This window comes from Pseudorhodoplanes sp. (assembly GCF_035565855.1).
GTDB lineage: Bacteria > Pseudomonadota > Alphaproteobacteria > Rhizobiales > Xanthobacteraceae > Pseudorhodoplanes.
Genome location: NZ_DATMRX010000181.1, coordinates 1 through 45032, shown reverse-complemented (window position 1 = coordinate 45032; position 45032 = coordinate 1). Strand labels below are relative to the sequence as shown.

The following is a 45032-nucleotide window of genomic DNA, read 5'->3' as shown; positions in this document are numbered from 1 at the left end:
CGGTCTCCCCGATCGCAAGCGGCGCCGTTGCCGGATCGAGCCTGCGGGTCACGATGGACCACACGCGGTCTGCAACCTGCTCGGGCGTGTCGCTTGCATCGATCACCACGCAACGCTCGGCTTCATCGCGCGCGAGCTGCTGATAGGCCTCACGCAGCCGCTCGTGGAACGCCAGGTCCTCGCTTTCGAAGCGGTCGATTTCACCGTCGCCCCGGCGCGCATGGGCGCGCGCGAGCCCGATCTGCGCCGGTGCATCGAGGATCAACGTGAGATCGGGGCGCATGTCGCCGACCGTGATCTTTTCCAGCCGCTTGATCAGGCGCGGATCGACGTGGCCGAGCACGCCCTGATAAACCCTCGTCGAATCGGCGAAGCGATCGCAAATCACCCAATGCCCGCGCAGAAGCGCCGGCCGGATCGTATGCGCGATGTGATCCTCGCGCGCCGCTGCAAACAGCATGGCCTCCGCGTCGGGGCCAAGCGGCTTGGCCGCCCCCGACAAGATCACATGCCGGATCACCTCAGCGCCCGGCGAGCCGCCCGGCTCGCGCGTCGTCGTCACGGCAATGCCGAGCCGTTTGAGCCGATCGGCGAGCATCCGGGCCTGGGTCGACTTCCCCGTACCCTCGCCGCCTTCCAGGGTGATGAACTTGCCGCGCATCAGGCAATCCTTGACGATGGAGGCCTTTATAGCTTCTCCAGCCCGGCGCGGAACCAGCCGCCGAACAATTCTCCCAGCGCATCCATCGCTTTGCGATGAAGCGGTCCGCTTTCGACCGATTCCGCCGCTTCGAGCGGCGTTTCGAGGGCGATCGTATCGCCGCGCCAGACCTTGAGCACGCCAATCGGTTGCCCCTGAGCAACCGGAACCCTGACCGGGCCTCGATAGACCACGCGCGCGACAATGCGCTCGGTCGAATTTTTCGGCACCATCAGCCGGATCGGCTTCTTGTCGCGCGACTCAAGCGGCACGTAACGTTGTTCGCCGCCGAACAGCCGTGCCTCACCCACCCGCTGTCCTTCAGCGAACAGCAGCCGGGACTCAAAACCGTTGAATCCGAAATTCAAAAGACGCCGCGCTTCGTCGGCGCGCTCATTTGCGGTTTTCAGTCCGGCCACCACGACAATCAGCCGCATGTCGTTCTGCACCGCCGAGCCGACGAGACCGTATCCGGCCTCGTTGGTGAAACCGGTTTTCAAACCGTCGGCGCCGATATTCATCGCCAGCAATGGATTGCGATTGGGCTGACGGATCTTGTTCCAGGTGAAATCCTTCTCGCCGTACCACTTATAGAATTCGGGGTAGGTATGGATGATGTGGCGCGCAAGCTTTGCGAGTTCGCGCACGGTGACGCGCTGCTCCGGATCGGGCAGTCCGGTCGAGTTGGTGAAATTCGACTGGGTGAGACCGAGCTCCCGCGCCCGCGCGTTCATCAGGCGCACGAAGCTCGCCTCGTTGCCCGCAATTCCTTCCGCAAGCGCGATGCAGGCATCGTTGCCGGACTGGATGATCGCGCCCTGCAGCAGGTCGGAGACCTTGATGCGGCTGTGGATCGGAGCGAACATCGTCGAGCCGCCCGATGGCGCTCCACCGCGGCGCCAGGCGTTCTCGCTGATGATGAATTCCTCGTCGAGCTTGACGTTGCCTTCCTTGATCTCGTTGAAGACGGTTTCCGCCGTCATCAGCTTGGCGAGACTGGCCGGCGCCACCAACGTGTCGGCGTTTTTTTCGAAGAGCACTGTGCCGGATTCCGCCTCGATCAGGATCGCGGTCGGAGCGGCTGTCGTGAATCCCTCATCCTTGGTCTTGCCGCCGGCGATCGTGGCCGGCGCGCCGAGCGACGCCCCTATCCCTGCAGCCAGCAGATAGAATGCGGAAACGGCGCCCACGGCGCATGCGGTCAGTCGATACATGGTCGGACAACACGAGGTGATGCGCGGAAGCCGCGCGGCCGTCGCCCCAGGGTGATGCCGGGCTGGCGGTGCCTAGTACAGTCCGCGTCCGCTCATGAATCCGGCGCGGGGATCATAACGCATCGATCCGCTACCGGAAACCGGGTTTGACGCCGTTCGCTGCGGCCGCCCGGCCGCTGTGACCTCAGTCAGCCGCGGCGAGACGGATTCTCCGAGACTGTAGGGCCGCGCCGCCGGGATCGGAACCGGGCCGCCGACGGCGAAACCGCGCGGGCTTTCGGGCAAGGCGATCGGCGCGCGACTGGCGGACGCCACCAGAACGGGCGCCGGCGCGGGTTCGCCATGGCGAAGCGTCGCTGCGAGCTTGCGATCGTCCGACCCTTCCAGGGACGCGCGGCCGACATATTCAACCCGGACGCGGGCCGTGCCGTTGTCCTTGAACCCGAGCAGATGCGCGCTCTTCTGCGAGAGATCGATCACGCGATTGCCGTGGAACGGTCCGCGGTCATTGACCCGCACGATCAGCGAGCGCTTGTTGGCAAGATTGGTGACCCGCACATAGGACGGCATCGGTAGCGTCGGATGAGCGGCGCTGATCGATTCCATGTCGAAGACTTCGCCGTTCGCGGTCAGGCGGCCGTGGAAATCGCGGCCGTACCAGGACGCCAGCCCCTCGGAGCGGTAGTTTGCCACCTCCTCCGGAACGTAAGTCCTGCCGCCGACCACATAGGGCTTGCCCACGCGGAACACCCCGCCCCCCTTGGGAGCGCGCTCACCCAGCTCGACAACGCGTGGACTGGACGGGACGCCATATTTCGGATCGACCTTGCGCGCGAATTTGTCGGACGAGGCGCAGCTCGCGAGCCCGAGTGCTGCGGTCATAACCGCCACCGCGCGAATCGCTCGTTTCCCCCGAAACGACGACATGCTGTCCCCAAAAAATTAGAATCTGGCCGGGCCAAAGCCCGCCTTGATTCACCATAGCGTGACCTGCCCGACACGCAAATGGGCGGAATGGCGGCTTGGTTAATGGCGGCTGAGCGGGCGGTATCGACGGGTGGAGTGAAGCCTGATTATCGTAATTCCCCTATTGTGAAGGATGCAGGCCAAGGATCAAAGGGCGCTTTGTTCCGGCGGTAATCTGGGCTAATCGACTGCGATCCCGCAGATGGAAGGGTGGCCGAGTGGTTTAAGGCAGCGGTCTTGAAAACCGCCGTGGGTGCAAGCCCACCGTGGGTTCGAATCCCACCCCTTCCGCCAGATTTTTCCCATCTTGACTTGGACGTATTGGCTCTGCGCTTCTTCGTAGAAGGGCGACGGCGAGAGCTTCCTGTCAAACCGTCTCTCGGTCCGGCCGCCGATTGCTCAGTCCAACGCGCAAGAGCCAGTCCACGGTCTCGAGAATCCTGGCGCGGGAGGACCACGCGGCTGCGCCCCAATGTGCGGTCAGCAAGGCCTGCGCCCGGTCGAGCAGCGCATTGCGCTGTTCTCCGAGCAAACGTGCGCGGGCGATGGTGGTCATATAGGCCGTGCGCCGGCTGTCGATTGCCGCAGGCGAAAGGGCGCGCCGTCGCGCAGCGCTTCTTGGTCGCGAAGACATTTCCGTCCCTGTGGCTCTGTAGCCGCTTCGGGACGTTAGCTGGGGGCTCGAGGCCGCCTGATAAAATAGGAGGCTAGCCGCGTAAATTCTGCATCACTCGATACCGCGTCGAAAGTCTAAGGTGCTACATCCATGGGAACCGCAAGGCGATATCCGACGCCAAGCTCAGTCAAAAGGATGCGCGGCTTGGTCGCATCAGTTTCGATCTTCTGACGCAACTTACGGACGAATATGCGAAGGTAATGCGTGTCGTGTACGTGCCACTGGCCCCAGACCTCCGAAAGCAGGCGTTGGTGGGTGACAACCTTGCCGGCATGCTGCGCGAGGATTTGCAGCACACGATATTCCTTCGGCGTCAGTGATAGCCGCTTGCCGTTCGCGGTCACCCGCCGCGCCGCGAAGTCAATGGTGAGATGCTCGATCGTGATGACGCTTTCACCGCTCTCCCCGCGCCTGTGCCGCCGCAATGCGGCCTTGGCACGGGCGAGCAACTCGGCCATGCCGAATGGCTTTACGACATAATCATCGGCGCCGAGTTCCAAAAGACGCACCTTTTCGTCCTCACTGGAGCGCACCGACAGCACAATGACAGGAACATTGGACCACGACCGCAAGCGCTCCAGCACGTCGCTGCCATCCATGTCGGGCATCGCAAGATCGAGGATCACGAGATCGATCGACCGCATCGTTGCGATCCGCAAGCCGGTCTGACCGCTTTCAGCTTCGTGCACCGTGTAGCCGTCGAGCTCGAGGCCAGCGCGCAGGAAGCGCCGGATCTGTGCCTCATCGTCAATCACCAGAACAACGGGGGGGTGCTGCGCGCTCATGCGTCGGTCTCGCTCCAGGCGTTTGCCGCGGGCACCACGTCTTCGCCGACAGGCAGGTGCATGAGGACGCGCGATCCGCAATCGGCGCCGGCGCTCTCGATTTCAAGGTGGCCGGCATTGGCCGCGATAAAGGATTGCGCAATCCACAGGCCAAGTCCGGCCCCGGTGATTGAGGAGGCGTGGCGCTTGCCGCGGAAGAAGCGCTCACCCGCGCGTGACCTTTCCTCGGCGGAGAACCCTGCTCCGCGGTCCGAAACCGCTATGGTCACATCGTGCCCGGTTCGCTTCGCCAAAACCTCGATCGCAGAACCGGGCGGCGAATATTTCGCGGCATTGTCGAGGATCTGCCCCAGAGCCTGCTCGACCAGGACCGAGTCCACGTAGACCAGAGACAGATCGGGTGCGACGCGGACCTCGACCTCATGATCCTTCAATCGCGCGCGTCGTCGTTCCACCGCCGCGTTGACGATATCCGCCAGCTCGGACCATTCGAATTTGGCATGCACGCCCTCGCTCGATATCCGGGTCGCGTGCAGCAGGTTGTCGATGTCGTGGTTAAGCCGTTCGGATTCCTCACGCGCGACATTGGCGAGGCCGGCGAGCCGCGGATCGGCCTTGATCTGCGGCGCCCCCGCGATCGTGGTTGTCGCTCCCAGGATTGCGGAAAGCGGCGTGCGGAGCTCATGCGAGACCGATCCGAGCAGCGCATCGCGCAACGCTTCGGCATCGGTGCGGCTACGCGCTTCGCTGATGGTGCGTTCGAGCCCGAGGCGCTGGAGCGTCGCGGCCGCATCGATCAGCAAGGCGTCGATGTCCTTTCCGATCTTTTCGGTCTCGGTGCGGCTGCGCGTTCCGAGATCAATGGCGATCACGCCAAATTCGGGGCTTTGCGCAGAAACCGGTCGCACAAGCCAGGTCTGGCCGTCTCCGTCCTGCGTCACCGTTCCCACGCCTGAATTGCCGCCGCGCCGCAATGCGCTCAGCACGCTGTCGCTGACCTGCGGAGGGACGCGCAGCGCCGTGCATCTGGCGAGCGCCTCGCTTTCGGTCGTGACCGGACCGAACAAAAGAACACTGCGTCCGACCAGCAATGTGAGATGCTGCTGGATCGCGTCGTAGATGCCGGCCGCATCGCGTGCCGACGCGAGCCGTCGCGCGAAGGCATACAGCGCCCCGATTTCGCGTTCACGGCGATTGGCACGGTCGGCCTCGATGCGCAGGCGCGTGGCGAAATGTCCGGTGGTGATGGCTACGGTGAGGAACAGGATCAGGTCGAGAATCTGCAGCGGATCGTGAACCCGCAGATCGTAGATCGGCGCATAAAAGAAAAACGCGGCCGATGCGATCGCGCAAAGGGCAGCGATGATGGCTTCGGTCACGCCCCATCGGATCGCAGCGACGAGGACCGGAACAATATAGACGATCGAGATGTGCCGGACGTTCGTGAAATGAATGATGATGGCGACGCCGAAGGTCGTCAGCGCCACGAGGACGACCGCATAGATCGCCGTCTGGAGGCGTTCGCGGATGGGCAATTGCACGGCTTGAAGCATGACAAACCGCTATTCTACAGCAAAAAAAGGCCCCGCACAGCGGGGCCTTCAGTTGCTCGGGGACACGGGGCAGTCTTACCGACCGCGCCCGATTGGCCTCAAGAAGATGCCCCGCTCATGGCCTCCACGCCGGAGCCGGACGTGATGTCGACATCCTTGGTGTCGCGCAGAAATACAGCACCAACCACGAGCGTCATGACTGCGACCACGATCGGATACCAAAGCCCGGCATAGATGTCGCCGGTCGCGGCCACGATCGCCGTCGCAAGCAGAGGCAGCATGCCGCCGAACCAGCCGTTGCCGATGTGATAGGGCAGCGACATCGAGGTGTAGCGGATGTTGGTCGGAAACATTTCGACCAGGAAGGCTGCGATCGGGCCATACACCATGGTCACGTAGATCACCATGATGAAGAGGATCAGCAGCGTCAGCGGCCAGTTGATCTTGCCAGGATCCGCCTTGGCCGGGTAGCCGGCCTTGGCGAAGGCCGCCGTCCAGGCCTTGGCATCCCAACCCTGCACCTTGTCATTTCCGATGCTCAGCACGGGCGCCGAACCTGCCGGCAACGTGTCGGTTCTGAACGACACGCCAAGCTTGGTCACGAAGTCCTTGGCGCGATCGCAATCCGAGAATTTCGACCACGGACCCACAAAGATATGGAAATTGCAGGTTGCGGGGTCGACGCCGACGCTGATCGCCTGCTTCTCCTGGAACGCCGCGAGGTCCGGGTTCGCCGCCTTGGTCAAGGCGCCGAACAACGGGAAGTACGTCACCGCGGCGATGAGGCAACCGGCCAGGATAATCTTCAGCCGGCCGATCCGGTCCGACAGCCATCCGAAGAAGATGAAGAACGGCGTGCCGATAACCAGCGAAAGGCCGATCAGGATATAGGCCGTGGCATAATCGACCTTAAGCGTAATGGTGAGGAAGAACAGGGCGTAAAACTGGCCCGTGTACCACACCACGCCCTGCCCGGCGGTGGCGCCGAGCAAGGCAAGGAGGACGTATTGGTTGTTGGGATAGCGCAGGAAGCTGTCCGTCAACGGCGACTTTGAACCTTTGCCCTCCTCCTTCATCTTCTGGAAGATCGGCGTCTCGTTCAGCTTGAGCCGGATCCAGACCGAGAAGGCCAGCAGAACGACGGAGACAAGGAACGGAATGCGCCAGCCCCATTCGGAGAACGCCTTTGCGTCCATCGTGGTGCGGCAAAGCAGGATCACACCGAGCGCCATGAACAGACCGAGTGTTGCAGTGGTCTGGATCCAGCTCGTCGCAAAGCCACGGTCATTGGGGCGAGCGTGTTCAGCGACGTAGGTCGCGGCGCCGCCATACTCGCCACCCAGCGCAAGGCCCTGCAACAGGCGCAGCGACACGAGCAAGATCGGAGACAGCCAGCCGATCGATGCGAAGGTCGGGAGAAGACCGACAGCAAAGGTCGAGGCACCCATCACGAGGATGGTGACGAGGAACGTGTATTTGCGGCCGACAAGATCGCCGATTCGGCCAAACAGCAATGCACCGAACGGACGCACCAGAAAGCCCGCCGCGTAGGTCGCGAAGGCGGAAAGCAGCGCTGCGGTGTCGTTGCCGGGCGGAAAAAACAGTGACGCGAAAAAGGGTGCCAGAACGGCATAGAGATAGAAGTCGTACCACTCGAAAACGGTACCTGTTGACGACGCGAAGATGACGAACTTCTCTTCCCTCGTCATGCCGGCACCGCGAGCCGACGTATGCACAGCGGTTGTCGTGGACATAGGCGCTCATCCCTTTGGTGCTACGGGGACGGCCTCTTCTTTTGCACATGCCTGCCGCCCCGGCGTCAAATTTGCCCATCGGGTTGCTCGCGTCTGTGCTTCTCATGTCGTAGACAAAAGGTCGGTATGCAGCGCGGTAACCATTTGATTGCAGCGACGAATTCATCCGGAATTCGCTTTGCTTGCCGACACACTTTTTCATCATGAATTTGGATCGGGATCGGCGCCAATGGCAGAGTAACGTTCGCGGCTGAGGCAACGCCCTTATGAGGGTGACATGGCAGTAGCTGTGGTCAGCTTCTCTCCACGCCGGCGAAAACAGCCTTCGCATCCTCATCCACACCCGATGACCCGACGCGTTGAACGACCGTCTGTGCGGATTCCATCCTTGGGCTTCATCAGGAAACCGCCCGCTCCCGACCGGCAGCATCATAAAGTCACAATTCGAGAGCCATGGATGAAGCGATATTCATGTCGCGACGCCACTCGGGAGGGGGCCTGTGCGCCGCCTATGAACGTGCAGAACCCGCACCTCATGCCTGCTCCGGCGGCAGAGAAGCCACCGCTCACCGTCGGTGAGCGCCTGCGCCTGATGGCGCACCATCCGCTGCTGATAGCAACCGGCCTCATCCTCGCCGTGACCGGCGTCGCGGTGGTCGTCTCCTATATCGAGTCCAAACCCGCCGCGCTGAAGATCGCGGTCGGCCCGAAGCAGAGCGAGGACCACAGGCTGATTCTGGCGCTTGCGCAATATTTCGCACGCGAGCGTGCGCCAATCAGACTGAAGCTGGTCCCGCAGGACAACACTGCGAAAAATGCCGAGGCGCTGGACAACGGAACGGCCGATCTCGCGGTGGTTCGCCGCGACGTGGCGATGCCAAAAGCCGGACAGGTTATCGCGGTCCAGCGCCGCGATGTCGCGGTGCTGATCGTGCCGGCGGTCGAGGCGCCCCCGCCACCGCCGACACCAGCAAAGAAAAACGGACGCGCCGCAAAGGCCGTCAAAGCAGCGAGCGTCACCTCGACCGTGAAACCGATCGAGAAGATCGAGGACCTCGCGGGCAAGACGGTCGGCATCGTCGGCCGCGCGCCTGCCAATGTCACGCTGCTGCACACGATCCTGCGCCAGTATGGCGTGCCGCCCGACCAGGTTACGACGTTGCAATTCGCGCCCGAAGATCTCACCACGCAGTTGAAGGCCGCGAAGTTCGACGCGCTGCTGGCGGTGGGGCCGGTCGGCAGCAAAATCATCGCCGAAGCGGTTACGGCGCTTGCGCGCGGCAAGACGCACCCGCTGTTTCTGGCAATAGGATCGTCGGAAGCGATCGAACAACAGAACCCGGTCTATCAATCGGCGGAAATTCCCGCCGGCGCCTTCGGCGGCTCGGGGCCGGCCGAGACCGTGGAGACGATCGGCGTCTCGCATTATCTCGTGGCGCGACGCACGCTCGACTCTGTGCTTGCTGGAGAGTTCACCAAGTGGCTGTTCTATGCCAAGCAGGCGCAGGGCGCAGAAATGCCCGCTTTCACCAAGATCGAAAGCCCGGATACCGACAAGGCGGCTTCGCTCAGCGTCCATCCCGGGGCGCTCGCCTATCTCGAAGGCGAGCAACGGGGCTTCTTCGAGCGTTACAGCGAACCATTATATTGGGCGCTGATGCTGTTTTCGTTCTTCGGCTCGGGCGCCGCCTGGCTCGTCAGTTACGCCCGCTCCAGCCCCTCAAAGTCCGAACGGCGCAACGATCTTGAGGCCCTGATCGGCGTGATCAAGCGCGCGCGGACCGCGGCCGCGCAGGAACTCGATCTGATGTGTATTGAGATCGACGACATCGTCGAGCGCGCCATCCGGCAGATCGAAAGAGGTGAAATCCATCACAATCGCTCGTCTGCGGTGACCCTTGCCGCCGATCAGGCCCGTCGCGCAGTTGCCGAACGGCGCGCAGTGCTGCTGAAGGTATAACAACACAGACAGAATCCCGCGTCCTGTGCCGGCGCGGCCTATTGCTGCTGGTCGCGAATTTCGGGTTCCGGCGGGATTTCGGTCGGTTGCTCGCAAATCGGCAGGTCACCCTTGGTGAAAACCTGTTCCCGATGCTCTTCCAGCCAATGCTGGTTGGCGGCGAGGGCGCTCAGGCTGCGTGTGTGGTGGTCGCGGTCCATGCACCGCAACGCCGGAACACGCAATCGGTTCGCCCTCACCCATTCGCAAGATGGTGATCGGGTGTGCTGGCACTGGGGGCCAATCACAGCGAATGCATCGTCACGACAGGAGCCCGCGCCCCGGTCAGGAGACGCGGGCCCTCGTTGTCAGGCCGCGGCCTTGTTCTTGATCGCACCGATAATGGCGGTGAGGATCGCCCCGCCCGCTCCGCCCGCGATCACCTGCGAAACGACACCACTGACGGTCAGATTGCCGGACTGGGCTGCCGCCACGATGGACGGCATCAGCAGCGTGACGATCTGACCGAGCACCCCTCCTCCGACTGCACCGGCAATGAGATTGCCGACCATCCCGAGATCGAATTGCGGAGAGGTCTTGCCGGCACCCGCACCGCCAAGCGCCCCCGCCACGAGATTGATGAGGATCTGTTCCATGGAGCCTCCTCGGCCCGTTGTTGAAACGGGCAGAGTCTAGACCGGCATCCTGAGTCCGTCGACCGATGCTGCGCTCACTGCACCGGTTTGTGACTGTATTCGGGTGTGGTGACCTTGAGTGTGCGCCGCACAGGGAACAGCACCAGCCCCCAGCGATCCGACACATAGCCCCAGATCCCCTTGGGCGCGAACAGCATGATGACGATCGCCAGCGCACCGAGAAGAATGAGATACCAGGTGCCGTAACTCGAGAGGTAGGTCTGCATCAGATAGAAGATGATGACACCGATGATCGGACCTTCAATGGTGCCGATGCCGCCGATCACCACAATGAAGATGACGTAGGCAGTCCAGTCGAGCACCGAGAACGCGGCATCCGGCGAGATGCGCGCCTTCTGCAGATAGATCAGCGCGCCGACCATCCCTGTGCCGACCGCGGCGAACACATAGACCCAGAATTTGGTGCGGAAATTGTCGATTCCGACGCTCTCGGCGGCCGTCTCTGAATCGCGGATCGCGGCAAGCGCAAGTCCGCGTCGCGATCGCAGGATCCAGTAGACCGCGAAGACCGTGCCGACGACGAGCGCGAGCGCTATCCAGTAGGTGACGATGTCGCGTGCGGCCGGCGTGCGCAGTTCGAATACGGACTTGACCCAGTCGATGCCGAAGACGCCGTTGGTGACAGACGGCGGCAGCGATGTGCCGGTGCCCCCGCCAAGCGATTTGAATTGCGCGAGAACGAGACGATAGACCTCCGCAACCACCCAGGTGCCGATGGCGAAATAGGCGCCGCGAAGGCGGAACACCACAAAGGCGGTGGGCACCGCGCATAAACCGGCAAACGCACCGGCCAGGATGATCGCGAGGATCGGATCGAGATCAATGAAGATCGTGAGTGCGAACAGGAGATAGGCGCCGAGGCCGACAAAGGCCTGCTGTCCGACCGAGACCAGCCCCGCATAACCCGCAAGCAGGTTCCAGTATTGCGCGAGCGCCAGCATGTAGAAGATGAAGATCATATCCTGGATCGCGTTGCGGCTTGCGATCGCCGGCAAGATGATCAGGAAGCCGACGAAAGCAGCCGCGAACACCGCCAGAAGCCGGCCGTATCCGCCGCCGATCCGGCTTTCATAGCGCCGATCGGACTGCGGGGCGTCGGGCGCAGGACGGCTGGCGCCATCCTTGTTCTGCTGCCAGCTCGCGACTTGCCAGAACAGATCCATCGCCGCGCCTCAATCGAACGCGCGCGGAAACAAACCGCGCGGCTTGAGAACGAGGACGATCAGGAACGCGATGTGACCGGACAGGATCTGCCATTCCGGGTCGATCGCGGCACCGATGGTCTGGGCGAGACCGATGATCATGCCTCCGATCAGCGTGCCCCAGAGGCTGCCGAGCCCGCCAATGATCACCGCCTCGAATGCGTAGATGAGCCGCGCCGGACCGATGGTCGGATCGAAATTGGCGCGCATGCCGAGATAGAGCGCGGCGATCGTCACCACGATCATGGCGATGCCCATCGCCATCGAAAAGATGCGTTTGTGGTCGATGCCCATCACCTGCGCGATTTCGAGGTCATCGGAGGTCGCGCGGAAGGCCCGGCCGAGTTCGGTGCGATAGAACAAGAGATTAAGCGCCATGATCACCACGATGGCCGACAGAAACGTGATCAGCGGCAACACGCCGAACGCCACCCCTCCCCCGAGCGAGATGGATGCGGTGCCGATTTCGCCGGAGCGCAACAACTGACTGTCGGCCGAAAAGGCTTCCATCAAACCGTTCTGGATGATGATCGACAGCCCGAAGGTCACCAGCAGCGGCGGCAGGAGATCGCGCCCCAATGTGCGGTTCAGCAACACATGCTGCAGGCCGAAGCCGATCGCAAACATGATCGGGATCGCGAACAGCGTCGCAAGGAAGGGATCGAAGCCAAGCCAGGCGCAAAGCGCCAGAATGACGAAGGCCGCGAGCACGATGAGGTCGCCATGCGCGAGATTGACGAGTCGCATGATGCCGAAGATCAGCGAAAGGCCCGCCGCAAACAGCGCATAGAGCCCGCCGAGCAGGACGCCCTGGATGATGGTGTTGATCCATTCCGCCATCGGCCAATCCGTCAGGAACCGAAATAGGCGTTGTGGATCTGATCGCGCGAGAGTTCGCGCGGTCGGCCGGACAGCGACAAGCGGCCCTCCTGGAAGCAATAGACCCGATCGGCAACCTGCAGCGCCTGCACGATATCCTGCTCGACGATGATCAGGCTCGTGCCCGCGGCCTTGATGCGCGGCAACGCCGCATAGATGTCGCGGATCACGATCGGCGCGAGCCCGAGGCTGATCTCGTCGCAGAGCAGCACCCGCGGATTGGAAATCAGCGCCCGTCCGATCGCCGCCATTTGCTGCTGTCCGCCGGACAATGTGGTGCTTGCGGCGTTGCGGCGTTCGCGCAGAACCGGGAACAGCCGGTAGATCTCGTCCAGCGTCCAGGGTCCGGGAGCCTGACGGCCATAGCGCCCGATCAGGAGATTCTCTTCCACCGAAAGCGAAGGAAACAGGCGCCGCCCCTCCGGCACGAGCGCGATGCCGAGCTTCATGATGGACGCGGCAGGCAGCGATCCGATCGGCTTGCCCTCGAACATGACGCTCTCGGGCTCATTGCGGATGAGACCCGCAATCGACTTCAGATAGGTCGACTTGCCTGCGCCATTGGCGCCGATGATGGCCACCGTCTCGCTTTGGTCGAGATGCGTGTCGATACCGTACAGCGCCTGGAAGTCGCCGTAGAAGGATCGCAGCGCCCGGGTTTCCAGCAGTGGCATTACGCCTCGATGCCCATATAGATCTGTCGCACCTCGGGCGAGTTCATCACGGTCCGCGGATGTCCTTCTGCGATCTTGCGTCCGAAATTGAGTACGGCAAGCCGGCCGACGACGGCAAGCAATGCGTGGACGACATGTTCGATCCACACAATCGTCGTGCCGTCGGCATGGATGCTACGAATGGTTTCGACCAACTCGCTGCATTCGCCTTCGGTCAGACCGCCCGCGATTTCGTCCAGCAGCAGCAATCGCGGTCCGGTGGCGAGCGCGCGCGCCATTTCGAGCCGCTTGCGTTCGAGAAGAGTGAGAGAGCCGGCCGGCACATTGGCGCGCGGCAGGAGATGGGTCAGGTCGAGAATGCGTCCACAGGCGTCGATCACGTCGCGCTCGTGCTTGCCCTGCCCATAGACGGCGCCGACCAGCAGATTTTCAAACACGGACAGCGTCTCGAACGGCTGCGGGATCTGGTACGAACGGCCGATCCCAGCGATACAGCGCCGGTGCTGCGGCACGCGCGTGATGTCCTGACCGTCCAGGCGGATAGTCCCCGACGCCGGCGACAAACCGCCCGCGATCAGATTGAAAAGCGACGTCTTGCCGGCGCCATTCGGCCCGATAATGCCGAGCGCCTCACCGGCCTCGACGGACAGGTCGATATTGTCGGCAACGACGACCGATCCGAAGGATTTTGAAACGCCTTGCAGTTCGAGCAGCATGGCGGAAGGATAAACAACGGCGGTGCGGCCAACACAAGGGCCGGATGGGGTCCCGGCCCTGCTCCGGGCGCTTCGGTAAACGGGCTGGACCGCGATGCGATACAGGCCGATCCCGCGCTTACGGGATCAGCCCGTGATCGGTCGCCGGGTTTATCCCTCTAGCCAACCGTGTGGACGCCAACGAAGCGTCCGGGTGTCGCGCGCCACAGCGTGTCGAAGACACGCATTCCTATGGCGCGCAGACCTGACCTCAGATCAGCCGATCGGCTCCATCTTGCCGCCGACGGGGATGTTCGGCGCGGTGCGATTGTCGGTAATCACGATGTCGAACCGCTTGCCGTCCTTGTTGAGGCGCCACTGGCCGCCGACGAGCGGCGTCTTGGCGACGTTCTTCGCAGCGAAAGGCGGCACGCCCTTGCCGTCCCAGCGTACCGGACCCGCAACCGTCTCCAGATTGGTCTTTTGGATGGCGTCCACGGTCGCTTTGGAATCGCCGATATCGGCGGTGCGCTTGAGCACATCGAGTCCGACCTCGAACAGCGAATGGATGAACCCGATCGGTTGCGTCCATTGCTTCTTGGTGGATTGCTCATAGGCATCGCCAAGCTGTTTCGCGCTCATGCCGTTCATTGACGACTTGAACGGATGGCTCGGCGACCACCACACCTCCGACGACAGGTTGTGACCGTCCTTCCCGAGCGCTTCCACAGCGACAGGGAACAGGATCGCCTTGCCGACAGACGCCGCCTTCGGCCTGAAACCCTGCTGCAGCGACTGCTTCCAGAACGTCGTGAAATCCGGTGGCAGCACGACACCGGTCAGGATCTCGGCATTGGCGCCCTTGAAGGCTGCGATCTGGGCCGAGAAATTGTCGGTGAGATTCTGGTAGCGGCCGGGATCGAACAGCTTGAAGCCGGCCTTGTCGAGCGCCGGCGGCAGACCGACCACCTTGTCGCCCCAGGCATTGCCGTCGGCATCGTTCGGGAAGAGGCCGCCGACGATCTTGTTGGTGTCGAGTTGGCTCCACATGTTGGTGAAGACGGCGATGACGTCTTCGAGACCCCAGAAATAGTGATAGGTGTAGTTGAACGGCTTCCAGGTCTTGGGATCGCCAGGATTGCCCTGCCGGCCGATGAAGTAAGGCTGCCACGGGCAATTGTTGGTGACGCAGGCCACCTCCTCGATCTCGCACTGGGTCGCGACCGGATTGGTGGTCTCCGGCGTGTTGGCCGACAGCATCAGGTCGATCTTGTCGCGGACGATCAGTTCCTTTGCGACCTCGGCGGCCCTGTTCGGATTGGACTGGCTGTCTCGCACCACGACTTCGATCGGCCGCGTCGTGTTGCCGACCTTGATGCCGCCCTTGGTCGCCTCGCGCACCTGGCCGAGCACGAAATTGTCCGCTTCCGCGAAGGCGGCGAGCGGCCCGGTCTGCGGCGAAACGAATCCGATCTTGATCGGCTTCTGCTGCGCGATGGCCGGCATATAGACGCCGCTCGAAGCGAGCGCCGCACTGCCGGCCGCGGAATATTTCAAAAGGGTGCGCCGGTCGATGCCACGGCGCGTGGTTTTGCTAGTCATCGCGAACCTCCCGATGAGTTGTTATGTTTCTGCGCGACAGCGCAGCCGAGCGTCATGCGCCGCAGATTCGGTGCATGCTCCCTGTTGCGGGATATTGTTCGTTAGCGGCTGCAACGTGTCAACGCCGCGCAGGATTGCGCGGCGAGACGTTAACGATTGCCCGGAAAATTTAGGGGCGCGCCTGTATCACGGTTCGGTACAGCTGACGCGGTTCATTCGGGGCGCGCCAGCGGTGGCTGGAATCGACGTCGCCAGGACCGACGACCTCGCGGTGCGCGGACCGCGTTCCACCACCCAGTACAGGCCAAGCCGGGCGCCCGCGACGATCGATACGATCGCGATGATGGAGCCGACCGACAGGGTCGAGACGCCGGTCACGCCTTGCCCGATGGTGCAGCCGAGCGCGGTAATCCCGCCGAAGCCCATCATGAAGGCACCGGCGACGCGGCGGCGGAATTCGGCGGCGCTCGCCGGGATCTGCCACCGGAAGGTGCCGTCGCTGATCGCGGCGACGAAGGCGCCGAACACAAAGCCGAGCACGGCGCCGATCGGAAAATCGAGCGAAAGCGCCGTGGAGAGCATGCCGTAAAGCAGCGTCTCGCCGAGCGGGCCAACGAAGGTGAAGGATTCGATCCGGCGCGTGTCGAACGAGTCATAGCCGACGATACCGGTCGCCCACCAGCCGCCGACGACAATGAGGCCGATCAGCAATCCGGTAATCGCAAAACGAGGCGTCGCACGAAACTCGCGATGAGCGAAGGCATAGACGGCGATGACAAGCCCGATCGCGATCGCGGCGATGGTGGCGCCCTGCCCGGTGAAGCCGGCAAGAAGCGGCAGCCGCTGCGTCGCGGTATTGCCGAGATCGACGGCGAGCGGATCGGTCACCGCAACACGCGCGATGCCAGTCAGGCCACGCATCGTCATCATGGCGGTCACGCCCATGACAAGGAACGTGAGCACCGCCCGCAGGTCACCGCCGCCGATCTGACGAAGCGTACCCATGCCGCAGGTGCCGTTCAGCGCCATGCCGAAGCCGAAGATCAGTCCGCCAAGGATCAGCGCGCCGAGTTCGAGCCGCGAACCGGTATAGATCGACTTGGTGAGATCGAGCTCGCCATGAGCCTCAAGGAGATGCACACCGACAACCGCCACCGCGATTGCAAGAAGCCAGCTGCGCAGGCGGCGGGTGTCATTGGCATAAACCGAATCCTCGATCGCGCCGAGCGTGCAGAAGCGGCCGCGTCGGGCCACGAAGCCGAACGCCGAGCCGAGCCCGAGGCCAAGCAGAAACCGCACGAGATTGAGCGAGAGATCGTCAAACATCGTTAGACCTTCGGCCCGCAGAACGCAGCATGCAGCGCTTCGATCACCTGGCGGACCTCAGGCCGGGCAACCGAGTAATAGATATTCTTGCCGTCGCGCCGCGTTTCCACGAGGTCGTCTGCGCGCAGACGCGCGAGCTGCTGTGACACCGCGGGTTGGCGCAGCTTGAGAAGCTGTTCGATTTCGGTGACCGACTTCTCGCCTTCGATCAGGAGGCACAGGATCACCAGACGGGCCTCGTGCGACAACGCCTTGAGGAATTCGCTGGCGGCCTGCGCATTCTGCAGCAGATCCTCGATATCGAGATCGGGCTTTTTGAGTTTGCGGGCCAGAGCGGTCGCCATGTTGTCGCTCCCAGGAGATACGACAATACATGCGTCAATCTGCAAGTATTTGAAAGGGATGGAACTTTCAAATTGCTTTCGGCCTAGAGCAAAAGCTTTTCCAAAACGCCCCAGAAAAAGAAATCACCTGCATATCCTTCGATCCGCGCTTTTTCCTTGCCGTTCTCAACCAAAACGAAGGTCGGGGTGAAGCGCACGGGACTCTTGAGTTCGACCGAATTGTCGCGGCCGCGATCAAGGTGAACCTGACGCAAGGGCAACGCCTTTCCGATATCGGTCTTCGGATAAATCGGGCCGATTTCGCGGTCCCAGGCCAGACAATACGGACACCCTGCCCGGCGATACATCACGAGTTCGGCTGCAAGAACCGGCGTCGCGGTGGCGAGCAATGCAACGACGGCAATGACGGCCCTCAGAATCCGCACCTTCGGCCCCTATGCAGCATCCGGTCCCGCACATATAATTGCGAAATTATGAATGCAACATCCCGATCGGTGTCGTTCACGCGCCGCGCCATTCTGGGCGGCGCCGCGGCCATGCTCGCGCCGCGGCCGACCTTTGCCTCGGAGCTGAAGCTGAATGACGACGGGCTCTACGTAAAACCGTGGTTCCTCGAGAGCCTTCTGGATCTCAATGATGATCTGAAGGACGCCACCGACAAGGGGAAGCGCCTCCTGATCATGTGGGAGCTCAAGGGCTGCCCCTATTGCAAGAAAATCCACGAGATCAATTTCGCGGACCCGGCGATCGAGGCCTTCATCAAGGACCGGTTCGAGCTTCTTCAACTCAACATCATCGGCGCGCGTGAGGTCACCGATTTCGATGGCGAGCGGCTTCCGGAAAAGGCCTTCGCGCGCAAATACGGGGTGCGCGGAACCCCGACCTTCCAGTTCTTCCCCGAACGCGGCGACGGGCTTGCGCAAAAGCAACCCGCAGCGCGCGAAGTCGCGCGCTGGCAGGGCTATATCGAGCCGAAGCCGTTCCTGGCCATGTTCAAGTTCGTGGCCGACAAGGCCTACGAGACGACAAGCCTCGCCGAGTATCTGAAGGCGAATAGCTAGCCCTGCTGCGGATAGACTGTGTCGACGACTTTCCGGAACTTGAGCGCGCCGGCCATCAGATTCTTCGTATTCCAGACAAAAGAAAGCGCAAATGGCATCGCGCCTTTTGCAATCGGCCGGAAAACGACGCTTTCACGAGCGAACGACTGAGCGAAAGGCGGCAGGAGTGCTATCCCGAATCCGGATGCTACATACCCGAGCTGCGCCAGCAACGTTGGCATCTCGTACTCGATCAACGGTGTTAAGCCCGCACGCGCAAACGCCCCGAGTGTGTTATCGTAGTGATATGGCGAGATGCTACGCGGCGGCAGGACGATCGGATACGAAGCGAGGTCCTGAAGCGTCACCGAACGCTTCCGAGCAATTGGCAAATGCTCCGGCATTGCGGCTAGAAACGAACCACTAACGAGGACTCGCCCGTCGATTGGAGCCTGCGGCCTCCCCTCCCAGACGAAACCAACGTCGATCTTGCGGTCAAGCAACTCGCCCAGCACGGCACTCGTGTGGGCTTCTCGAATGACGAGCTGGATTTGCGGATGAAGCGCTCGGAAGCGACGCGCAATCGCGGGAAATATCTCAAATAGCGAGGTCGGCGTGCATCCGACTGTTAGGTGGCCATGCTCCCCACGGCGTAGTCCCTTAAGAACATGGTCGATCCGCTCAGCTCGATTGAGGATATCGACTGCCTCCTTAAGCAGAAGGGCACCCTCTGGCGTCAGTGCGACATGACGCTTGGAGCGCTCGAATAGCTTGGCTCCGATCTTGTGCTCAAGCGCCTGAATGTGCTGGGTGAGCGGCGGTTGCGACATGCCCAGCTTTGCCGCCGCACGACCAAAATGAAGTTCGCGAGCCACCGACACGAAGCACGTAAGCTGCTTCAGGTCCCACTTGAGATAATTCATTCCCCTCGCACGTCCCCTCCTTCGCCCGCCTTAATACGGGACGCATATCACATCAATAGCGGATCAGTATTGGACGTCGACCCGCCGATTGAACAGAAGCAGACGAGAGTGCAGTGAAGGAGCATATGATGACTGCCCCCCTCGATCATCGTAAGAGTGGCGGAATCCTGCCGGACTCCAAAATTAGAGCCACTCCGGCACCGATCAATCCTGACTCGATCGCCAGTCTGAGGCAGATCAACGATCTCAGCAGTACCGTTTCCGACGTGCTCGACCATCTCGGAGTGATCAGCTGTGTGGGGGCCTCAATCCTGCGTCCGACCATTGTCGGCAAGACTGTAGTCGGCCGCGCCATCACCGTGCGGAACGTGCCGCAAAAGCGTAGTTCGTACCTCAATGCCGAGGAAGACCTCTCACTCATGAACGAACTCGAAGGTATCAACCAGTCTTCGCCGGGGGACGTGCTGGTCATCCAGGGGGTGCCCAACGTCTCAAACATGGGTGGGATGGTTGCTACAATTGCCAAACACCACGGTCTCGTCGGCGCCGTCGTCGATGGAGGCGTCCGCGATGTTGGACGGTCGCGCGCGAACGATTTCCCCGTCTGGTCTCGCGACATTTCGCCAATTACAGGCAAGTATCGCTGCGTGACCGAAGAGGTCAACGGAACCATCAATGTTTGTGGCGTGACGGTCAACGCCGGCGATCTGGTGGTCGCAGACGAAACCGGCGTTTGTTTTGTGCCGCAACAATACATCAATGATGTGCTCGCCGCTTGCCGCAAGATCGACGACGTCGAAAAGGAATGGCTTCAGGATTGCGAACGTGGACTATCGATCCCCGACATCATGAAGAAGGTCTACAAGCAGCTCCGCGACAAGTGAGGCGCGCGGGAGCGCTTGTTTGAAATGGGAAGGCACATTCATGCCAACTTTGAAGAGAATCGCTGCTGGATTTCTCGCGACTCTAACCGTGGTCACCGTTGCTTTCGGACAGAGTGCCGCTGCGGAGAATGAGTCATATCCGACTCGATCGATTGAACTGGTCGTGCCTTTCCCTGCCGGAGGCTCCGACGCTGTTCCTCGACGATTCGGGCAGTACATGAGCGAAAAGCTCGGGCAACCGGTCGTCATCATGAACAAGCCCGGTGCCAGCAGTATCATTGCCTCGCGCGCCGTGATCGCGTCGAAGCCTGACGGCCACACGTTATACGTTGCTACTCCGACCGAGCTCGCTGCGAATCCCAGCCTGTTCGAAACCGTCCCGTTCGATGCGCTGACTGACCTGACGCCGATTTCGTTGTTGGCTCAGACACCGTTTGTTCTGCTCGCCCGGGATAAAGCACCCTTCAAGAACTATGACGAGCTGATTGCATTCGCCAAAGCAAATCCGGGCAAGGTCTCGATTGGTACGTTTGGCGCCGGATCGCCGCCGGACTTGATCGCTCGGGAGTTTCAGCGCGCGGCCGGAATCGAGTTTCAGATGATCCCCTATCAGGGGGGCTCTCAGGTACTAACGGGTCTATTGCGCGGCGACATTGACCTTGGGGTTCTCACGCTCATTCCGACCCGTGGGCCGATTGAGAACAAGTCCATCCACCCAATCGCAATCACCTTGGACAAGCGTGCGCCCCTTATTCCCCAGACACCGACCTTCTCCGAAAAAGGTGTGAAGATCACTGCAGGCGGCGGCTGGGCGCTCATGGGTCCAAAGAACCTGCCGAAGCCGATCGTTGAAAAGCTTCACCAGGTCGCGGTTGCGATGGTGCAGGATCCGGAGATCGTGAAGTATCTTCAGGGACTGAATATCGTGCCTGTGGGCTCTAGTCCCGATGAACTGGCAAATTCGCTCAGGGCCGAAACCAAGTATTGGGCCGAGACGATTCCTCAACTCGGACTTGGTAAGAGGAAGGAATAGATGGAAGCGCCGCGCAGTCTGTCTGCGCGGCGCAATCTTTATCTAATCCCCTATCCCACCTTCAGATAGGCAAAGCCCTTGCCCTGCAATTCGGCGACGGTCGCAACGCCCGACGGCACGAATTTCAGGTAGTCGCCGTCGCGGGTCTTGGCCATATCGATCTTCTGGCGCTTGTAAGTGATCTCGCACAGATAGCCCTCGACCCCGAACTTGGTCAGGCCGACGAAGCGCTTGTAGATGTCCTCGTCGATCTTGTCGTTCTCCCAGGGCGTGCCGGACCGGTCGGCGAGGAAGAACTTGATGCCGGGGCCGTGCGCCACGATCACGAGCTTCACCCGCATCGGATCGAACTCGTAGGCCGACAAATGATTGTTCATGTTGGTCAGCATCTGCGAGAAGCGCTGAACGTCACCGAAGTCGCAATGATAAAGGCATGCGACGTCGGTATCCTTCTTGAGTTCGCTCATGTTGAGCTTGGCGGGCGCTGCGACGACGCGCGAGGCGCCGAGCGCGGCACCCGATAGGGCCAGCGCACCGATGAAACCGCGCCGGCTCATTTTCGACGGGGTCATGTGTCTCTCCATGGAATGCGGCCGGCACGATGATCGCGCCGGCCCCTGAAAATTCTCGTGAGCGTCAGTCCTTGTTGACTGGACTGTCCGGGCTCATCAGCAGCGCCACAGCATCCTTGATCTGCTCGATGGTCAATACTTTATTCGTGCCGAACCGTGGCATATTCGAACACGGCAAGGCGGAGTGAGAGTTATAAATTTTCTCGTACACCGCCTTCACGTCGGCTTCCTTGTAGTCGCGCAGCTTTCCGTACTGGTAGAGGCTTGGACCAAGGGTACCGTAGCTCACCTCCTGTTTCGACACCTGATGGCAGGCATAGCAATTGCCGCCATTGGCGCGCGTTGCAGGATAGTCGGTGAAGCGAAGGCCATAGCCGTTTTGCGCCAGCGCTTCTCCCTTCTTCCAATCGCCGATGAACTTGCCGTCGGCGGGATACTCGATCGTCGCCTTCTCGCGCTTCTGGATCGCCTCGGCCATTTCCTTTGGCGGATTATTCCGTGTCGCCGAGCACTGTTTCATGGTCTCGTCCTGCGACAGCCGCGGGACGAACTCTTCGGGCGCGCCCGGAAACGCGGCCTTGACGGCTGCATCCGCCGCGCCGGGCGGAACCGTGGATTTTTGCTGCGCGATCGCAGCGGAGCCGGCAAACACGGCGGCAGCAAACAGAACGAAAGGAAGCTTCTTCATGATGTTTGTCCTTTCGTTCGCTTAGCGCTTCAGGCCGGGAGCGGCAATCTCACCGCCCTGCGCCTGCTTCACGAGATAGGCGATCAGCGCAACGCTCGCATCCGAGCCGAGCTGAATTTGCGGCAGCCGCATTTGCCAGAAGCAGTCATACAGGCGGTGCTGCATGGTCATGATCTGAGCCGTCGACACGCGATAGGCTGGCCATTCGCCGACCACCTTGCGGGCTTCCTTGGAGTCGGCAAGGTGCGGCAGGCCCTGCAGGCGGATGCGCAAGCCTTCCGCCGCATGACAGGTAGCGCAGGAAAAATCCATGGGCCCCGAGCGGCGGAAGAATAACTCTTCACCAAGCGCGGCAGCTTCCTGCTCCTTGGGGTGATCGAATTTTCCGGAGAATTTCTGTCCCGCCGACTGATTGGCGACCCATGTTGCGATCGCACCGAGTTCCCTGACCGGCTGGCCGCCGCCCGGATGCGGGCGTTTGACAAGATCGGCGGAATTGAAGCCCTGAAGCTTCTCCATGCACCAGAGCAGCCGCGTCTCCACGTCCATGACGCGGTCCGCGTCCTTGAAATAGCGCGGCAATTCGGCGAACGCGCCCTCGACGACGCCCGGCCCCTTGCCGAGATCGCATTGTTCCAGCGTGACATTCTTCGGACCGCGCGCCGTCTTCCACAGCGCTTCGCCGCGATCGACATCGAGCAGACCCGGATTGCTCCAGGGATCTTCCTTGAGCATCTGCCGGTAGCGTTCGATCGCCTTCTCGGTATCGGCATCCTGCGCAATCGCGACACCGATGACCGACAAGGCGCCGATGCAGACGGCGGCTGCCAAAGCTTTGCTGAATCTCACGCGCGTTCTCCCGCATTGTTCTGTACTTCGATATTGCCTGTACGAAGCAAGGGCCTTGAAGATCAAGCCGTGTTTGGAGAGCAGAATACATGCATTTCCTCGCATGAGAAACTTTTGCTCTTTGTGCGACGCAATGGAGAATAAACGTTGTGAGCGAGCGCTGAATTCGGTAAACACTTTCAACGCAATGAATATGTCCCGTGCTATAAGCGGACGATGGCGAGGAAACGTGAGGCAACGGCGCGCTTGCTGCCGGGCTCCTGTCGTGTAATCCGACGCCGTATTGAAGTCAGGCCTCGCGCCGCCCAGATGACGGCGACGCGTTCAGGAGAGGTTGAGATGAGCATTTCGATCACGCGCCGGCAGACATTGTTTGTGGGCGCCGCAGCGATTGCCGCCGCTGCCATGGGGCAATCGGTCGGGCCGGCCCATGCCGCCAACAACATCGATGAGCTGGCGAAGAAGTTCACCGGCGGCGCGGCGCCGGTCGAAGGCAAGGTGAAACTCGATCTGCCGGAAATCGCAGAAAACGGAAACACCGTGCCGATCACCGTGTCGGTCGAAAGCCCGATGACGGATGCCGATTACGTCAAGGAAGTGATCCTGCTCGCGGACGGCAATCCGAATGCCGGCGTCGCGACGTTCCACTTCAGTCCGGCGAGCGGCCTCGCGGAAGCCAACACCCGCATCCGTCTTGCGAATACGCAGAACATCGTCGCGATCGCCAAGACCAGCGACGGCAAATACTACACCGCCAAGAAGCAGGTGAAGGTCACGATCGGCGGCTGCGGCGGCTGAGTCATCGCACGCGTCGGCGGATCACCAGAGGTTCAGGAGATTTTGAAATGTCCACGCCCAAACCACGCATCAAGCTCGACAAGAAGGAAGCCAAGAAGGGCGACATCGTCGAGGTGAAGGCGCTCGTCTCGCATGTCATGGAAACCGGCCAGCGCAAGAGCGCGGACGGCAAGGTGATCCCGCGCAAGATCCTCAACAAGTTCACCTGCACGGTGAACGGCAAGGAAGTCTTCTCGGCGGATTTCGAGCCCGCAGTGTCGGCCAATCCCTACATCCAGTTCAAGTTCAAGGCTCAGGAGTCCGGCCCTGTCGTCCTGACATGGATCGACGACGACGGGTCCAAGATCGTCGGCGAAGACAGCATCAAGGTTCTCTGACGAGAGGACGGACATCCGTTTCGGCGTCTGTGGGCTCGGAACGGCTGATCGCCTGATGGACCGAGAACCGAAGAGGGCATGATGCTTTCAAGGCGCGACTTCCTTCAGGTGGCCGCCGCAACAGCGGCGATCCTGCCGGCGGGCTGGACATCCGCCCTCGCCCAGCAGCGCCTCACGCAAGCTGACCTCCTGCGCTTCGAGCCGCTCGGCAATGTCACGCTGGTGCACATTGCCGACATCCATGCCCAGCTTCGGCCCGTCTATTTCCGCGAGCCCTCGATCAATCTCGGCACTGGTGACGTGAAGGGGCTTGTCCCCCACATCACCGGCAAGGCCCTGCTCGACTATTACGGGATTCCCGCTGGAACGCCGGAAGCCTATGCGCTCGCCTATCCGGACTTCGTTGCGCTGGCGAAGGGCTACGGCAAGCTCGGCGGGCTCGACAGGATCGCAACCGTTCTCAAGAGCATTCGCGCCGAACGCGGCGACCGCGTGCTGTTCCTCGACGGCGGCGACACCTGGCAGAACAGCTATACCGCGCTGCAGTCCAAGGGCCAGGATATGGTCGACTGCATGGCGATGCTGAAGCCCGATGCGATGACCGGCCATTGGGAATTCACGCTCGGCACCGACCGCGTGAAAGAGCTGGTCGAGGGTCTCGACTTTCCGTTCCTCGCGCAGAACATGCGCGACACCGAATGGGACGAGCCCGCCTTCAAGCCGTCGGCGATGTTCGAGCGCGGCGGCGTCAAGGTGGCGGTGATCGGCCAGGCATTTCCCTACACCCCAATCGCGAACCCGCGCTGGATGATCCCGAACTGGTCGTTCGGAATCCGGGAAGACGGTTTGCGGGCCAATGTCGAGAAAGTTCGAAAGGACGGCGCCCAGCTTGTGGTGCTCTTGTCCCACAACGGCTTCGATGTCGACCGCAAGCTCGCATCGCGCGTCTCCGGCATCGACGTCATTCTGACCGGACACACCCACGATGCCCTCCCCGACGTCGTGAAGGTCGGCAAGACCCTGCTCGTGGCGTCAGGCAGTCACGGCAAATTCGTCTCGCGGCTCGATCTCGACGTGCGTGATGGCGAGGTCAAAGGCCATCGCTTCAGACTGATCCCTATCTTCTCCGATGTAATTGCGCCCGATCCAGAGGTCGCGGCGAAGATCGACGCCATCCGCAAACCGCACGAGGCCATGCTGGGCGAAAGCCTGGCGCGCACCGACACGCTCCTGTACCGGCGTGGCAATTTCAACGGCACGCTCGACGACGTGATCTGCGACGCGCTGCTATCGGAGCGCGATGCCGAAATTGCGCTGTCGCCAGGATTCCGCTGGGGCTCTTCGCTGCTGCCCGGTCAGGACATCACGCGCGAGGATATCTACAACGCCACCGCCATCACCTATCCGAACGCCTACCGCATGACGATGACCGGCGCGCGGCTCAAGGAGATCATGGAGGACGTCGCCGACAACCTGTTCTACCCCGATCCCTATTATCAGCAGGGCGGAGACATGGTCCGAGTGGGCGGCCTTTCCTACACGATCGATATCGGGAAGCCGGGAGGACAGCGGATCTCCGACATGACCCTCCTTCGCACCGGCAAGCCGCTCGAGGCGCAGCGCGAATACACGGTCGCCGGCTGGGCCAGCGTCAATGAGGGCACCGAGGGTCCGCCGATCTGGGACGTGGTGGCGAGCTATCTGCAGAGGACCAAGGTCGTAGCTCCGAAAGAGCTCGCCAATGTGCGCGTCGTCGGCGCGTAAAAGGCCATGGGCGCATAAAAAATTTGACCAAACACATGCACACATATGCATTATTTAAAGTGACCCGGAACGGAGGTTTCGCATGACCGACCGCCACGCTTCGCGCCGGGACTTGCTGCGCGCGGGTCTCGCTACGGGTGGCCTTCTCGTTGCCGGTGCGGCGGGAGCAGGTCCGCAGAAGGGCAATCCTGCCAATCAGCCGCCGAACGTTCCGGACTGGACACGCAATCTCGGCGAAGGCGTCGCGGTTCGTAGCTATGGCAAGCCGTCTGAGTTCGAAAAGGACATCATCCGCCGCGACGTGGAATGGCTCACCGCGTCGCGTGAAAGCTCGGTCAGCTTCACCCCGCTTCATGCGCTCGACGGACCGATCACGCCGAACGGGCTGTGCTTCGAGCGCCACCATTCCGGTATCGCCGAAGTGGACCCGGCCGACTACCGCTTGATCCTGCACGGGCTCGTCGACAAGCCGCTGATCTTCACGCTTGACGACATCAAGCGCATGCCGCGCGTCAATCGTCCGTATTTTTGTGAATGCGCGGCGAATTCCGGCATGGAGTGGCGCGGCTCCCAACTCAATGGCTGCCAGTACACGCACGGCATGGTGCATTGCGTCATGTATACCGGTGTGCCGCTGAAGACGCTGCTCAACGAAGCCGGCATCAAGGCCAACGCGAAATGGCTGCTTCTGGAAGGCGGCGATTCCGCCGCGATGACGCGCTCGCTGCCGCTCGCCAAGGCGCTGGACGACGTGCTGATCGCCTATCGCATGAACGGTGAGATGCTCTATCCGGAGAACGGCTATCCGGTGCGCGCCGTCATTCCCGGCTGGGAAGCCAATATGTGGGTGAAGTGGCTGCGCCGCATCGAGGTCGGCGATCAGCCCTGGCATCATCGCGAAGAGACCTCGAAATACACGGACCTTCTCGAAAACGGCAAGGCGCGCCGCTTCACCTATGTGATGGACGCAAAGTCCGTGATCACCAGCCCCTCCCCGCAGGCGCCGCTCAATCACAAGTCCGGCTTCACCGTTCTGTCGGGTCTCGCCTGGTCGGGGCGCGGCAAGATCGGGCGGGTCGATGTCTCGCTCGACGGCGGACGCAACTGGCGCACCGCGCGCCTCGACGGTCCGGTGTGGGACAAGGCCCTCACCCGCTTCTATTACGAGTTCGATTGGGACGGCCGCGAATTGCTTCTGCAATCGCGCGCGATGGACGAGACCGGATACGTGCAACCGTCGAAAGCCGAGTTGCGCAAGGTGCGCGGCGTCAACTCGATCTACCACAACAACGGCATCCAGACCTGGCAACTGCACAAGAATGGCGAGGTGGAGAATGTCGAAATCTCGTGAGACCTGTCACGATCTTTCTTTCTTGCCGCTGCTGGCTGCGGCTTGCCTTATCTGTCTCGCCTGCTTTGCAGCCTTCGGTGCCGCCTTCGCTTCGGAGAAAAAGCTCGATATCGGGCGCGAGGCCACCGCCGAAGAGATTGCCGGCTGGGACATCGACATCCGCCCGGACGGCCATGGGCTGCCCGTCGGCAGGGGCACGGTGAAGCAAGGCGAGCCGCTTTACGTCGAGCGGTGTGCTGCATGCCACGGGGAGTTCGGCGAAAGCGCCGGACGCTGGCCGATCCTGTCCGGCGGCAACGGCACATTGGCGAGCCACGATCCGGTCAAGTCGGTCGGCTCCTATTGGCCCTATGCGTCGACGATCATCGACTATATCCGGCGGGCGATGCCGTTCGGCGCCTCTCAGACCCTGACGAATGACGAACTCTATGCCATCACCGCGTATGTTCTTTTTCTGAATGACATTGTGACTTCGGAAGATTTTGAGCTTAGTGACAAAAATTTTAGAACAATCAAGCTTCCCAACGAGCCCAATTTTTTCGATGATGACCGCGAGGTTGCGGAAAAAGCGTTCTGGCGCACGGACCCCTGCATGAGCAATTGCATATCGGGGGATGCCGTTGTCACCGGACGCGCCAAGGTTATTGACGTGACGCCCGATCCAGGCACGGGTCCGAAAGTGGAGTAGACGGATCAATGTTCGAGGGATGGCGTCAACGCGTGGCCAGCGGCGCAATCCTCTTAGCCCTGCCGGCCGCATGGCCCGTCATCCCTGCGACATCGTCGCATGCGTCTGGTGACCGCGCTCTCGGCCAATATCTGTCGTCGGAATGTGTCACCTGCCATCAATTGTCCGGACGGTTTGACGGCATTCCGCCGATTGTGGGATGGCCGGAGGAAACGTTCGTTCAGATCATGAACGAGTACAAGTCAAAGACGCGAAACCACCCCGTCATGCAAACCATCGCAGGACGGCTGTCACCAGAGGAGATCGCTGCGCTGGCTGCCTATTTCGGGAGCGTTGCTCCGGCACCGGTACAGCGCGAGGGAGGAAAGTCGTGAATACGAATCGCAGACAATTCATCGGCGGCGCCGGCGCGCTTGTGGCGACAGGTGCGCTGGCAGCGCCGGCGATCGCCCAGGCCAAACCGCGCGTCGTGGTCATCGGCGGCGGACCGGGCGGCGCGACGCTTGCCAAATACGTTGCCCGCGACTCGCAAGGCGCGATTCATGTCACGCTGATCGAGCCGCTGAAGGAATTCGTCACCTGCTTCCATTCCAATCTCTATCTCGGCGACTTCAGGCCCTACGATTCGATCACCCATAATTATTCCGGCCTCGCCAAATACGGTGTCACGCTGGTTCACGAACCGGCGGCGTTGATCAACCCGCAGACCAAGACGGTGCGGCTCGCGAGCCACACCACCCTGCCCTACGACCGGCTGGTGGTCGCACCCGGCATCGACATCAAGTTCGACTCGGTACCGGGCTATTCCGAGAAGGCCAGCGAGGTGATGCCGCATGCCTGGAAGCCCGGACCGCAAACCCAGCTCCTTAAGAAGCAGCTCGATTCGCTCGAGGACGGCGCGACCATCGTCATGATCGCCCCGCCGAATCCGTATCGCTGCCCGCCCGGACCTTACGAGCGCGTGTCGATGATGGCGCACGTCCTGAAGAAGAAGGGCCACACCAAGTCGCGCATCATCGTGCTTGATCCCAAACCCAGTTTCTCGAAGCAGGCGCTGTTCTCCGAAGGATGGGAAAAGTATTACCCGGGCATGATCGAATGGCAGGACCCGAAGATGCATGGCGGCATCAAGGGGGTTGATCCGTCGACCATGACCGTGAAGACCGATCTTGGGGAATACAAGGCGCAGCTCGTCAACGTGATCCCCGCGCAGATGGCTGGAAAGATCGCGCGCGATGCAGGGCTGACGAATGACAGCGGCTGGTGCCCGATCAAGCCCGAAAGCATGCAGTCGGCGAAGGATGCCAATATCTACGTCCTTGGCGATGCCAGCATCGCCGGAGACATGCCGAAATCGGCCTTCTCCGCCAACAGCCAGGCCAAGGTCGCGGCGATGGTGATCCGGGGTGAGCTGACCAAGTCTCCGACCTTCCCGCCTCGCTACACCAACACCTGCTGGAGCATGATCGAGACCGACGACACCGTCAAAGTCGGCGGCCGCTACGAGCCGAAGGACGGAAAGATCGCAGCGGTTGAGACCTTCATCTCCAAGACGGGAGAGGACGAGGATCTGCGCAAGCAGACCCAGGCCGAGAATATGGGCTGGTATCAGGGCATCATTGCCGACATCTTTGCCTGATGTCAGACGATACGATTGCCCGGCGTGAAACGGCGATGCGGCTGCAGCCGCATCGCCGTGCCGTTCTTGCGGGTCTGGGTACAGCGCTGGCCTGGCCGATCGTGGCAAGAGCCGCCACTGGCCCCGTCACGCGCAAGGTCGGCGCATTTGACGTCACCATCGTCAGCGACGGCACCTTGAACGTCCCGCTCTCGTTCTCGCTGCCCGAAACGCCCCCCGCCGACGTCGCGGCGCTCTTCAGGGCCCACGGCCTGCCCGAAAGCGGCTCACCGTCGCAGACCAATGCCGTGCTGATCTCGTCGGGCAGAGAACGCATCCTGATCGATGCCGGCTCGGGACCCGGATTTCAGCCGACTGCGGGCAAATTGCAGGACAATCTGGAAGCAGCGGGCATTGCACCCGACAGCATTACAAAGGTCGTCTTCACCCATTGTCATGCCGATCATCTCTGGGGCGTGATCGACGACTTCGGCGACGCCGAGCGTTTCCCGAATGCGACCTACGTCATCGGCGCTGCGGAATGGGATTTCTGGATACATCCCGAGACCGCCGCGCGTGTCCCCGATGCACTGAAGGGCATGGCGCTTGCGACGCGACGCATCCTGAAGACCATCGAAAAGAAGGTCGAACGCCGCAGGGACGGCGATCGTCTGGCACCAGCCGTGAGCTATCTCGCAACGCCCGGCCATACGCCGGGCCATATGGCGGTGCTGATCGAGGATGGCGGCCAGAGGATTCTTGTCGGCGGCGACGTTCTCACCCACACCGCCATCTCGTTCGCGCGGCCGGATTGGCGGATCGGCGCCGATTTGGATCGGGACCAGGGCATCGCGACCCGCAAGCGCCTCCTCGACCTCCTCGCACAGGATCGCATTCCCCTGATCGGGTTCCACATCGCCTGGCCGGGCCTCGGTGTGGTGGAACGCCAGGGCACGGGTTATCGTTTCTCCCCGCTCTGACTCGAATCAAACTTGAGGATCTCATGACCAGGATCGCCGCCGCACTCGTGATCTTTGCCGCACTCGGCGCGCCGGTGCAGGCCCAGGACGCCGCTGCCGGCGAGAAGGTCTTCGTGCAATGCCGCGCCTGCCATCAGGTCGGCGAAACCGCAAAGAACGCCGTCGGCCCGGTGCTCAATGGACTGTTCGGGCGGAAATCGGGAACGGTCGAGGGCTACAATTATTCCGACGCCAACAAGAATTCGGGTATCGTCTGGGACGAGGCAGTGTTCGCCGAATATATCCAGAACCCCCGCGCCAAGATTCCCGGCACCAAGATGATCTATGCCGGACTGAAAGACGAGAAGCGGATCAAGGATCTGACCGCCTTCCTCAAGCAATATGACAAGGACGGCAAGAAAGCCGCGCAATAGCTAGGGCCGCATCGGCGCGTAGCTGGTGAGCGTCGGATCGGCGAAGGCTGCCGCTTCCAGATGGCGGGGCACGATCACCCGTTGCCCTGCTTCGAAACTCGTGTTGCTGCCGACATCGTTGAGCTGTGCAACGGCCCACACCGGGACCGCGTAACGCTGCGCCACCGTCCGTACGTTGTCGCCCGGTTCGGTTCGGATGCCGACGCCCGAATCCCACAATTCAATGGGTTCGCCACGAGGCATGACGTAGCGGATCGGTACGGTCGGACCGTCGAGCTGGATCGGCAATGTCGAAATCTGCACGACCTTGGCGACGATCTTGTCCTGCAGACCGCGGATCTTGACCATGTTGACGTGCAGTACTTCCCAGTAATTGCGCAAGTCCACCGTCGAGAAATGCCCGCGGAAATCCGGCGCCGGGCGCACATAGCCGCCGCCGAAGAAATTCATCGACTGATAGATATTGATGAAGCGGTCGACATTGTTCGGGACCGTCGGCGCGCGGCGCGTTGGATCGAACGCAACGACGAGGCTCACCGGCACCCCGGCATTTTTCAGCTTCCAGGCAAACGCCAATGCGGCATCGCCGCCCGCGGAATGGCCCATCGCCATGATCGGCTGCGGGTTGCGTTTGTAGCGTGCGATTGCCTCGTCAGCGGGACCCGACCAGTTGATGTGGTTATAGGTCTCGGCATCGATGCCGCTCGCGGCGATCTTGTCGCGCAGATAGTCCATCTCGAAGGAGGCGAAGCGGCCGCCCATGCCGCGGAACACATAGGCCTTGCCGGTGGCGGCCTTCTTCGGCCCGAAGGCGCCGTCCGACGACAGGAAGCCCTCGAACGTGGAGAGCGACCCGCAACCCGAAAGCGTCGTGGCAACGAGACCTGCGAGCGCAAGTCGCGACAGCTTGAACATGCCTGGCCTTCCGGTCCCCCGCGCCGCCGTGCCGAATCCGGCGAAGCTTCCCAATGCAGCCGTCCGATCGAGCGGATCAAAGGCTCACTTCGTTAAGATTTTCCAAATATTCGAATGACGCTCGTGTAAGGCATTGATTGTGCTGACGTTTTTTCGCACTTCCGGCATGATCCGTCATAAGACAGCGGCACGTGAGCACCACAGATTCGCGCCGCTCTTCTGGCGTGGTGCTCCCCTTATGTGCGCCGCGTTGCGCTGAAATCGACGCCGGGCTGTACCCTCGCCCGATTGACCTCGCGCGCCGGGTGCCCTAAAGCCGCGCCTTCACCGCATCTCCCTCCGGGCCTGAATGACCGCCGCGCCGCGTATATCGTTCGTTTCGCTTGGCTGCCCCAAGGCGCTGGTGGATTCCGAACGCATCATCACGCGCCTGCGCGCGGAGGGCTACGAGCTTGCCCGCGGCCATGCCGGGGCGGACGTGACCATCGTCAATACCTGCGGCTTCCTCGATTCGGCGCAGGCGGAATCGCTTGCCGCGATTGGCGAGGCGATGGCGGAAAACGGCAAGGTGATCGTCACCGGCTGCATGGGCGCGGAACCTGAGAAGATCACGGCGCAATACCCGAACGTGCTCGCGATCAGCGGGCCGCAGCAATATGAAAGCGTGATGGAAGCGGTGCATCGCGCGCTGCCGCCGGTACACGAACCGTTCGTCGATCTCGTGCCGCCGCAGGGCCTCAAGCTCACGCCGCGGCATTACGCCTATCTGAAGATTTCCGAAGGCTGCAACAATCGCTGCACCTTCTGCATCATTCCGAAGCTCCGCGGCGACCTCGTGTCGCGACCCGCGGCCGATGTGCTGCGGGAAGCCGAGCGGCTGGTGAAGGCCGGCGTGAAGGAGCTCCTGGTCATCTCGCAGGACACCTCCGCCTATGGCGTCGACGTGAAATACGCGACGAGCCCCTGGCAGGATCGCGAGGTCCAGGCGAGGTTCGTGCCGCTCGCGCGCGAACTCGGTGAGCTCGGGGTCTGGGTGCGCCTGCATTACGTGTACCCCTACCCCCATGTCGATGAGGTCATCCCGCTGATGGCCGAGGGCAAGGTGCTGCCCTATCTCGACATCCCGTTCCAGCATGCGAGCCCGGATGTGCTCAGGCGCATGAAGCGTCCGGCTGCGCAGGAGAAGACCCTCGAACGCATCGCGCGCTGGCGCGAGATCTGTCCCGATCTCACGATCCGCTCGACCTTCATTGTCGGCTTCCCCGGCGAAACCGATGCCGATTTCCAGTTCCTGCTCGACTGGCTCGACGAAGCCGCGCTCGATCGCGTCGGCTGCTTCAAATACGAGCCGGTCGATGGCGCTATCTCGAATGCGCTCGACGGCGCGGTTCCAAAGGAGATCGCGGACGAGCGCTGGCACAGATTCATGCAGAAGCAGCAGACGATCTCGGCCCGCCGGCTGAAGCGCAAGGTCGGCACCCGCCAGCAGGTGCTGATCGATGAACTGACGCCGACTGGTGGCAAGGGTCGCAGCAAGGCCGACGCGCCGGACATCGACGGCGCCGTTCATGTGACGAGCCGCCGCCCTCTGCGGGTCGGCGAATTCGCCAACGTGAAGATCGAGCGCGCGGATGCGTACGATCTGTACGGGACCGTGGTGGGTTTCTAACCGAAACTGTCGCGGCACAAAATCCGATTGACGGGATGGCATGAGCCTCGCGAAGACACGTGCGTCGATGGTGGCTGTCGGCGACACGGCGTTGCAATGCTACGAAGCGGGGACCGGCGACCCGGTGATGCTCATCTCCGGCTGGCCGCAATCGGCGCTGGCCTTTGAGAAGCTGATCCCGCTGCTTGCGGACTATCACGTGATCGCGGTCGAACCGCCGGCCTTGGGCACATCTCACCCGACGTCCCGTTACGACATGCAGAGCATCTCGGACCTGTTTCGCGAACTGACGCAAAGTTTGGACCTGCCGCGCGTTCACCTCGTCGGTCACGACATCGGCTCCTGGATCGCTTATGCGCTCGCCGCGAAATATCCCGACACGTTGCGCGGCGTCACGCTGATAGAAGCCGCGATACCCGGCATCGCCCCGGCAAGCGCCTACGCCTTCACACCCGAGCAAGCCAAGAAGACCTGGCACTTCGCCTTCAATTACCTGCCAGACCTGGCCGAAGACCTGACCCGCGGACGCGAGCATGTGATCCTTGAATGGATCTTCCGCCACCGCGCCGCGCACCCCGATGCAATTCCGCGCGCATCAATCGACGAGTATGTACGGCTCTATTCGCGGCCCGGCGCGTTTGCCGAGGCGCTTAAATACTACCGCGCCATCTTCGAATCCGGAGCACAGAACCGGGCGCTCGCTGCCTCAAAACTGAAGCGGCCTGTTCTCGCCATCGCGGGCGCCTTGTGGCTGGGCGAAGCGATGCAGGGCGCCATAGAGCCGCTGGCCGAAGACTTCGAGATGCTGTCCATTCCCGACTGCGCGCATTTCCCGCCGGAAGAAAAACCGGCCGAGCTCGCGGCCGCGCTGCGAAAGCATTTTGACCGCTGCCGCTAACGTCCGGCGGGACGCGCTGCCAGCGCGCGTTCGATCGGCGGCGCCTCCGTCATTCCGGCCCGCGCCCGGCCCCGTGATAAGCCCGACGCTCATGCAGCAGCGTTGAAACTTCGCTTGTCCGCAGCTCAGGCTTTGAGCAAATCCCGCAGCGTTGCTTCCACGATCTTTGTCGCCGCCTTCAAATCCGAGAGCTTGATGTGTTCGTTCGCCGAATGCGCATTGGCCTCGAGGATCGAGCGCGGGCCGGCGCCATAGAGCACGGTCGGGATGCCGGCTGCGCTGTAATGGCGGGCATCGGTATAGAGCGGCACGCCGGATTCCTTGATAGCGGTCTTCAGTTCGCGCCTGGCATGGCGCTGGATGGTCTCGACAACCTTCTTTACCCCCGGCCTCGGCCGCAGCGGTTCGGCCAGGATCACACGCTTGCACTCGACCTTGATGCCCTTCCCCGCGCCCGCACGCTTGATCAGCGCGACCAGCTCGCGCTCGACCCTGGTACCCTTCTCTTCCGGGATCAGCCGCCGATCGATGCGCATCACCACACGGTCGGGCACGACATTGGTGGCAAAACCGCCGGAGATCAGGCCGACAGTGATCTTCGGCGAGCCGATGCCGGGCGACTTCGACTTCGTGCGGTTCAGGCGTTTGCGTTCCTTGTAGATCGCCTGCAGGATCGCGGTCGCAGCCTCAAGAGCATCAGCGCCGCTTTCGGGCATTGCGGCGTGAGCCTGCTTGCCGCGCACCGTGACTTCGAGATGCAGCACGCCGTTATGCGCGGTGACGACGGCATAGGAAAAGCCGGCTGAAAACGCGATATCGGGCTTAGTGAGCTTCTGCTTCAACAGCCAGTCCGGACCGGTATAGCCGCCGATTTCCTCGTCATAGGTCAGATGCAGTTCGACGGTGCCGTCGAGCCCTGCCGGATTGTCCTTCAGCGCAAGCAGCGCGAATGCATAGGTCGCGTAGTCGGACTTCGAGACCGCGGCGCCCCTACCGTAAACCGCGCCGTTCACCTCCTCGGCGCCGTAAGGATCGTGCGTCCAGCCCTCGCCCGGCGGCACCACATCGCCATGCGCATTCATGGCAATTACAGGACCTTTGCCGCTGCCGAAGGTCTCGCGCACGATCAGGTTGGTTGCCGACACCATGCCGTGCTTCTTCGCGACCTCGTCCGGCACCTTGTGGCGCTCGACCGTAAAGCCAAGCCCTTCGAGGAGACGCGCGGATGCCTCGGCGTGAGGCGCGCAGTCACCGGGCGGATTGTCCGAAGGAACGCGGACCAGCGCTTTGAGGAAAGCGACCTCACGCGGGAAATTCGCGTCGATGAACTCGGACATGTGCCGCCTCCTGACTAGGCTGCGCCTTTTGCCGCAAGGCGTTCGATGAAACGCACCAAAGCAGAAACGGCCAGCCCCATATCGGCTTCTGCCGCGAATTCCGCGGGATTGTGGCTGATGCCGCCCTTGCAGCGCACGAACAGCATCGCGACGGGGCAAAGCTTCGCCATGGACAACGCGTCATGGCCTGCCCCCGACGCAAGGCGAAACGGCTCGTGTCCGAGGCTCGCAATCGCATCCGCGAGCAGATCCTGCATGAAGGGCGTGCACGCGGTCGTCTGCGTCTCATGAGCGGCCTCGAAATCGAAGCCGAGCCCGCGCCGTTCACCGATCTCGGCGGCCGCATCGGTGATCTTGCGGATCGCTTCATGACGCCTGTTATCGGTCGCCGACCGGACTTCGAGCGAAGCCTGGACGCGGCCGGGGATGACGTTGGTCGCGCCCGGAAAAGCTTCGATCCGCCCGACGGTGGCGACCATGCTGTCGTCCGCCTGCTCCCGCGCGGTGCTCTCGATTACGGTCATCAATTCGGCAAAACCGGCCAGCGCGTCGCGGCGAAGCCGCATCGGCACGGTGCCGGCATGTCCGGCCTCCCCGGTCACGGCGACCTGCATCCGGCTTTGTCCGATGATCCCGGTGACCACGCCGAGCGGAAAATTGCGGGCTTCGAGCACCGGCCCCTGCTCGATATGAACCTCGATGTAACCCACGACATCGGCGCGATCGTAGGCTGCCGCCGCGATGTCGTCCGGGCTCTTGCCATACGCCTTCAGCGCATCGGCGAATGTGACGCCGTTATTGTCCGCGACGGAGAGCCAGGCCTTGTCGAAGATGCCCGCGCAGGCGGCCGACGAAGACAATGTCGTGCGGAAACGCGAACCTTCCTCGTCGCCGAAAGCAAGCACGTCAATGCCGAAGGGCAGATCGACGCCGCGCGCCACGAGTTCGCGCACCGCGAGGATGCCGGCGACGACGCCCAGCGGGCCATCATATTTGCCGGCATCGATCACGGTATCGATATGCGAGCCGATCAGAAGGCGCCGCTTCAGGTCCGGCCGCCAATGTCCACGGACCGTGCCGAGCGCATCTTCGGTCACGGTCATCCCCGCGACACGCATCCATGAGCCGACGAGGTCGGCGGCCTTGCGATGCTCTGCCGTCAGATACAGACGCGTGAGGCGCTGCGGGTCGCTCGAAATCACCGAGAGACCGGCGAGCATCGCTTCTGCCCGCGCTCCTATCGCTGCGATTTCAGCGGGAACCGTCATGATCGAACCGTCATGGTCGAACCATCATGGGTCAATGCGCGCTGAGCCAGCGTCCAAGCTGCGCGCGCTCCTCGTCCGTCATGTCGGTCTGGTTGCCAAGCGGCATCGCCTTGTTGCGGACGGCCTGGATCATGATGAGCTGATTGAACCGCTTGAGATCGGCAAGCGTCTCGAGCGTAACATTCTTGGGCGGTTCTTTGAAGCTTTCATGCGTCGGCTTGCGGGCATGACAGGAGATGCAATGCTTGCTCGTCAATGCCAGCACCTCCCCGTCCGAAACCGGAGGCCCGCTGTCCGCCACCTGGCGGGGTGCGGTTGCGAAAATCGCGCATATCAATGCGAAGGCGGCAACCGGCGCCGCCCAGCCATATTTGTCCCACGGTTCGCCGATGTCGATCTGGTTCAGGATGTGGCGGAACATCGCCCCGGTCAGGAGGATCAGCGCCACGACCATCCATGCATGAGGATGCGCCGACAGAAATGGATAATGCGGCGACACCATCATCAGCAGCACCGGCAAGGTCAGGTAGTTGTTGTGCAGCGAACGCTGCTTGCCGACCTTGCCGTATTTCGCCTCAGGCTCCTCTCCGGCGAGCAGCTGCGCAACCATTTTGCGCTGACCAGGGATGATCACCATGAAGACGTTGAAGGCCATGATGGTGCCGATGAAGGCGCCGACATGGATGAACGATCCGCGACCGGAAAACACATTGGTGTAGAACACCGACGCCAACATGATCAGCAGGAACACGCAGATCGCCAGCGGAACGGTGCGTTCACCCCAGAATTTGCAGATGTTGTCGTAGAGCACCCAGCCGACCAGCAGCGAGGCAATCGAGATGAAGATGGCCTGCCAGGGCTCGAGTTCGAGGACCGCCGGGTCGATCAGATAGGCGCTGGCGTGGAAATAATACTGGATGATCAGGAGGCCGAAGCCCGTCACCCAGGTGAGATACGCCTCCCATTTGAACCAGTGAAGGTGCGGCGGCAGGTGCGGCGGCGCCACCGTGAATTTCTCGACATGGTAGAAGCCACCGCCATGGACCTGCCAGGCGGTGCCGAACACGCCCGGACTTTTGCGCTCTTTCTGGTTGAGCGAATAATCCAGGGCGACGAAGTAAAAGGACGTGCCGATCCAGCCGATGCCCACGATCAGGTGAGCCCAGCGCAGCAGCAGATTGCCCCATTCGCCGAGAAAGACGTCCATCGATTTGACCGGCCTTATATCCGCTCAGTCCCGCGTATCGGATGGACCTGATTCCAGCCGACGCGGGGACGAGCGGGCAGGTTAGATTGGCAGGTCACAGACTAGCAAACGTCATGCCGCAAGATCAGGGGATCAAAATGGACGATCCCGTGGTTTCGCGCGCTTCCAGGTCCTCGTGCGCCTTGCGCGCATCCTTCAACGCGTAGGTCTGGTTGATCGGAATCTTGACCGCGCCGCTCGCCACCACATTGAACAGGTCGTTGGCGGTCGCAACCAGGTCATCGCGCCTGGCGACGTAATGGTTGAGGGTCGGCCTGGTCGCGAACAGCGAGCCCTTGGTCTGCAGGATGTTGATGTTGAAGGCCTCGATCTGGCCCGACGCCGAACCGAAGCTGACGAACATGCCCAGCGGCCGCAGGCAGTCGAGCGAGGCCGGGAACGTAGTCTTGCCGATGCCGTCATAGACCACGTCGCACAGCTTGCCGCCGGTAATGTCCTTGACCTTCGCAACGAAATCCTCGTCGCGGTAATAGATCACGTGCTGGCAGCCATTCGCCTTGGCGATTTCGCCCTTCTCCTTGGAGCCGACCGTTCCGATGACCGTGGCGCCAAGATGGTTCGCCCATTGACAGAGAATCTGACCGACGCCGCCGGCGGCGGCATGCATCAGCAAGGTCGTTCCTTTCGTCACCTTGTAGGTCCGGTTCAGCAGATATTGTGCGGTCATGCCTTTCAGCATCATCCCCGCGGCCTGCTGATACGAGATACGATCCGGAAGCTTCACCACGCGATCGGCCGGCAGCAGGCGCTCGGCGGAATAGCCGCCCAGTCCAACCACATAGGCCACGCGATCGCCGACCTTGATGTCCGTGACGCCATCGCCCACCGCGGTCACTTCACCGGCGCCTTCGTTGCCGGCAACGAACGGCATCCCCACCGGAGAGGGATACATCCCCATCCGGAAATAGGTGTCGATATAGTTCACGCCGCAGGCATGCTGCTTGATCCTGATCTGGCCGGGTCCCGGCGCCGGCACGTCGATATCCTCGAAGGTGAGAACCTCGGGGCCGCCATGCTTGTGAACCCGGACCGCTGCGACCATCGTCTTACTCCCTGCAAATGCCCGCCTGATCGGCGGATCCGAAAACCGGCCGGGATCATAGGCAGCAGCGCGCCGGGTGCAAGCGCGCTATCGCGCGCCGGAAACGGTCAGGATGGTGCCGCTGGTATAGCTCGCGGCATCCGAGATCAAGAAAAGGATCGCCTCGGCGACCTCCTCCGGCCTGCCGACGCGCCCGCTCGGGAGCTGATGCGCAATGCGCGCCAGCCGCCCCGGCTCGTGAATTTCGGTGTCGATCGGTCCCGGCGAAACGCAATTCACGCGAATCCCCTCCCCGGCCAGTTCCTTCGACAACCCCGTGACCAGCGCATCGACGCCGCTCTTGGTGGCGGCATACCAGACATATTCGCCAGCGGCGCCGAGCTTCGACTGAACCGAACCCAGGAACACCATGCTGCCGCCCTGCTTGCCATGCTTCGTCGACAGCCGCGGAATGGCCGCGCGGGCGCAGAAGAAGGCGCCCATCAGATTGATGTCGACATTGTCGCGCAGGGTTTGCGTCGACACCGACTCGAACCGCGAATTCTTGCCGGTGACGCCGCTGTTATAGACGAAATGCTTGAGCGGACCGAAGCTATCGACGGCCTTGAACAGCGCCTCGACGTCCTCTTCCTTCGCCATGTCGCCCTTCACCGCGAGGCCGCGACCGCCGGCCTGCTCGATGTCGCGCACGACCGCCGCCGCGGTCTCCGCATTGCTCCTGTAATTGATGACGACGTCATAGCCGCGCGCGGCCGCGAGTCTTGCCGTGGCGGCGCCGATGCCACGGCCGCCTCCGGTGATCAGCACGATGTCTCTCATTTGCTTTCCAGTTTCCGCCCCAGGGCCTTCGGTCGCCGCCGCCGGTTACGCAGTGCAAGGACGTTGAACACCTCGACCGCGCCGGCAAAGGCCATCGCAAAGTAGATATAGCCACGGGGAATATGAAAGCCGAGACCGTCGGCGACAAGCGCCACACCGATCAATAATAGGAATGAAAGAGCCAGCATTTTTGTGGTGGGATATTTCTGGATGAATTTCGAGACCGGGCTCGCGGCGAAATACATCACCAGCATCGCGATCACGACGGCTGCGATCATGATCTCGACATCCTGCGCCAGCCCGATCGCGGTGATGATCGAATCCAGCGAAAACACGAGATCGATGGTGACCAGTTGCGCGATGATCCAGACGAAGGCCTGACGCCCGGTCCGAGGCTCAGTATCCTCGACTTGCGCCTCGACCTCCGAATGAATCTCGTGCGTCCCCTTGGCGATCAGGAACAATCCGCCCCCGATCAGGATCAGATCGCGCCACGAGAAATCATTGCCAAAGAGCGTGAATAGCGGCGCCGTCAGACGCATGATCCAGGTCAGCATCAGCAGCAGCGCGATCCGGAAAACGAGAGCAAGTCCGATCCCGACACGGCGGGCCATGAGCGCTCTTTTCGCCGGCAATCGCGCAATAAGCACCGAGATGAAGACGATGTTGTCGATGCCCAGCACGATTTCGAGCACCGAAAGCGTGATCAGCGCGAGCCAGGCATTGGGATCGGTGACGAGATGCAGCATGGCCGGTCCGTCTAGTCGGTGGCCGTGGCAAGGCCGATCGTCAGAAAATAGATGCCGACCGCCGCGAAGGTCCACGCGGCCAATGGTCCGGGGTCGAGCGCTGTCACCAGCGCGTAAATGCCGAGTGCACTCCAGACGGTCAGCGCCGCCATGTTCAGGAGACGCAAGTGCGGGACGCGAAACGGATGCAGCACGCGAAGCGGCATGAAGGTCAACACAACAAGAGCGGCAACACTGGCCGCGGCAATCCAGGGCGGCAGCTTGAGAATAAACAGGTGGAAGACCACCGCGTTCCACAAGGCTGGAAAGCCGCGAAAATAATTGTCCGCGGTTTTCATCTGGTCGTCGGCAAAATAAAGCGCGCTCGTCACCACGATCGCGATGGCGAGCGGAAGCGCCACGGAGTGCGGAAGCAGTCCGCTGGTCACCAGCGCAAAAACCGGAACGAAGACATAGGTCGTGAAGTCGACCACGAGGTCGAGCGCATCCCCCGACCAGCGCGGCAGGATTTCGGCCACCCGAAAGCGCCGCGCGAGCGTGCCGTCGATGCCGTCGATGAACAGCGCGACCGCAAGCCAGACGAACATCGTGACCCAGTCGGCACGCGCTGCGGCCAATAGCGCAAGAAGAGCGCAGCCGGCGCCGCAGGCGGTGAAGACATGGACGAGGAACGGCCGTACCCGCAGCGCCCTGCCGGGCCCTTCGCCACCGCCCCGCCTGTCGTCGCCCGTCACGGCTTACCGGTTGCCCCAATCGATCTGGCAGATTTCAGCTGATCGGCCGGCGAAGTTCCAGTTGCGCCCGAAGGCGCGGAAGCGGGACTTGTCGGCTTTGGCAATCGTCACATCGGGCGCGATCCAATAGCCGCTGTTGCGGATCGTGACGTTCTCGTCTTTTGTCTTGCCTGCGACCGGTGTGATGGCGCCCTCCACGATCCTGTCCATGATGATGAGACGGGTCTGGCCCTCGGTGCGGTAGTTGATCGGCACCTGCCGGACGCCGAGGAAGCCGCTGACGAGGATCGACAGCAGATGCGTCGAACCGCCGACCTTGCCGGTGAAGATGCGCGTCAGCCCCTTCACGGCCTGGATCGATGCCGTTTCGTCGACGAACAGAGCCGCGGTCCAGTTACCGCGCGACATCAGGCCCGGAATTTCAATCATCACGCCGGTCTTCAGGCCCGACAGATCGACGTCGTTGAAATGGCCCTGATCGATGCGAACGGCCGCCCAGGTCTGGCAGCGATCCTCGGTGGGTGGATGCTCGCCGAGCGACAGCACACACGGACAGAACACCGTGCAACTGCATGAAAGGGTCAATTCGCCTTTCAGGCTCCATTGATCTGCCACGGACGCACTCTCCTCGCCTAATGCAACACACCCGCTCCCCAAGATGCGAGCATCGTCAAGCCGGCCGCGATGAATGCGACGCCGACAGCACGACCCACATAAGGGGCAACAGTCATCTTTTCGACCAGCATGATGAGACCGAGCAACGCCATCCAGAAAAGGTTCATGGCGCCCGCGACCAGCATCAGAAGCATCATCGCCCAGCAGCAGCCGAGGCAATACAGCCCCTGTCGCACGCCGAGCCGAAAGACGCCGGATGTGCGATCGGTCCAGTTCAGGAAGAAGAACGAGAATGGCTGCTGGCACGCCCGCAGGCAGGCCTGCTTGAGTGCCGAGAACTGGTAAAACCCTGCCACGAGAAAAAGGATGGCACTGGCCGGCGCGGCCGCCGCAGCCATCAAGGGCCATCCCGCAATCGGGCCGAGGCCGATCTGCACGAAGGTGGCGAGCGCGGCAAAGCCGAACCAGACCGCAAGATAGCCCGCGATCAGCACATGCGGGGAGACGATCGTCTCGCCCTTGCGCAAGGCCGTGTCCGCGATCTCCGCGTAGGTCAGGATCATCGGACCCGCGCTCGGCAGCATCATCGCCAGTGTCATGGCGAGCCACATGGCGGCAACGACCGACGCTGTTTCGATGCCGATCGCGGCGACGGGCGCTGCACGGCAAATTGCGTCAAGCCAGGCGGCGGCACCCGGCTGGCCCTTTGCCATCGCGATCCAGACAAGGTAGATCCAGCCGCACGTCGTCAGGATGCTCATGCAGCCGAGAGCGATGAGCCGCGGCTGCGACAGGAGTGACGCCACCCCAGCCAAAGCGGGGCCGGTCGCGCGCGAGGTCGTATCGGCGGAAAGCGGCATGGTGCACTCCTCCCACTCCTAGACCAAGGCAGAGCCGGGCGAAATCCCGGGCTGGCAGGATGGTTTCCACGCTCGTAGATATGCCTGTAAGGATGATGGCATGGAAGTTAACGGGATCACAGCGGCGGCGGTCGTGGTCGGCGGCGGCCCATCGGGCCTGATGGCCGCAATTGCTCTGGCATCGGCGGGCATCGAGACGGCGCTGATCGCCCGAGCCGCGCCCGCCGACAACCGAACGACCGCCCTCCTCGCAAGCTCGGTGGCGGCGCTCGAAAGCCTGGGCGCCTGGAACGACTGCCGGAACCATGCGGCCCCGCTCGCCTCGATCCGCATCATCGACGCAACGCGACGGCTTTTGCGCGCACCGGAAGTTCTCTTCGAAGCGCAGGAGATCGGGCTAGAGGCCTTCGCCTGGAATATCGAAAACCGGCATTTGATTGCCGCGCTCGAGGCAAAGGCCGCCCCGTTAAAGAACCTGCGGCGCTTTGCAGACCAGGCCGTCGCCGTCGATGTCGACGATCATAACGTCACGGTACGCACCGAAGGTGGCGCGGTTGTCACGGCAAAGCTTGCGGTCGGCGCCGATGGCAAGGATTCACTCTGCCGGAAGGCGGCTGACCTGGCGGTGCGCAGTCACAGCTACCCGCAGATCGCGCTCACCTACAACGTGTCGCACAGCCGGCCGCATCGCGACATTTCGACTGAATTTCACACCGAGTCCGGTCCGTTCACGACCGTGCCGCTGCCCGGCAATCGATCCAGTATCGTATGCGTAGTCAGTCCGGCGGATGCCGCCGCGATCCAGAAATTGACCGGCACCGATCTCAATCGCGAACTTGAGCGCCGCTCGCATTCCATCCTCGGCAAGGTCGAAGCGGAGCCGGGCAACGGCGCCTTCCCGCTCGTCATGGAAATTGCGGAGGCATTCGCGGCCAACCGCATCGCGCTGGTCGGCGAAGCCGCGCATCGCTTTCCGCCAATCGGAGCGCAGGGCCTCAATCTCGGGCTGCGCGACGCCGCGGCCATTGCCGAGATCGCAGCCGAATATCCCGACGATCCCGGTCAACCTGATGCAATGGATCGTTACACGAGCGAGCGGCGCGCCGATGTGATGAGCCGCACGGTGGCTGTCGACCTCCTCAATCGCTCATTGCTGTCGGGTTTTCTTCCGATGCAAGGTCTGAGGGGCATCGGGCTGCATCTCCTCGGCACCGTCGGTCCGCTGCGCCGCGCCATGATGCGCGAGGGTGTCATGCCGCGCGCGTCGCAGCCGCGGCTGATGCGCGGCGAAGCCTTGTCATAGCGGCGGCGGCGACGCTTTCTCGCTTCCGACGGCCTCGCGGAATTGCGGGTCGACGGGCACCGGCAAGGCGACGAGCGTCGCACCCTGCCCGCCCCGCACCCGGTGCGCGAACAGACCGCGCCCGATGAAATGCGGATCGTTCAAGGCCTCGTTCAGCGAACGCACGATGGTCACGCAACAATCGGCTGAGGCGAAAACCTGTGCCCAATCATCCGCATTGCGGGTCGCGATGATGTGCGCCACCGCATCGATCGTGGCGGCCGGATCGCGCCGGTCGTCGGCGAGCGCTGCATCGAGACCGATCGCGTCGGCGAAGCGCTTCCAGAAATGGTCTTCAAGCGCCGCGCACGCAACGATCCCTCCGTCCTTCGCCGGATAGAGACGATAGCGCGGCACGGCCCCCGTCAATTCGCGAGCGCTGTCCAGCGATCCGCTGGCCCACAAGCCGGACAAAGCCCGCCAGGCAAAGGTGAACATCGCATCCGTCATTGCAATGTCGAGATGGCAGCCCTCGCCGGTGACGTCGCGTTGCCGCAGCGCTAGCAGAATGTTG

48 protein-coding genes and 1 tRNA gene are annotated in these 45032 nt (G+C 62.2%); 17 read left to right on the top strand and 32 right to left on the bottom strand.

What is annotated here, in order from left to right; genetic code table 11:
- The 3 genes from tmk to VN004_RS10040 form a co-directional block, all read right to left on the bottom strand.
- Nucleotides 1-661, bottom strand: a 661-nt coding sequence (gene tmk, locus VN004_RS10050) for a dTMP kinase (protein WP_325609513.1), incomplete at its 3' end; no start/stop codon positions are given.
- Nucleotides 662-687: 26 nt separating this feature from the next.
- Nucleotides 688-1914: a D-alanyl-D-alanine carboxypeptidase family protein gene (locus tag VN004_RS10045; RefSeq protein ID WP_414710266.1), complete on the bottom strand. Its 1227-nt coding sequence runs from the start codon at nt 1912-1914 to the stop codon at nt 688-690.
- A gap of 72 nt (nt 1915-1986) precedes the next feature.
- The gene (locus tag VN004_RS10040) at nt 1987-2796 is read right to left on the bottom strand and encodes a septal ring lytic transglycosylase RlpA family protein (protein WP_325609509.1); all 810 of its coding nucleotides are present in this window, start codon (nt 2794-2796) and stop codon (nt 1987-1989) included.
- 288 nt (nt 2797-3084) lie between these two features.
- On the opposite strand from VN004_RS10040, the gene VN004_RS10035 reads away from it, so the two are divergent.
- Nucleotides 3085-3174: transfer RNA gene (locus VN004_RS10035), tRNA-Ser, on the top strand.
- 73 nt (nt 3175-3247) lie between these two features.
- Here VN004_RS10035 and VN004_RS10030 read toward each other — a convergent pair.
- From VN004_RS10030 to VN004_RS10015, 4 genes are all read right to left on the bottom strand, one after another.
- On the bottom strand, nt 3248-3436 hold the full coding sequence (locus tag VN004_RS10030) for a hypothetical protein (protein ID WP_325609507.1): 189 nt from the start codon (nt 3434-3436) through the stop codon (nt 3248-3250).
- Nucleotides 3437-3630: 194 nt separating this feature from the next.
- The gene (locus VN004_RS10025; protein WP_325609505.1) at nt 3631-4341 is read right to left on the bottom strand and encodes a response regulator; all 711 of its coding nucleotides are present in this window, start codon (nt 4339-4341) and stop codon (nt 3631-3633) included.
- Nucleotides 4338-5894, bottom strand: a complete 1557-nt coding sequence (locus tag VN004_RS10020; RefSeq protein WP_325609503.1) for a DUF4118 domain-containing protein — start codon at nt 5892-5894, stop codon at nt 4338-4340. The genes VN004_RS10025 and VN004_RS10020 overlap by 4 nt, the downstream gene beginning before the upstream one ends.
- Nucleotides 5895-5992: 98 nt before the next feature.
- The gene (locus VN004_RS10015; RefSeq protein WP_325609501.1) at nt 5993-7648 is read right to left on the bottom strand and encodes an MFS transporter; all 1656 of its coding nucleotides are present in this window, start codon (nt 7646-7648) and stop codon (nt 5993-5995) included.
- A gap of 511 nt (nt 7649-8159) precedes the next feature.
- On the opposite strand from VN004_RS10015, the gene VN004_RS10010 reads away from it, so the two are divergent.
- Nucleotides 8160-9608 carry a TAXI family TRAP transporter solute-binding subunit gene (locus VN004_RS10010; protein WP_325609499.1) on the top strand — a complete coding sequence of 483 codons (1449 nt, stop codon included), beginning with the start codon at nt 8160-8162 and terminating at the stop codon, nt 9606-9608.
- 38 nt (nt 9609-9646) lie between these two features.
- Here the strand turns inward: VN004_RS10010 and VN004_RS10005 are convergent, their stop codons facing one another.
- From VN004_RS10005 to VN004_RS09960, 10 genes are all read right to left on the bottom strand, one after another.
- A complete protein-coding gene (locus tag VN004_RS10005) occupies nt 9647-9808 on the bottom strand; it encodes a hypothetical protein (RefSeq protein ID WP_325609497.1) in 162 nt (53 codons plus the stop codon).
- Nucleotides 9809-9955: 147 nt separating this feature from the next.
- A complete protein-coding gene (locus VN004_RS10000; protein ID WP_325609495.1) occupies nt 9956-10243 on the bottom strand; it encodes a hypothetical protein in 288 nt (95 codons plus the stop codon).
- A 74-nt stretch (nt 10244-10317) separates the two neighbouring features.
- Nucleotides 10318-11466 (bottom strand): branched-chain amino acid ABC transporter permease, encoded by a 1149-nt coding sequence (locus VN004_RS09995; protein WP_325609493.1) that lies wholly within the window; start codon nt 11464-11466, stop codon nt 10318-10320.
- A gap of 9 nt (nt 11467-11475) precedes the next feature.
- Nucleotides 11476-12345, bottom strand: a complete 870-nt coding sequence (locus tag VN004_RS09990) for a branched-chain amino acid ABC transporter permease (protein WP_325609491.1) — start codon at nt 12343-12345, stop codon at nt 11476-11478.
- Nucleotides 12346-12356: 11 nt separating this feature from the next.
- On the bottom strand, nt 12357-13058 hold the full coding sequence (locus VN004_RS09985) for an ABC transporter ATP-binding protein (RefSeq protein ID WP_325609489.1): 702 nt from the start codon (nt 13056-13058) through the stop codon (nt 12357-12359).
- The gene (locus tag VN004_RS09980) at nt 13058-13774 is read right to left on the bottom strand and encodes an ABC transporter ATP-binding protein (RefSeq protein ID WP_325609487.1); all 717 of its coding nucleotides are present in this window, start codon (nt 13772-13774) and stop codon (nt 13058-13060) included. Before VN004_RS09980 ends, VN004_RS09985 begins: the two co-directional genes overlap by 1 nt.
- Nucleotides 13775-14029: 255 nt before the next feature.
- Nucleotides 14030-15355: an ABC transporter substrate-binding protein gene (locus tag VN004_RS09975; protein WP_325609485.1), complete on the bottom strand. Its 1326-nt coding sequence runs from the start codon at nt 15353-15355 to the stop codon at nt 14030-14032.
- 186 nt (nt 15356-15541) lie between these two features.
- On the bottom strand, nt 15542-16681 hold the full coding sequence (locus VN004_RS09970) for a YeeE/YedE family protein (RefSeq protein WP_325609483.1): 1140 nt from the start codon (nt 16679-16681) through the stop codon (nt 15542-15544).
- 2 nt (nt 16682-16683) lie between these two features.
- Nucleotides 16684-17025: a metalloregulator ArsR/SmtB family transcription factor gene (locus tag VN004_RS09965; RefSeq protein ID WP_325609481.1), complete on the bottom strand. Its 342-nt coding sequence runs from the start codon at nt 17023-17025 to the stop codon at nt 16684-16686.
- A gap of 83 nt (nt 17026-17108) precedes the next feature.
- Nucleotides 17109-17450: a thioredoxin family protein gene (locus VN004_RS09960; protein WP_325609479.1), complete on the bottom strand. Its 342-nt coding sequence runs from the start codon at nt 17448-17450 to the stop codon at nt 17109-17111.
- A 48-nt stretch (nt 17451-17498) separates the two neighbouring features.
- Here VN004_RS09960 and VN004_RS09955 point away from each other — a divergent pair, with 48 nt between their 5' ends.
- Nucleotides 17499-18086: a thioredoxin family protein gene (locus VN004_RS09955; RefSeq protein ID WP_325609477.1), complete on the top strand. Its 588-nt coding sequence runs from the start codon at nt 17499-17501 to the stop codon at nt 18084-18086.
- Here VN004_RS09955 and VN004_RS09950 read toward each other — a convergent pair.
- Complete coding sequence (locus VN004_RS09950) at nt 18083-18988, bottom strand: LysR family transcriptional regulator (protein WP_325609475.1); 906 nt, start codon at nt 18986-18988, stop codon at nt 18083-18085. The genes VN004_RS09955 and VN004_RS09950 overlap by 4 nt on opposite strands.
- A gap of 128 nt (nt 18989-19116) precedes the next feature.
- Here VN004_RS09950 and VN004_RS09945 point away from each other — a divergent pair, with 128 nt between their 5' ends.
- Both VN004_RS09945 and VN004_RS09940 read left to right on the top strand, forming a co-directional pair.
- Entirely contained in the window at nt 19117-19872 is a 756-nt protein-coding gene (locus VN004_RS09945; RefSeq protein ID WP_325609473.1) for an RraA family protein, read from the top strand.
- A gap of 40 nt (nt 19873-19912) precedes the next feature.
- Nucleotides 19913-20905: a tripartite tricarboxylate transporter substrate binding protein gene (locus VN004_RS09940; RefSeq protein ID WP_325609471.1), complete on the top strand. Its 993-nt coding sequence runs from the start codon at nt 19913-19915 to the stop codon at nt 20903-20905.
- 50 nt (nt 20906-20955) lie between these two features.
- Here VN004_RS09940 and VN004_RS09935 read toward each other — a convergent pair whose 3' ends face one another.
- From VN004_RS09935 to soxA, 3 genes are all read right to left on the bottom strand, one after another.
- Nucleotides 20956-21477 (bottom strand): DsrE family protein, encoded by a 522-nt coding sequence (locus VN004_RS09935; RefSeq protein WP_325609469.1) that lies wholly within the window; start codon nt 21475-21477, stop codon nt 20956-20958.
- Between the two features lie 64 nt (nt 21478-21541).
- A complete protein-coding gene (soxX, locus tag VN004_RS09930; RefSeq protein ID WP_325609467.1) occupies nt 21542-22165 on the bottom strand; it encodes a sulfur oxidation c-type cytochrome SoxX in 624 nt (207 codons plus the stop codon).
- 21 nt (nt 22166-22186) lie between these two features.
- Nucleotides 22187-23014 (bottom strand): sulfur oxidation c-type cytochrome SoxA, encoded by an 828-nt coding sequence (gene soxA / locus VN004_RS09925; protein ID WP_325609465.1) that lies wholly within the window; start codon nt 23012-23014, stop codon nt 22187-22189.
- 339 nt (nt 23015-23353) lie between these two features.
- Here soxA and soxY point away from each other — a divergent pair, with 339 nt between their 5' ends.
- The 9 genes from soxY (at nt 23354) to VN004_RS09880 (ending at nt 31003) form a co-directional block, all read left to right on the top strand.
- The gene (gene soxY, locus VN004_RS09920; RefSeq protein WP_325609463.1) at nt 23354-23812 is read left to right on the top strand and encodes a thiosulfate oxidation carrier protein SoxY; all 459 of its coding nucleotides are present in this window, start codon (nt 23354-23356) and stop codon (nt 23810-23812) included.
- Nucleotides 23813-23859: 47 nt separating this feature from the next.
- Entirely contained in the window at nt 23860-24189 is a 330-nt protein-coding gene (gene soxZ, locus VN004_RS09915; protein ID WP_325609461.1) for a thiosulfate oxidation carrier complex protein SoxZ, read from the top strand.
- Nucleotides 24190-24270: 81 nt separating this feature from the next.
- Nucleotides 24271-25953 carry a thiosulfohydrolase SoxB gene (soxB, locus tag VN004_RS09910; protein ID WP_325609459.1) on the top strand — a complete coding sequence of 561 codons (1683 nt, stop codon included), beginning with the start codon at nt 24271-24273 and terminating at the stop codon, nt 25951-25953.
- A gap of 82 nt (nt 25954-26035) precedes the next feature.
- The gene (gene soxC, locus VN004_RS09905) at nt 26036-27304 is read left to right on the top strand and encodes a sulfite dehydrogenase (RefSeq protein WP_325609457.1); all 1269 of its coding nucleotides are present in this window, start codon (nt 26036-26038) and stop codon (nt 27302-27304) included.
- Entirely contained in the window at nt 27288-27992 is a 705-nt protein-coding gene (locus VN004_RS09900) for a cytochrome c (protein ID WP_325609455.1), read from the top strand. Before soxC ends, VN004_RS09900 begins: the two co-directional genes overlap by 17 nt.
- Before the next feature lie 8 nt (nt 27993-28000).
- Nucleotides 28001-28366, top strand: coding sequence for a c-type cytochrome (locus tag VN004_RS09895; RefSeq protein WP_325609453.1), 366 nt, complete (start codon nt 28001-28003; stop codon nt 28364-28366).
- Entirely contained in the window at nt 28363-29631 is a 1269-nt protein-coding gene (locus tag VN004_RS09890) for an FCSD flavin-binding domain-containing protein (RefSeq protein ID WP_325609451.1), read from the top strand. Before VN004_RS09895 ends, VN004_RS09890 begins: the two co-directional genes overlap by 4 nt.
- Nucleotides 29631-30590 carry an MBL fold metallo-hydrolase gene (locus VN004_RS09885; RefSeq protein ID WP_325609449.1) on the top strand — a complete coding sequence of 320 codons (960 nt, stop codon included), beginning with the start codon at nt 29631-29633 and terminating at the stop codon, nt 30588-30590. Before VN004_RS09890 ends, VN004_RS09885 begins: the two co-directional genes overlap by 1 nt.
- 23 nt (nt 30591-30613) lie before the next feature.
- The gene (locus VN004_RS09880) at nt 30614-31003 is read left to right on the top strand and encodes a cytochrome c family protein (protein ID WP_325609448.1); all 390 of its coding nucleotides are present in this window, start codon (nt 30614-30616) and stop codon (nt 31001-31003) included.
- Here VN004_RS09880 and VN004_RS09875 read toward each other — a convergent pair whose 3' ends face one another.
- Nucleotides 31004-31918, bottom strand: a complete 915-nt coding sequence (locus tag VN004_RS09875; protein WP_325609446.1) for a LysM peptidoglycan-binding domain-containing protein — start codon at nt 31916-31918, stop codon at nt 31004-31006.
- 349 nt (nt 31919-32267) lie between these two features.
- On the opposite strand from VN004_RS09875, the gene rimO reads away from it, so the two are divergent.
- Nucleotides 32268-33587, top strand: a complete 1320-nt coding sequence (gene rimO / locus VN004_RS09870; protein ID WP_325609443.1) for a 30S ribosomal protein S12 methylthiotransferase RimO — start codon at nt 32268-32270, stop codon at nt 33585-33587.
- Between the two features lie 40 nt (nt 33588-33627).
- Entirely contained in the window at nt 33628-34485 is an 858-nt protein-coding gene (locus VN004_RS09865) for an alpha/beta hydrolase (RefSeq protein ID WP_325609441.1), read from the top strand.
- Between the two features lie 125 nt (nt 34486-34610).
- Here VN004_RS09865 and VN004_RS09860 read toward each other — a convergent pair whose 3' ends face one another.
- From VN004_RS09860 to VN004_RS09820, 9 genes are all read right to left on the bottom strand, one after another.
- Nucleotides 34611-35822, bottom strand: coding sequence for an ArgE/DapE family deacylase (locus tag VN004_RS09860; RefSeq protein WP_325609439.1), 1212 nt, complete (start codon nt 35820-35822; stop codon nt 34611-34613).
- Between the two features lie 14 nt (nt 35823-35836).
- Entirely contained in the window at nt 35837-37090 is a 1254-nt protein-coding gene (locus VN004_RS09855) for an allantoate amidohydrolase (RefSeq protein ID WP_325609437.1), read from the bottom strand.
- A gap of 31 nt (nt 37091-37121) precedes the next feature.
- The gene (locus VN004_RS09850; protein WP_325609435.1) at nt 37122-38297 is read right to left on the bottom strand and encodes a urate hydroxylase PuuD; all 1176 of its coding nucleotides are present in this window, start codon (nt 38295-38297) and stop codon (nt 37122-37124) included.
- Nucleotides 38298-38421: 124 nt separating this feature from the next.
- On the bottom strand, nt 38422-39399 hold the full coding sequence (locus tag VN004_RS09845) for a quinone oxidoreductase (protein WP_325609433.1): 978 nt from the start codon (nt 39397-39399) through the stop codon (nt 38422-38424).
- An 87-nt stretch (nt 39400-39486) separates the two neighbouring features.
- On the bottom strand, nt 39487-40218 hold the full coding sequence (locus tag VN004_RS09840) for an SDR family oxidoreductase (protein ID WP_325609431.1): 732 nt from the start codon (nt 40216-40218) through the stop codon (nt 39487-39489).
- Entirely contained in the window at nt 40215-40967 is a 753-nt protein-coding gene (locus tag VN004_RS09835; RefSeq protein ID WP_325609429.1) for a TerC family protein, read from the bottom strand. The genes VN004_RS09840 and VN004_RS09835 overlap by 4 nt, the downstream gene beginning before the upstream one ends.
- Nucleotides 40968-40978: 11 nt before the next feature.
- Entirely contained in the window at nt 40979-41701 is a 723-nt protein-coding gene (locus VN004_RS09830; protein ID WP_325609427.1) for a phosphatidylcholine synthase, read from the bottom strand.
- Nucleotides 41702-41704: 3 nt separating this feature from the next.
- Entirely contained in the window at nt 41705-42316 is a 612-nt protein-coding gene (locus tag VN004_RS09825; protein WP_325609425.1) for a DUF1326 domain-containing protein, read from the bottom strand.
- Nucleotides 42317-42333: 17 nt separating this feature from the next.
- Nucleotides 42334-43176, bottom strand: a complete 843-nt coding sequence (locus VN004_RS09820; protein WP_325609423.1) for a DUF2182 domain-containing protein — start codon at nt 43174-43176, stop codon at nt 42334-42336.
- Nucleotides 43177-43276: 100 nt separating this feature from the next.
- Here VN004_RS09820 and VN004_RS09815 point away from each other — a divergent pair, with 100 nt between their 5' ends.
- Nucleotides 43277-44479: a UbiH/UbiF family hydroxylase gene (locus tag VN004_RS09815; RefSeq protein ID WP_325609421.1), complete on the top strand. Its 1203-nt coding sequence runs from the start codon at nt 43277-43279 to the stop codon at nt 44477-44479.
- Here the strand turns inward: VN004_RS09815 and VN004_RS09810 are convergent.
- On the bottom strand, nt 44474-45032 hold a 559-nt coding region (locus tag VN004_RS09810; RefSeq protein ID WP_325609419.1), incomplete at its 5' end, for a CoA transferase. The genes VN004_RS09815 and VN004_RS09810 overlap by 6 nt on opposite strands.

Excerpts from the sequence above, each read along its gene's own strand:
- VN004_RS09835 (WP_325609429.1), bottom strand. The coding sequence starts at position 40,967 with ATGCTGCATCTCGTCACCGATCCCAATGCCTGGCTCGCGCTGATCACG.
- VN004_RS09815 (WP_325609421.1), top strand. The coding sequence starts at position 43,277 with ATGGAAGTTAACGGGATCACAGCGGCGGCGGTCGTGGTCGGCGGCGGC.
- soxX (WP_325609467.1), bottom strand. The coding sequence starts at position 22,165 with ATGAAGAAGCTTCCTTTCGTTCTGTTTGCTGCCGCCGTGTTTGCCGGC.
- VN004_RS09965 (WP_325609481.1), bottom strand. The coding sequence starts at position 17,025 with ATGGCGACCGCTCTGGCCCGCAAACTCAAAAAGCCCGATCTCGATATC.
- VN004_RS09945 (WP_325609473.1), top strand. The coding sequence starts at position 19,117 with ATGACTGCCCCCCTCGATCATCGTAAGAGTGGCGGAATCCTGCCGGAC.
- VN004_RS10030 (WP_325609507.1), bottom strand. The coding sequence starts at position 3,436 with ATGACCACCATCGCCCGCGCACGTTTGCTCGGAGAACAGCGCAATGCG.
- VN004_RS09970 (WP_325609483.1), bottom strand. The coding sequence starts at position 16,681 with ATGTTTGACGATCTCTCGCTCAATCTCGTGCGGTTTCTGCTTGGCCTC.
- soxZ (WP_325609461.1), top strand. The coding sequence starts at position 23,860 with ATGTCCACGCCCAAACCACGCATCAAGCTCGACAAGAAGGAAGCCAAG.
- VN004_RS09875 (WP_325609446.1), bottom strand. The coding sequence starts at position 31,918 with ATGTTCAAGCTGTCGCGACTTGCGCTCGCAGGTCTCGTTGCCACGACG.
- VN004_RS10040 (WP_325609509.1), bottom strand. The coding sequence starts at position 2,796 with ATGACCGCAGCACTCGGGCTCGCGAGCTGCGCCTCGTCCGACAAATTC.
- VN004_RS10005 (WP_325609497.1), bottom strand. The coding sequence starts at position 9,808 with ATGGACCGCGACCACCACACACGCAGCCTGAGCGCCCTCGCCGCCAAC.
- VN004_RS10015 (WP_325609501.1), bottom strand. The coding sequence starts at position 7,648 with ATGTCCACGACAACCGCTGTGCATACGTCGGCTCGCGGTGCCGGCATG.
- VN004_RS09850 (WP_325609435.1), bottom strand. The coding sequence starts at position 38,297 with ATGGACGTCTTTCTCGGCGAATGGGGCAATCTGCTGCTGCGCTGGGCT.
- VN004_RS09845 (WP_325609433.1), bottom strand. The coding sequence starts at position 39,399 with ATGGTCGCAGCGGTCCGGGTTCACAAGCATGGCGGCCCCGAGGTTCTC.
- rimO (WP_325609443.1), top strand. The coding sequence starts at position 32,268 with ATGACCGCCGCGCCGCGTATATCGTTCGTTTCGCTTGGCTGCCCCAAG.
- VN004_RS09855 (WP_325609437.1), bottom strand. The coding sequence starts at position 37,090 with ATGACGGTTCCCGCTGAAATCGCAGCGATAGGAGCGCGGGCAGAAGCG.
- soxC (WP_325609457.1), top strand. The coding sequence starts at position 26,036 with ATGACCGACCGCCACGCTTCGCGCCGGGACTTGCTGCGCGCGGGTCTC.
- soxB (WP_325609459.1), top strand. The coding sequence starts at position 24,271 with ATGCTTTCAAGGCGCGACTTCCTTCAGGTGGCCGCCGCAACAGCGGCG.
- VN004_RS09955 (WP_325609477.1), top strand. The coding sequence starts at position 17,499 with ATGAATGCAACATCCCGATCGGTGTCGTTCACGCGCCGCGCCATTCTG.
- VN004_RS09900 (WP_325609455.1), top strand. The coding sequence starts at position 27,288 with ATGTCGAAATCTCGTGAGACCTGTCACGATCTTTCTTTCTTGCCGCTG.
- VN004_RS09880 (WP_325609448.1), top strand. The coding sequence starts at position 30,614 with ATGACCAGGATCGCCGCCGCACTCGTGATCTTTGCCGCACTCGGCGCG.
- VN004_RS10010 (WP_325609499.1), top strand. The coding sequence starts at position 8,160 with ATGAACGTGCAGAACCCGCACCTCATGCCTGCTCCGGCGGCAGAGAAG.
- VN004_RS09990 (WP_325609491.1), bottom strand. The coding sequence starts at position 12,345 with ATGGCGGAATGGATCAACACCATCATCCAGGGCGTCCTGCTCGGCGGG.
- VN004_RS09950 (WP_325609475.1), bottom strand. The coding sequence starts at position 18,988 with ATGAATTATCTCAAGTGGGACCTGAAGCAGCTTACGTGCTTCGTGTCG.
- VN004_RS09840 (WP_325609431.1), bottom strand. The coding sequence starts at position 40,218 with ATGAGAGACATCGTGCTGATCACCGGAGGCGGCCGTGGCATCGGCGCC.
- VN004_RS09995 (WP_325609493.1), bottom strand. The coding sequence starts at position 11,466 with ATGGATCTGTTCTGGCAAGTCGCGAGCTGGCAGCAGAACAAGGATGGC.
- VN004_RS09865 (WP_325609441.1), top strand. The coding sequence starts at position 33,628 with ATGAGCCTCGCGAAGACACGTGCGTCGATGGTGGCTGTCGGCGACACG.
- VN004_RS10020 (WP_325609503.1), bottom strand. The coding sequence starts at position 5,894 with ATGCTTCAAGCCGTGCAATTGCCCATCCGCGAACGCCTCCAGACGGCG.
- VN004_RS09935 (WP_325609469.1), bottom strand. The coding sequence starts at position 21,477 with ATGACCCCGTCGAAAATGAGCCGGCGCGGTTTCATCGGTGCGCTGGCC.
- VN004_RS09980 (WP_325609487.1), bottom strand. The coding sequence starts at position 13,774 with ATGCTGCTCGAACTGCAAGGCGTTTCAAAATCCTTCGGATCGGTCGTC.
- VN004_RS09885 (WP_325609449.1), top strand. The coding sequence starts at position 29,631 with ATGTCAGACGATACGATTGCCCGGCGTGAAACGGCGATGCGGCTGCAG.
- VN004_RS10000 (WP_325609495.1), bottom strand. The coding sequence starts at position 10,243 with ATGGAACAGATCCTCATCAATCTCGTGGCGGGGGCGCTTGGCGGTGCG.
- VN004_RS09895 (WP_325609453.1), top strand. The coding sequence starts at position 28,001 with ATGTTCGAGGGATGGCGTCAACGCGTGGCCAGCGGCGCAATCCTCTTA.
- VN004_RS10045 (WP_414710266.1), bottom strand. The coding sequence starts at position 1,914 with ATGTATCGACTGACCGCATGCGCCGTGGGCGCCGTTTCCGCATTCTAT.
- VN004_RS09940 (WP_325609471.1), top strand. The coding sequence starts at position 19,913 with ATGCCAACTTTGAAGAGAATCGCTGCTGGATTTCTCGCGACTCTAACC.
- soxY (WP_325609463.1), top strand. The coding sequence starts at position 23,354 with ATGAGCATTTCGATCACGCGCCGGCAGACATTGTTTGTGGGCGCCGCA.
- VN004_RS10025 (WP_325609505.1), bottom strand. The coding sequence starts at position 4,341 with ATGAGCGCGCAGCACCCCCCCGTTGTTCTGGTGATTGACGATGAGGCA.
- VN004_RS09820 (WP_325609423.1), bottom strand. The coding sequence starts at position 43,176 with ATGCCGCTTTCCGCCGATACGACCTCGCGCGCGACCGGCCCCGCTTTG.
- VN004_RS09975 (WP_325609485.1), bottom strand. The coding sequence starts at position 15,355 with ATGACTAGCAAAACCACGCGCCGTGGCATCGACCGGCGCACCCTTTTG.
- VN004_RS09985 (WP_325609489.1), bottom strand. The coding sequence starts at position 13,058 with ATGCCACTGCTGGAAACCCGGGCGCTGCGATCCTTCTACGGCGACTTC.
- VN004_RS09860 (WP_325609439.1), bottom strand. The coding sequence starts at position 35,822 with ATGTCCGAGTTCATCGACGCGAATTTCCCGCGTGAGGTCGCTTTCCTC.